The following is a 57,671-nucleotide window of genomic DNA, read 5'->3' as shown; positions in this document are numbered from 1 at the left end:
TGATCGCCGAGCCGGAGGTGGTGCGGTCGCCCGGCACCAGCCAGCCGTTGCTGCCGGCGGTGCCGGGGCCGTCGGTGGCGAAGAGGGTGACCGCCTCGTCGCCGAGGGCGCGGGCGACGCGCTCGCGCCACAGCTTGGTGGCGAAGCCGGCGAACAGGATGTGCGTGGCGATCCAGATGGCGAGCGGCACCCACGGCTCCCAGGGGGAGGGGGTCAGGCCGGTGCGCGCGAAGCGCTCGTCGCGGGCGGCGCCGGCGGCGAGCCCGTCGTTGACGCCGTCCACGTACGCACCGACCCAGGCGGCGGTGGCCGGGTCGTCGGCCTCCATGGCCTCGTAGCAGCGGCGGGCGGTGTCGGCCAGCCGGGACTGGCGGGCGAAGCGGTCCCAGGTGACGGAGTCCGCACCGAGGAAGGAGGCACTGGAACCCTCGGCCCGGTGCCGTTCGACCTCCAGTTGCCAGGCGCGGTCGTAGGCGGTCACGCGGCCCTGGGCGTGGACGAGGCCGAGTTCGTCGGCGGCGCGGAGGTGGGGGATGCCCCACTGGTCGCGGTGGACACCGTAGGATTCCGGGGTCTCCACGCGGGGCTCACCCCGGTCCGTTCCGTCCGACCGGGCGTCGCCGCTCTCGCTGCTGGCACTGCTCACGCTGCTCACACTCTTCCCCGACGTGCGTTTAGGTTAGGCTGACCTAACTATAGGGGTGTCAGGGGAGGGGTGGGACATGGCTGTCAGCAAGGGCTGGGAGGGCGTGGTCCTCAAGCTCATGCGGGGCAAGGACTTCACGTTCACGGTCACGGGAGCGGAAGACCTTACGGAGGACTACCGCCGGGTGAGCTTCACGGACGGCGGGCTGCTGGCGGCCGCCGGCGAGTCGCTGCATCCGACGATGTGGGTGCGCGTCTGGTTCCAGGGTGCGGGCAAGCCGCACCAGCGGGCCTACACGCTCGTGGACCCGGACCCGCAAGCGGGCACCTTCAGCTTCGAGTTCGCCCTGCACGACGGCGTCGCCAGTGCCTGGGCGCGCGACGCCAAGCCCGGCGACACGGTCGACGCGACCGTCCAGGGCACCGGCTTCACCGCCCCGGAGCCCGCTCCGCAGCGGCTGCTCGTCATCGGGGACGCCGCGTCCCTGCCGGCGATCAACTCGCTGCTGGACACGTACCCGCAGACGCCGGCGACGATCTGGTTCGAGACGCAGCACGACTCGGACGCGCAGCTGCCGATGCGCGTGGAGCAGGGCCGGCACGACATCCGCCGGGTGCGGCGCGACGGCACGGCGCTGGCCGACCGGGTGCGGTCCGAACTCCCCGAACTGGTCGGGGACCCGGAGTCGGCGTACGTGTGGCTGGCGTGCGACACGGTGACGACGCGCGCCCTGACGGCGTACCTGCGCAAGGAACTCGCGCTGCCCAAGCACCGGGTGAACGCGCTGGGCTACTGGCGGCCGGGGGCCTGAGGGCGCGCCGATCCGACCGGTCGGCGGTCGCGGCCATTACCTCCGGGGTAATCGCCGTGGCCGACGGCCCTCGGCTACGTTCGCGGTCATCACCCACCCCGCCCGCAACGAGGGAGCCCCGTGATGCCCGCTTACGGATTCGCCCATCTCCGCAGCCGCCGCAATCACTCCGACGTCATCGAGTACCTGGAGCGCATCCAGGCGACCCTCGACCCCTTCGCGGGCCGCTTCGTCATCCACGGTCCGCCCGCCGAAGTCGTGGAGGGCGCGTGGCCCGGCAGCATGGTGCTGATCGAGTTCCCCGGCCTGGCCGAGGCCCGCGCCTGGTACGACTCTCCGGCCTACCGGGCCATCCTCCACCTGCGGACCGACCACATCGAGGGCGACCTCCTGCTGATCGAGGGCGTCGGGCCGGACTACCACCCGGCCGAACGGGCCCGCACGCTGCAGGCGGAAGCCGGCCGGGCGAGGCGTACTCCATGATCCGCCACGACCCCCTGATGTAATAATCATCAAACGAGTTCGTCTATTACCGACTCGGGGGGAAAGATGGCTTTCGCGCACACGGCCGAGGCCGCACGGGCATGGGTCCACGGTTGGACCCTTTCGCGCGGCGCAGCCGAACCGGTGCCCCGCGCCTGGGGTTTCACCATCGACGTCGGCCTGGCCGGACACGTCATGCGCCACGTCCTGCACTCCGCGGACGAGGTGACCGTCCGCCGGGTCACCGGGCACGCCAGCGCGCCCGGCGTCTGGCTGAAGGCACTCGTCCCGCCGGAGATCCTGGAAGCCTGGCTCGCCCCCGGCTGGCACCTCGCCGGCGGAGCCGGCTACCTGATGTCCGCCTCGCTGCCCGTCGCCCCCACCCGAGCCCGGCCCGGAGCACCCGACGGCTACCGTCTGGACACCTGGACCCGGGCCGGCGTCACCCGCGCCCTGGTGCGCACCGCCGACGGCGCTTTCGCCGCGCGCGGACAGGTCGCCGTCACCGGCCTCGGCGCCGTCGTCGACCAGGTGGAGACCGACCCGGCCCACCAGCGCCGCGGCCTGGGCCGCCTGGTGATGGCCAGGCTCACCGCAGCCGCGGCCGAGCAGGGCGCCACCGCAGGCGTGCTGGGCGCGACGCCGGACGGCCGGGCCCTGTACGAGACGATGGGTTGGCGCACACTGGCCCCGCTGACGGGCGCGGTACGGGGGCCGGACTCGTCCGACACCTGATCCCTGATCGCCGGCTTGATCGCCGGTCCTGATCGGCGATCAGGACCGGCCCGGCGGGATCCCGGCGGTCGCTCGGCGTGAGCGCGGCGGCCCGAGCCGGCTACTGGGCGGACACCTTGCAGGCGCTCACCGCGGTCCCGTTGGTCACACCGCCCTTGGTCAGTCCGCTCACGCACTGCTCGTGCTGACCGGAGTACCCGGCGGAACACGCCGCCCGGACGGACTCCGGGGCCTCGCCGCCCTGTAGTTCCCGCTCGACCTGGTTGATGCAGGCCGAGACGTCCGCGTGGGCGGCGGGGGCCGCGAAGGCCGCGCCACCGAGTACGAGGGTCAGGCCGCTGAGGACACCTGCGATACGGGTCGACGTGCGCATGGGACGCACCTGCTCTCCGGGATCGTCGCGCGGCCCGGGACCTTCAGGTGCCGGATCCGCGCACAACAGCGCCGAGCGCACACGGTCCGACCGCGGCCGCAGGGGCCGGGTCCCCGGGCCCGGACCGGCTCGGCAGGGAATCCCCTCCTTCGTCCGACGCTAGAGCAGCCCTCTGCCGCACGCACCCGCTGGAGCCGTTCTCCCAGCTCGGAGCCCTTCAGGCGCCGGTGGTGCCGTCGATCCCCTCGCGGAGGAAGTCGGCGTGCCCGTTGTGGCGGGCGTACTCGTGGATGAGGTGGAGCATCACCAGGCGCAGCGAGGCCTCCTCCTTCCAGCTCGGCACGTACGCGGTCACGTCCAGGGACTCGGCGGCGGCCTCGATGCGGCGGGCGTGTGCGACCTCGCCCTCCCAGGCCGCGAAGGCCTCGGCGCGGGTGCAGTCGGAGGCGTCGTAGGCCGCCTGGAAGTCGTGGGTGTCCGACCACAGGTGCGGGAGGTCCTGTCCGTCGACGACGCGGCGGAACCAGTGCCTCTCGACCTCGGCCATGTGCCGGACCAGCCCCAGCAGGGACAGGGTGGAGGGCGGCATCGAGGAGCGGCGCAGTTCCTCGTCGCCCAGGCCCTCGCACTTCAGGGCGAGAGTGGCCCGGTGGTAGTCGAGGAAGGTCCGGAGGGTCTCGCGTTCGTCGCCGGTCAGGGGCGGGCTGATGCGTTCCATGGTCACGATCCTGCCGGTTGCTGCGAGGCGGGGGAACCCGGCGGCGCGGACCGCTGCGCTACGAGGCGGCGGTCCACAGGTACGGCACCGTCACGCCCAACACCCCGAAGCCCAGGCGCTCCAGGATCGGACGGCTGTCGTCCGACGCGTCGACCTGGAGGTACGGGATGCCGAGCTCCGCCGCCACGCGGGCGCGGTGGGCCACCAGCAGCCGGTAGATGCCGCGGCCGCGCCACTGCGGGACCGTACCGCCGCCCCACAGGCCCGCGAAGGCCTTGCCCGGCCGCATCTCCATCCGGGCCGCGCTCACCGGGGTGTCGCCCGCCATCGCGAGCACAGCGGCGATGGTCTCCGGCTCCTCGCGCAACCTGCTGAGCAGCTGCTCCCGGATCCGCGGCCGCTCCGTCCCGAAGGCGCCCGCATGGACCTCCATCATCAGGTCGACGCCGGCCTCGTCCGTCACCACCCGCAGCGTGATGCCCTCCGGCGGCTCCACCGGCAGCTTCGCGAGCTCGGACGTCAGGCCCACCATCAGCGTCTCGGGCGGCTCCGGCACGAAGCCCGCCGCGCGCAGCCGGTCGCCGAGGTCCGCCGGCCGGTCGTGGCCGTACAGCTTCCACTCGAACTCCGGAGCGCCGCGCCCCTCGAAGAAGGCCACCTGCGCCGCAATCTCCGCGTCCGCCGTCTCCTCGTCGAGGTCCGACCACAGCACGCCGTTCCACCCGAGCCCGGACACCGAGTGCCGTACGACGGCTCCCGCGCGCTCCACGCTCGCGTGCGGGGCGTCCGCCTGTGCACCCTCGCGCACCTCGGCGTCGAAGTGGGCCCGCACCTTCATCAGTTCATCAAGATCGATCGTCATGGCCCCCAGCTCACCAGGGTCCGGGCGGTCACGACAACTGCATTAGCCTCACCTGCGTGAATCACGACTCCGCCATCTACACCGGTAAGGCCACCCCCGACGCCGCCGCCGACCGCGGCTGGCTCCTGGGCCACTTCAAGGACCCCTCCGATCCCCGCCACAGCGAGGACGTCGAGATCAAATGGGGTGTCCACCCCAAGGGCGACGAGCGGGAGCGGTGGGCGACCGCCGAGAAGCGCACCGCGCTGCTGGTGCTGATCAGCGGCCGCTTCCGGCTGGAGTTCCCGGGGCGTACCGTCGTCCTCGCCGAGCAGGGGGACTACGTGCTGTGGGGGCGCGGCGTCGACCACTCCTGGTACGCGGAGGAGGACGCCGTGGTCCTCACCGTCCGCTGGCCCTCGATCCCCGGCTACCGGGTGGACGAGCCCCAAGAGCAGTGGGAGGCCGCGCAGTCGGGTCGGCCGGCGCTGTGACAATGCACACGAATAGGGCCAACGATCACGAAACGCTGAGATCGTGGAGGGTGTAGACCATCTGGGCCGAACCCTCCCGGGGTGATCCCCCGGGCCCCTCGGCCGGGCCTTCACGCGTTCATGCGTTCTTTGCGGCGGGCTGACTCCCGGTAAAGATCCGAACCACCAGGGAGCACGTCCGTTGGCTGTAATCGCACGCTGGTGCATGCGCCACCGTCTCTTCGCCGTGCTCATCTGGCTGCTCGCACTCGGCGGGACCGCGGCTGCCGCAGTGACCGCCGGATCGGCGTTCTCCAACAACTACGAGGTCCCCGGCACCGAGTCCGGCCGGGCGAACGCCCTCCTGCGCGAGGGCTTCCACGGCCAGGGCGGCGACACCGACACCATCGTGTGGCGGGCCCCGGACCGGCAGAACGTGCGCACCCCGGACATCGAGCAGCGCATGACCCGGGCCCTCGACGCCGTCGCCGAACTCCCCGGCGTCGGATCGGTCGCCGGCCCCTACGGCCCGGGCCCCGAGAACGCCGCACGGATCAGTCCCGACGGGCGGACCGCCTACGCCGTGGTGACCTTCGACGAACAGGCGGACTCCGTACCCAAGGCGCAGGCCAGGGCGGTGGTCGACGCGGCGAAGAACGCCACCACCGAAGCCGGCGGACTCCAGGTCGAACTGGGCGGCCGGGCCATCCAGCTCACCGAGGCCCCCACCGCGCACCTCGCCGAGGTCATCGGCGTCGCCGTCGCGGCCCTGGTGCTCTTCCTCGCCTTCGGCTCGCTCGCCGCGAGCCTGCTGCCCATCGCGACCGCCCTGGTCAGCGTGGGCACCGCCTATTTCGGCATCACCCTCCTCGGCCACGCGATGCCGGTCGCCGACTTCGCCCCGATGCTCGGCACCCTCATCGGCCTCGGCGTGGGCATCGACTACGCGCTGTTCATCGTCACCCGGCACCGCAAGGGCCTGGCGCGCGGCAGCACCGTCCAGGAGGCGGCCGCGAACGCCGTCGCCACCACCGGCCGGGCCGTCGTCTTCGCCGGTGCGACCGTCTGCATCGCGCTTCTCGGCATGCTGGTGCTGCGGCTCAACTTCCTCAACGGCGTGGCGATAGCGGCCTCCGTGACGGTGGTCCTGACGGTCGCCGCCTCGGTCACCCTGCTGCCCGCCCTCCTCTCGTACATCGGCATGCGCGCCCTCTCGCGCCGCGAGCGCCGCAGGCTCGCCGCCGAGGGACCGCGGCCCGAGCACACCTCCGGATTCGCCGCCCGCTGGTCCTCCTTCGTCGAGCGGCACCCCAAGCTGCTGGGCGTGGTCGCCACCGCCGTCATGGTGGTGCTGGCCCTGCCCACCCTCTCCCTCCACCTGGGCACCTCCGACCAGGGCAACAATCCGGCCGGCTCCACCACCCGGCAGGCCTACGACCTGCTGGCGGAGGGATTCGGCCCCGGCACCAACGGCCCTCTCACCGTCGTGGCCCGGCTGGACGGCGCCGGCGACCGGCTCGCCGTGGACCGGCTGGCGCAGGCGCTGCGCAGTACCGAGGGCGTCGCCTCCACCGGGCCCGCGGTCCTCAACCGCAGCGGCGACACCGCCGTCTTCACCGTCGTACCCGACTCCGCACCGCAGTCCCGGGCCACGAGCGACCTCGTCGACACGCTCCGCCGGGACGTCATCCCCGGGGCCGGGCAGGGCAACTCCATGGAGGTCCACGTCGGCGGTGTGACGGCCGCCTACGACGACTTCGCCGAGGTCATCATCGGGAAGCTGCCGCTCTTCGTCGGCGTGGTCATCGCCCTCGGCTGCGTGCTCCTGCTGCTGGCCTTCCGGTCCATCGGCATCCCCCTCAAAGCGGCGGCCATGAACGTCGCCGCCGTCGCCTCCTCCTTCGGCGTCGTGGTCGCGGTCTTCCAGTGGGGCTGGGGCAGTGAGCTGCTGGGCCTGGGCAGCGCCGGCCCCATCGAACCCTTCCTGCCCGTGATCATGGTGTCCGTCCTGTTCGGACTGTCGATGGACTACCAGGTCTTCCTCGTCAGCCGGATGTACGAGGAGTGGCTGGCGACCGGTGACAACCGGCGGGCCGTGCGCGTGGGACTCGCCGAGACCAGCCGGGTCATCAACTCCGCCGCCGTCATCATGATCTCCGTCTTCCTGGCCTTCGTCCTGAGCGGCGACCGGATCATCGCGATGTTCGGCATCGCGCTCGCCGCGGCCGTGGCCCTCGACGCCTTCGTGCTGCGCACCCTCCTCGTCCCGGCCCTGATGCACATGCTCGGCGGGGCCAACTGGTGGCTGCCGGCCTGGCTCGACCGGCGCCTGCCCCGGATCAGCATCGAGCCTCCCGAACACCGCCCCCACGTGGCACTTCCGAGGCAGCGGCCCGCCGCGGACCCGGCCGCGAACCCGGCCGCGAACCCGGACGGCGCGGAACCCGCCACCGCCTCCCGCTGATCCGGCCACGGCCCCGCGGATTCTCAGAAAAATCTCAGACAGGGCGCCTACGGTGCCCCGCATGGACACCACGAAGACCCCCGCCCCGAACGCCGCCGAGGCGGACACCAACCCGGTCGACCTCGAAAAGGCCGAGACCCCCGCCCAGCCGGCCGAGGCCGAAGCAGACTCCGCGGTCACCGGCGAGGCCTCCGACACGGACCTGGACGACGACGAGGCGTTCGCCGACGACGAGGCCGAGGACGCCCCGCCGAGCCACGTCGGGTCCGCCGCCTTCGGGATCGTCGCCGCGGGTCTCGGCGTCGTCGCCCTCAGCGGCAGCTGGGTCGCGGGCATCGTGTCCGAGCGCGCCAGCGTCGCCGCCCGGCTGGAGCTGACCCAGGCCGCCGACGCCAACGCGCAGATCGCCGCCCAGTTCGTCGACCCGTGGCACACCACCGCGATGGTGAACGGCATCTTCTCCGCCCTCGCTCTGATCATCGCCACCTTCGTGCTGGCCCTGCCCGCCTTCAGCAGCCCCGAGCGCACCCTCCCCACCTGGGTGCGGGCCGTCTCCTGGGCGGGCGTCGGCCTCGGCGCCCTCGGCGTGCTGCTCTTCGGACTCATGTACTTCGACCTCCTCCTCGCCGTTCCCAAGGCAGCGGGCGCGGGCGTCTAGGCAGTGCCTTAGGTCCTCACGGACCGGTCCGGGGCTCCACGGCCCCGGACTAAGGCCCCCTGCCCCGGGCAGATGCGGCATGCGACCGATGTGCCGGCACCCGCTGGGGCGCGAATCTTGGATCACACCGAACGAGGTGCCCGAGACACGCGACCAGGGAGCACGAGATGTTCGAGTACGAGATCGTCACCGCCGTCCGCAGCGCCGACCTCATCCGCGAGGCGGCCGCATACCGAACGGCCCGGGCAGCACGCGAGGCGCACCGCGCCTCCTCACCGAACCAGGAACCGCGAAGGCCGGTGAGAGCGTTCCGGAGCCGGTTCACCCGCTCCGCGTGCTCCGCGCCGCGTACCGCCTGAACCAGCGCGTGAGGGGAAGCCCACCGGCGGCGAGTGCCGCCGGACAGGACGTCTGTGCGATGCTCGGCGGCGTGGAGACCAGATCTGTCAGCCCGGTGTTCGTCGGCCGAGCCGACGAACTGGCCGTACTCACCGACGCACTGACCCGCGCAGCGGGCCGGGAACCGCAGGCGATGCTCATCGGGGGAGAGGCCGGAGTCGGCAAGACCCGCCTCACCGAGGAGTTCCTCTGCGAGGCGGACCGCCGCGGCGCCGTCGTCGCGGTCGGAGGCTGTGTGGAGATCGGGGCGGAGGGGCTTCCCTTCGCCCCGTTCTCGACGGCCCTGCGCACCCTGCACCGGCTGCTGCCCCAGGAGCTGGCCACCGCCGCCGCCGGCCAGGAGGACGAACTCGCGCGGATCCTCCCCGAACTCGGCGACACCCCGCGCGGCCCGCACGACGAGGAGAGCACCGCACGCCTCTTCGAACTCACGGCCCGGATGCTGGAGCGCCTCGCCGCCGAACGCACCGTCGTCCTCGTCCTGGAGGACCTGCACTGGGCGGACACCTCCACCCGGCACCTGCTCTCCTACCTCTTCCGCACCCTCGTCAGCGGCCGGCTCGTCATCGTCGCCACCTACCGCGCGGACGATGTGCACCGGCGCCACCCACTGCGCCCGCTCCTCGCCGAACTCGACCGGCTCCGCACCGTCCAGCGCATCGAACTGTCCCGCTTCAACCGGGCCGAGGTGCGCCGCCAGCTCGCCGGCATCCTGGCGGCGCAGCCCGACGAGGAGTTCGTCGACTCCGTCTTCGACCGATCGGACGGCAACGCCTTCTTCGTCGAGGAACTCGTCGCCTCCAGGGCGAGCGGCTGCCGCACCGGACTCACCGAATCCCTGCGCGACCTCCTCCTCGTCCGCGTCGAGGTGCTCCCCGACGAGACCCAGAGCCTGGTGCGCATCGTCGCGGAGGGCGGCTCCACCGTGGAGTACCCGCTGCTGCGCGCCGTCGCCGGGCTCTCCGAGGACGAGCTGATCGAGGCGCTGCGGGCCGCGGTCGGGGCCAACATCCTGCTCGCCACCCCCGACGGCGACGGCTACCGCTTCCGGCACTCGCTGGTCCGCGAGGCCGTCAGCGACGACCTGCTGCCCGGCGAGCGGGCCCGCGTCAACCGCCGCTACGCCGAGGCCATGGAGGCCGACGGATCCCTGGTCCGCGCCGAGGAACGGGCCATCCGGCTGGCCAGCTACTGGTACCAGGCGAACGACCCCGCCAAGGCACTGCCCGCCGTGCTCGCCGCATCCGTCGCGGCCCGCCGCCGGCACGCCTACTCCGAGCAGCTGCGTCTGCTGGAACGGGGCCTGGACCTCTGGGACAGTGCCCCCCAGGAGGTCCGCGAGGCGCTCCGCCCGGCGGACTACACCGAGGTGTACCCTCCGTGCGGCTGCGACCCCGCCACCACCGCGCTCCAGCGTCTCGACCTGCTGGCCGAGGCGACCGTCGCGGCGCGCTACGGCGGCGAACGCGATCGCGCCCTGAAGATCACGAAGACGGCGCTGCGCCTACTGGAGGACGACCGCGACCCGCTGCGGGCCGCCTGGTTCTGGACCGAGCGATCCCGGCTCATCGCCGGCCTCGGGCGCGGCGACGGCTGGGAGGAGATCGCCAGGGCGCAGGACCTCGTCCGGGGGCTGCCCCCGTCCCAGGTGCACGCCGAGGTCCTGGTCAGGGCCGCGAGCTGGGGCATGCTCCACAAGCCGGGCCCCGGCAACCTCGCCGCCGCCGAACGGGCGGTCGAGTACGCGCGCATGGTCGGCGCGGAGGAGACCGAGCTCAATGCCCGCATCACGGTGGGCGCCCTGCTCACCGACTCCGGCGACGCCCCGGGCGGCCTCGCCGAGATGCGGGCGGTCGGGGAACGGGCCGCGGCACTCGGACTCACCATGCTGGCCGGTCGTGCTCATATCAATCTCACCTCTCAGTTGGAAAGCCTGGGCCGGTCCCGCGAAGCCGTGGAACTGGCCGAACAAGGGGTCGAACTGGTCCGCAGGTCCCGGCTCCTGGACAGCGAGGCCTGGGTCTGCGGGAACATGGCCGAGAGCCTGTACAGCCTCGGCCGCTGGGACGAGGCCGCCGAGGCGGCCCGGCGCACCCTGCTCGTCGGCCAGAGCGCCGCCCCGCGCGGCTCCGCCTCCGTACGGCTGGCCCACCTGGCCCTGGCGCGGGGCGAGTTGACCGAGGCGGCCCACCGGCTCGCCGCGGCCCACACCCACTTCGGCACCCACGAGACCCAGCCCCAGCACCGGATACCGCTGTACCGGCTCGCGATCGGAATCGCCGCGAGCGAGAGCCGGATCGCGGACGTCCGCACCGAGATGTCCGCGGCCGCCGCCTACGGATTCCCGCTCGGGCAGCACCGCTACGCCTGGCCGCTGCTGCTGGCCGCCGCCTCCGCCGAGGCGGACGCCCGGGGGCTGCCCGCCGCCGAGGACGGCCGCGACGCCGCCCTGACCGTGCTGCGCACCGCCGCCCGCTCCCTCGCCACCCCGGTCCCCGTGTGGACCGCCCACGCCGAGTACGTTCGGGCCGAACTGCTGCGGGCCGAGGCCCGGGACACCCTCGCCGACTGGGTCGCCGTGGAGAAGGCCGTCCGCCCGCTGGAGCGCCCGTACCTCCTGGCCAGGGCCTGCCACCGGCTTGCGGAAGCCCTGCTGGCCGCCGGTGACCGGGATCCCGCGGCCGCCCTGCTCCGCGAGGCCTACGCCACCGCCGAGCGGATCGGCGCACGCAGGCTGCGCGAGGACCTGGCCCTGCTGGCGCAGCGCGCCCGGCTCCCGCTGACCGCCGCCGCCCCGGCCGCCGGCCCGCCCGTCTCGGAGGCCGACCCGGTCGAGGCGCTCGGGCTCACCAGCCGCGAGCGGGACGTGCTGCGCCTGGTGGCGGCCGGCAGCACCAACCGGAAGATCGCCGAGGAGCTCTTCATCTCCCCGAAGACGGCGAGCGTGCACGTCTCGAACATCCTGGCGAAGCTGGGCGTCACCGGCCGCGGCGAGGCGGCCGCCCTCGCCCACCGGCTGCGGCTTTTCGCCGCGCCCTCCCCGGTCAGTCCCCGTCCGGAGGCTGCTCGTCGAGGCGTATGAGCACCTTGCCGGAGTCGAGGTCTATCGGACCCCGTCCCGGATCGTTGTCATTGACGTCGGTCCGGGACAGCTCCAGCCGCTTCTTCTCCTCGTCCGTGTTCCTGCGCCCCGGGTTGAACAGCTCCTCGATCATGTTGAACACCGCGCCCACCACACCCTTCGCCCCCTGCCGGGGACCTGCTGGTCACCGCACCGTCAGGGTCAGGACCCGGTCGTCGCCGGCCTCCGGTGACCCGCGTCCGTCCGTCTCGCTCGTGACCAGCAGCATGCGGTCCCCGCCCAGGGGCACCACCGTCCGCAGCCGGCCGTACTCACCCGTCAGGAAGGCCTCCGGCTCCGCCGCCAACTGCGCACCGGACAGGGGGATCCGCCACAGCCGCTGGCCCTTCAGCCCGGCCATCCAGACGGAACCCTCCGCCCAGGCGATCCCGCTCGGCGAGGCCTCGTCCGTCTTCCACACGGCCACCGGATCCCGGAAGCCGGGCCTGCCCGCCTTGCCCTCGGCCTCGGGCCAGCCGTAGTTGGCTCCGGGCTCGATCAGATTCAGCTCGTCCCAGGTGTTCTGGCCGAACTCGGCCGCCCACAGCCGTTTGTCCTTGTCCCAGGCCAGGCCCTGCACATTGCGGTGCCCGTAGGAGTAGACGACGGAGTCCGCCTCCGGATTGCCGTGCACCGGATCGCCGTCCGGGGTCATCCGCAGGATCTTGCCGCCCAGCGACTTCTTGTCCTGCGCGAGTCCCTTGTCCCCGGTCTCGCCCGTGCCGGCGTAGAGCATCTTGTCCGGGCCGAAGGCGATCCGGCCGCCGTTGTGGATGAGGCCCTTGGGAATGCCCCGGAACACCGTGTCCGGCGCGCCCAGTTGCTGTCCGGGAGGTCTCTGCTCGTCATAGCGCAGCCGGGCGATGCGGTTGTCGGACTCGGTCGTGAAGTACACGTACACCAGCCGGTCCGACGCGAACGAGGGCGACAGGGCGAGACCCATCAGCCCGCCCTCCCCGCCCGGGGCCACCCCCGGCACCTTGCCGATCTGCGTCACCTCGCCCGATCCCGCGGCGACCCTGCTGATCGTCCCCTTGTCCCGGGACGCGACGAGCAGGTCCCCGCCCGGCAGGGGCGCCACGCCCCACGGCGACTCCAGCCCCTTGGCGACCTCTCCGGTCACCGTCACCGTCCCCTTCGCCGGCGGGCCCGTGGCCTCCGGCGAGGCGGACGGTCCGCCCGAGGGGCCCGGTGACCCCGATCCGGCCGCCGCCTTACCCGGTGGGGAGTCGCCCGGCCGGGCGCCCGGGGCGCCCTCCGGCGCGCATCCCGCCGCCAGCAGTGCGCCGCAGCCGGCCAGTGCGAGCGCCGCCAGCATCCCCCGGCGCCGCCCGCCCGCGCCCGCCGACCCCGCCCGCCCGGGAGAATTTCCGTATCGCATCGCCCTGCTCCCTTCCGGTCCTCCGATCCTGCCCTTCATCTGTCTCAACAGCTCCGGCAGTTCGCGAAGTTCCACCACTCGTACACTCGATCGAGTGGTTGCGGACCCGGCCCTGCCCCGCCCCAAGGCCCCGCCCCCCACGGATCCGGCCCCGGATCCGGGTCAGTCCCAGGCTCCCACCTCGACCGGGAGCGTCGCGATCTCGGCCAGGTCCCCGGCCGACAGCCGCACCTCCGCCGCCCGCGCGTTCTCCGCCGCCCACGGCGCCCGGTCGGCCCCCGGCACCGGCACCACGTGCGGCCCCTGCGCCAGCACCCACGCCAGCGCCACCTGCGCGACCGTGACCTCCGGGCCGTGCCGCCGCGCCACCCGCCGCAGCCCCGCCAGCAGCACCTGGTTCGACGCCATCGCCTCCGCCGTGAACCGCGGATGCCGGGCCCGCACGTCCTGCGGCTCGAAGCCCTCGCCCGGCGTGAGGGTCCCCGTGAGGAACCCGCTGCCCAGCGGCATCGCCGCCAGGAACCCCACCCCGCGCGCCGCGCACCACGGCAGCAGCTGCCAGGCCGCCTCCGGCGACCACACCGACAACTCCGCCTGCACCGCGCTCACCGGGAAGACCTGCTGCAGCCGCTCCAGGTGCCGCAGCGTCGTCCGGTACCCCCGGTCCCCGCTGCGCCCCGCCCCCGGCCCGGCCCCGGCACCGAGCGCGCAGAAGCCGAGCGCCCGCACCTTGCCGGCGCCCACCAGCTCCGCCATGGCGCCCCAGGTCTCCTCCACGGGCACGTCCGGATCCACCCGGTGCAACTGGTAGAGGTCTATGACGTCGGTCCGCAGCCGCCGCAGCGAGGCGTCGCAGGCCCGCCGCAGATAGCCGGGCCGGCCGTCCGCGACCACGTGCTGGTCACCCGCCCGCAGTCCCACCTTGGCCGAGACGAACGCCTCGGAGCGCCGTTCCAGCAGCACCCGCCCGAGGAGCAGCTCATTGGTGAAAGGCCCGTACACATCGGCCGTGTCCAGCAGGTTCGACCCCAGGTCCAGCGCCGTGTGCACGGCGGCCAGCGACTCGTGCCCCCGCCGCCGCGAAGGCGCGTACGCCCAGCTCATCGGCATACAGCCGAGGCCGATGGCGCCCACGGTCAGCGCTCCCGCCCCGATCGACCTGCGCTCCACCTCTGCGTCCCCCTCCGGCTCCGGCCCTCAAACTAACGGCTTGATCCGGATGGCTTGGCATAGCCTCGTGATCATGACTGCAATGACCCCGGATGTCTGGCTTCCGTTCCCCGCCGAGGAGATCGAGGGCCTGCCCGACTGCTTCCGGTACCGCCTCTGGGACGGCGAGGACGCCTTCCCGGCCGATCCGGCCGACTGCGTCTTCTACGTGGCCCCCTACATGAAGTCCCCCGAGGTCACCGTGCGCCCGCTGGCGGCGATGGCGGCCGTCCAGGTCGTCCAGACGCTGACCGCCGGAATCGACCACGTGCTGGGCGGCCTCGGCGACCTGCGCCCCGGCGTACGGCTGTGCAACGCCGCGGGCGTCCACACGGCCAGCACCGCCGAGCTCGCCCTCGCACTGACCCTCGCCTCGCTGCGCGGCATCCCCGGCATGGTCCGCGGCCAGGACCGCGAGGAGTGGCGCTCCGGGTTCTACGACGCACTCGCCGACAAGTCGGTTCTGATCATCGGCTACGGATCGATCGGCTCGGCCATCGAGGACCGGCTCGTGGCCTTCGAGTGCGGGCCGGTCGCCCGGGTGGCGCGTACGGCGCGGACCGGCCCCCGCGGGCCCGTGCACGCCCTGGCCGACCTGCCGCGGCTCCTGCCGTCGGCCGACGTGGTGATCCTCGTGACCCCGCTGAACGAGGCCACCCGGGGCCTGGCCGGCGCCGACTTCCTCGGCCGGATGAAGGACGGCGCCCTGCTGGTGAACGTGTCGCGCGGTCCCGTGGTCGACACCAAGTCGCTGCTGGCGGAAGTGGAGTCGGGCCGGCTGCGGGCGGCGCTCGACGTCACCGACCCGGAACCGCTGCCCGCCGGCCACCCGCTCTGGCATGCTCCGAATGTCCTGATCACGCCTCATGTCGGCGGCAGCAGCTCGGCGTTCGAGCCGAGGGCCAAGCGGCTGCTGGCCCGCCAGCTCACCCGGTTCGCCGCGGGAGAGCCGGTGGAGCACCTGGTGTTGATCACGGAGTGACGGGCGGTGCGCACGCTCCGCAGTCACTCGAATGCGTTGGGTGTGCTCAACTCCCCGAACGGTAACGGAGAGTAGAGGGACTATGTCCCTGAGTGACGAAAGTGGTGTATCGTCCGGAAGAAGGGGCTGCGCCACGAACGTCTGGCGCTGGGGAGTGATCGGACACTTTGGGGGGCGACGGGCGATGCACGGCCAATGGACGAAGGATCCGACGCGGCACAGCCGCCGGAGGCGACGCTGTCGAGAATGGGCTGCACCGGAACCAGCCGGCGAGGGGGACCGGTGAGCAGCCCGGGGACGGCGCTGCTGAACCGGCCGTCCGTCTCCGGCGGAGGCAAGGGCCTGGCGATGCAGCTGCTCCTCGCGGTGGTCAGCGGCGGGTACGCCGTCGGCGCCGCCCTCAACTGGGGCTCGGAGGAAGTCGCCGAGATCATGGGCGACTTCGGGCTCAGCGCGGCCGGCCTGCTCGCCGCGATCTCCTGCTACACCTACGCGAGGGCGATCGACAGCCGCGAACGCCCCGCCTGGCTGCTCTTCGCCTTCTCCTCGCTCATGGGCGCCGGCGGCAACGCGGTCTGGGGCTGGTACGAGGTGATCCTCGGCCAGGAGGTGCCCAAACCCTCCCTCGCCGACTTCGCCTTCCTCTGCTTCGCCCCGCCCGCCATCGTGGGCCTGCTCGTCCTCGCCAAGCGCCCCGTCACCCGCGCCGGCTGGGTGTGCCTCGGACTCGACTCCTGGCTCATCGGCGGCTCCCTGCTCACCCTCTCCTGGAGCCTGGCCCTGGCCCACGCGGCGCGGACCGCCCAGTCCGGCGCCCCCGGCAGCGTCCCGCGCGCCGCCCTCTCCCTCGCCTATCCGCTCCTGGACATCGCGCTCGTCTCGATGGTCCTGGTCCTGCACTTCCGGCGCAGCGAGACCAACCGCTCCGCCGTCAACACCGCCATCGCGGCCCTCGCCCTGACCGTGCTCAGCGACGCCCTGTTCACCTCGCCCCTGCTCAGCGCCGAGTACCAGTCCGGACAACTGCTCGACGCGGGCTGGTTCGCGGGCTCGCTGCTGCTCGCGTACGCGCCCTGGGGCGCCCGGCGCCTCCACCCGGGCCCGGAGCCGGCCGGGCGTCCGCGCGCGGACCGGGCGCACAGCCGCCCGATCACCGGCTCGCTGCCCGCCCTCACCCCGTACCTCGCGGCGGCCGTGTGCACCCTCGGCATCCTGTACAACGTCGTCGACGGCCGGAAGGTGGACCGGATGGTCGTCTTCACCGGTTGCACGGTCGTGCTCGCCCTCGTCATCCGCCAGGGCATCATGCTGCTCGACAACATCGCCCTCACCCAGGAACTGGCCCAGAAGGAGAACCACTTCCGTTCCCTGGTCCAGGGCTCCAGCGACGTCATCATGATCGCCGCGCCCACCGGGACCCTGCGCTACGTCAGCCCCGCCGCCGCCGGGGTCTACGGCCGCGAGGCGGAGGAGCTGGTCGGCACCGAGCTCGCCACCCTGATCCACCCCGACGACCTCGGCCGGGTGGTCCACGAGGTGCGCCGCTTCCTCGCCGCACCGCCCACCGAGGAGCCCACCACCCGCATCGAGTGCCGCTTCAAGTCCGGCGGCGGCGAATGGCTCAATGTGGAGTCCACCGTCAACCGGCACCAGGGCGGGCTCATCCTCAACAGCCGGGACGTCACCGAGCGGGTCCGGCTCCAGGCCCAGCTCCAGCACAGCGCGGAGCACGATCCGCTGACCGACCTGCCGAACCGGGCCCTGTTCACCCGGCGCGTGCGCCAGGCCCTGACCGGCCGGCGGGCGGGCGACCACAGCACCGCCGTGCTCTTCATCGACCTCGACGGCTTCAAAGCGGTCAACGACACCATCGGCCACCAGGCCGGTGACGAGCTGCTCGTCGAGGCCGCGCGCAGGCTCCAGGACTCGGTCCGGGCCGGGGACACCGCCGCCCGCCTCGGCGGCGACGAGTTCGCCGCGCTGATCCTGGGCGACGGCAGCCGCGACCCCAGCGCCCGCGAGTACCAGGTGCGCGAGATCGCCGACCGGCTGCGCACGACCCTCTCCCAGCCGTACCGGATCGGCGGCAGCGAGGTACGGGTCGCCGCGAGCATCGGCGTGGCCTTCGCCGACCCCGGCATCACCCCTTCGGACCTGATGCGCAACGCGGACCTCGCGATGTACCGGGCCAAGGCGGGCGGCAAGGACCGCGTCGAGATGTACGCCCCCCAGATGCAGGCCGAGGTGGTGCGCAAGGCCGAGCTGGCGGGCCGGCTTCGGACCGCACTGCACGAGGGGGAGTTCGCCCTGCTGCACCAGCCCGTGGTCTCGCTGGCCACCGGCGAGGTGTCGGCCGTCGCCGCGCAGGCCCGCTGGTGCTCCGCGCAGGGGATCCTCTTCACCCCGGCGGAGTTCCTGCGGGTCGCCGAGTACAGCGAGGGGGGAGCGGGCGGTCCGGGCTCCGCGACCGGCTCCGTGGGACCCGGCCACGACGCCGCGCGCACCGCCGAGCTGGGGCGCTGGCTGCTGGAGGAGGCCGTCGAGCAGGCCGCCGACCGGCACCGGGCCGGGCACGACGTACCCGTGGCCGTACGGATGACCGCGCAGCGGCTCCTGGACCGGTCCATGCCGCTCGGCTCCGTGGAGGCACTGCTGACCCGGCACGGACTGCCCTCCGGTGCCCTCGTCCTGGAACTCGCCGTGTCGGACCCCAGAGTGCCCTTCGACGACCTGGAGCGCCGCCTGACGGCCCTGCACCGGCTCGGGGTGGGTATCTCCCTGGACGGCTTCGGCAGCGGCTACGCGGCCATCAGCGCCCTGCGCCGCCTCCCCGTGGACATGCTCAAGCTGGACAGGGGCCTGGTCGAGGGGGTGGTCGAGTCCGCCCGCCTGCACAAGATCACCGCCGGTCTCTTGCGGATCGCAAACGACCTGGGCATGCGGTCGGTCGCGGACGGGGTGGACCTGCCCGAGCAGGTCCTGGCGCTGCGCGCGATGGGGTGCACGCACGGCCAGGGAATGGCCTTTTCCGGACCGCTCGACGAGTACAGGCTGCGGCGTGCGCTGGTGCGCGGTACGTTCCCAGTACCGGGCGGAGCGGCCCAACCAGCACTGGCCGGCGGTTCCCCCGGGGGCTCGATGGCGATGCACAGAGGCTCACATAATGAGACGCCCGTCCCACCTACTTGACATCACCCTCCCGCCAGAGGGAGGGTCAGTGCCATGCGCACCCGAATTCTCGTACTTGGAAAGCGCGTCGGCTGAAGCTGGGACCTGCATGTCCCCGCTCAACACCCCCGACGCGCTCCCCTCGCTTGCCTCCTGGCACGAGGGGTTTTTTGTTGCACTGGCACAGAGTCGAATCCGCGTAAAACCCTCAGCTTCGAGAAGAGAATGCCGATGACCGAGCAGGCCACCGGGGCCCACCATCCGCAGCCGCGGCCCCGTTCCGGCGGACAGCAGTCCGCCGCAGTTGAGCACGTCACGGGTGCGCAGTCCCTCATCCGCTCTCTCGAAGAGGTGGGGTGCGACACCGTCTTCGGTATTCCGGGCGGCGCCATCCTCCCCGCGTACGACCCGATGATGGACTCCAAGAAGGTCCGTCACATCCTGGTCCGCCACGAGCAGGGGGCCGGCCACGCCGCCACCGGCTACGCGCAGGCCACCGGCAAGGTCGGCGTCTGTATGGCCACCTCGGGCCCGGGCGCCACCAACCTCGTCACCCCGATCGCCGACGCGCACATGGACTCCGTCCCGCTCGTCGCGATCACCGGTCAGGTCTCCTCCAAGGCGATCGGCACCGACGCCTTCCAGGAGGCGGACATCGTCGGCATCACGATGCCGATCACCAAGCACAACTTCCTGGTCACCAGGGCCGAGGACATCCCGCGGACGATCGCCGAGGCCTTCCACATCGCGGCCACCGGCCGCCCCGGCCCGGTCCTGGTCGACATCGCCAAGGACGCCCTGCAGGCGAAGACCACCTTCTCGTGGCCGCCCGCCCAGGACCTCCCCGGTTACCGCCCGGTCACCAAGCCGCACGCCAAGCAGATCCGCGAGGCCGCCAAGCTGATCTGCCAGGCCAAGCGCCCGGTCCTGTACGTCGGCGGCGGTGTCATGAAGTCCGGCGCGACCGCCGAGCTGAAGGTCCTCGCCGAGCTGACCGGCGTCCCGGTCTGCACCACTCTGATGGCGCTGGGCTCCTTCCCGGACAGCCACCCGCTGCACGTCGGCATGCCGGGCATGCACGGCAGCGTCACCGGCGTCACCGCGCTGCAGAAGTCGGACCTGCTGATCGCGCTCGGCACCCGCTTCGACGACCGCGTCACCGGCAAGCTGGACAGCTTCGCCCCCTTCGCCAAGATCATCCACGCGGACATCGACCCGGCCGAGATCGGCAAGAACCGCGCGGTCGACGTCCCGATCGTCGGTGACGCCCGCGAGGTCATCGCCGACCTGATCCAGGCCGTCCAGGCCGAGCACACCGAGGGCAACGCCGGCGACTACACCGCCTGGTGGAACGACCTCAGCCGCTGGCGCGACACGTACCCGCTGGGCTACGACCTGCCCACCGACGGCAGCCTCTCGCCCCAGCAGGTCATCGAGCGGATCGGCGCGCTCGCGCCGAAGAGCACGATCTTCGCGGCCGGTGTCGGCCAGCACCAGATGTGGGCCTCGCACTTCGTCAAGTACGAGGAGCCCCGCACCTGGCTGAACTCCGGCGGCGCCGGAACCATGGGCTACGCGGTCCCGGCCGCGATGGGCGCCAAGGTCGGCATGCCCGAGCGCACGGTCTGGGCGATCGACGGCGACGGCTGCTTCCAGATGACCAATCAGGAACTGGTCACCTGCGCGCTGAACAACATCCCGATCAAGGTCGCGATCATCAACAACGGCGCGCTGGGGATGGTCCGCCAGTGGCAGACCCTGTTCTACAACCAGCGGTACTCCAACACCGTCCTGCACGCCGACGAGACCGGTCACGACACGGTCGGCTCCCAGCTCGGCGAGTCCGTCGCACCCCGCAAGGGCACCCGCGTCCCGGACTTCGTCAAGCTGTCGGAGGCCATGGGCTGCGTGGCGCTGCGCTGCGAGGACCCGGCCGACCTGGACAAGGTCATCGCCGAGGCCAACGCGATCAACGACCGCACCGTCGTGATCGACTTCATCGTCCACGAGGACGCCATGGTGTGGCCGATGGTCGCCGCCGGCACCTCCAACGACGAGGTCATGGCAGCCAGGGGCGTCCGTCCCGACTTCGGCGACAACGAAGACGACTGAGCCGAGAGAGCCCGAGAGAGAGAACGCCCCACATGTCCAAGCACACGCTCTCCGTCCTGGTCGAGAACACGCCCGGCATCCTCGCCCGGATCGCCGCGCTGTTCTCCCGCCGCGGGTTCAACATCGACTCCCTCGCGGTCGGTGTCACCGAGCACCCCGACATCTCCCGCATCACCATCGTCGTCAACGTCGAGGACCTCCCGCTGGAGCAGGTGACCAAGCAGCTGAACAAGCTGGTCAACGTGCTCAAGATCGTCGAGCTGGAGTCCCACAACGCCATCGAGCGCGAGCTCGTCCTGGTGAAGGTCCGCGCCGACAACGAGACGCGCTCGCAGATCGTCGAGATCGTCCAGCTGTTCCGCGCCAAGACCGTCGACGTCTCCCCGGAGGCCGTCACCATCGAGGCCACCGGCGGTTCCGACAAGCTCGGCGCGATGCTCAAGATGCTGGAGCCCTTCGGCATCAAGGAGCTCGTGCAGTCCGGCACGATCGCCATAGGGCGCGGCGGCCGGTCCATCACGGACCGCAGCCTGCGCGCGCTCGACCGCAGCGCCTGACCCGGCCGGCACGGCGGCGGCACGAGCCGCGGCAGACACGCTCGGCCCGCATAGCGAGACCGACAAACTCAGATTCCGTTCCCCGCCGTACGGTGGGAGCAACACCAGCGCACCAAGGAGATATCCCAGTGGCCGAGCTGTTCTACGAGAACGACGCCGACCTGTCCATCATCCAGGGCCGCAAGGTCGCGGTCATCGGTTACGGCAGCCAGGGCCACGCCCACGCGCTGTCGCTCCGTGACTCCGGCGTCGACGTCGTCGTCGGCCTGAAGGAGGGCTCGAAGTCCAAGGCCAAGGCCGAGGAGCAGGGCCTGAAGGTCGTCCCCGTGGCCGAGGCCGCCGCCTGGGCGAACGTCATCATGATCCTCACCCCGGACCCGCTGCAGGCCGAGATCTACGAGGAGTCCATCAAGGAGCACCTCGAGGAGGGCGACGCGCTCTTCTTCGGCCACGGCTTCAACGTCCGCTACGGCTTCATCAAGCCCCCGGCCAACGTGGACGTCGCCCTGGTCGCCCCCAAGGGCCCGGGCCACCTGGTCCGCCGCCAGTACGAGGAAGGCCGCGGCGTGCCCTGCATCGCCGCCGTCGAGCAGGACTTCTCGGGCAACGCCTTCGCCCTCGCGCTCTCGTACGCGGCCGGCATCGGCGGCACCCGCGCCGGCGTCATCAAGACCACCTTCACCGAGGAGACCGAGACCGACCTCTTCGGTGAGCAGGCCGTCCTCTGCGGTGGCGCCTCCGCCCTGGTCAAGGCCGGTTTCGAGACCCTGACCGAGGCCGGCTACCAGCCGGAGATCGCGTACTTCGAGTGCCTGCACGAGCTGAAGCTCATCGTGGACCTCATGTACGAGGGCGGCCTGGAGAAGATGCGCTGGTCCGTCTCCGAGACCGCCGAGTGGGGCGACTACATCACCGGCCCCCGCATCATCACCGACGCCACCAAGGCCGAGATGAAGAAGGTCCTCGCGGAGATCCAGAGCGGCGAGTTCGCCAACACCTGGATGGCCGAGTACAAGGCCGGTCTGCCGAAGTACAACGAGTACAAGAAGGCCGACGAGGAGCACCTGCTGGAGACCACCGGCAAGAAGCTCCGCAAGCTGATGAGCTGGGTCGACAACGACGAGAGCTGAGCCCGTGACGGCGCGGCCGGGACACCTGGGGTCCCGGCCCCGCCGTGCATCACCGCACCTCCCCGGCCGACCGGCCGGACGGGGTTTCGGGACCCGGGAATCCGGCCCCCAGGGGCACGGGTTGTCCACCCCGGCCAACCACGGACGGGTGATCCTTCCGTACAGGCGGAAATCCGGCCCGTCAGCGCCACTACACTGCTCAACACATACGCGTCAGGCCCACAGTGTCGTGCGTCTTCCACGCGGCTACCCCCTCCACCGCCTGCGGCCGTCGGGACGGCCGTCCGCACTGGACTTGTGAGGACCCACGTGAGCTCGAAACCTGTCGTACTCATCGCCGAAGAGCTGTCGCCCGCCACCGTGGAGGCGCTCGGCCCGGACTTCGAGATCCGCCACTGCAACGGCGCCGACCGCGCCGAGCTGCTGCCCGCGATCGTCGACGTCGACGCGATCCTCGTCCGCTCCGCCACCAAGGTCGACGCCGAGGCCATCGCCGCGGCCAAGAAGCTGCGGGTCGTCGCGCGTGCCGGTGTCGGTCTGGACAACGTGGACGTCTCCGCCGCCACCAAGGCCGGCGTGATGGTCGTCAACGCGCCGACCTCGAACATCGTGACCGCGGCCGAGCTCGCCTGCGGCCTGCTCGTCGCCACCGCCCGCAACATCCCGCAGGCCAACACCGCCCTGAAGAACGGTGAGTGGAAGCGGAACAAGTACACGGGCGTCGAGCTCAGCGAGAAGACCCTCGGCGTCGTCGGCCTCGGCCGCATCGGCGTCCTGGTCGCCCAGCGCATGTCGGCCTTCGGCATGAAGGTCGTCGCCTACGACCCCTACGTACAGCCCGCGCGCGCCGCCCAGATGGGCGTCAAGATGCTGGCGCTGGACGAGCTCCTGGAGGTCGCCGACTTCATCACCGTGCACCTGCCCAAGACCCCCGAGACCCTCGGTCTCATCGGGGACGAGGCCCTGCACAAGGTGAAGCCGTCCGTCCGCATCGTCAACGCCGCCCGCGGCGGGATCGTGGACGAGGCCGCGCTGTACACGGCCATCAAGGAGGGCCGCGTCGCCGGCGCCGGTCTCGACGTGTACGCGAAGGAGCCCTGCACCGACTCCCCGCTCTTCGAGCTCGACCAGGTCGTCTGCACCCCGCACCTCGGCGCGTCCACGGACGAGGCCCAGGAGAAGGCCGGTGTCTCGGTCGCCAAGTCGGTGCGCCTCGCGCTCGCCGGTGAGCTCGTACCGGACGCGGTCAACGTCCAGGGCGGCGTCATCGCCGAGGACGTCCGTCCCGGTCTGCCGCTCGCCGAGAAGCTCGGCCGCATCTTCACCGCCCTCGCGGGCGAGGTCGCGGTCCGCCTCGACGTCGAGGTCTGCGGCGAGATCACCCAGCACGACGTCAAGGTGCTGGAACTCTCCGCCCTCAAGGGTGTCTTCGAGGACGTCGTCGACGAGACGGTCTCCTACGTCAACGCGCCGCTGTTCGCGCAGGAGCGCGGCGTCGAGGTCCGTCTGACCACCAGCTCGGAGTCCCCGGACCACCGCAACGTGGTGACCGTGCGCGGCACCCTGTCGGACGGTCAGGAAGTGGCGGTCTCCGGTACCCTCGCGGGCCCGAAGCACCTCCAGAAGATCGTCGGCATCGGTGAGTACGACGTGGACCTGGCGCTCGCCGACCACATGGTCGTCCTGCGCTACACCGACCGCCCCGGCGTGGTCGGCACCGTCGGCCGCGTCCTCGGCGAGGGCGGTCTGAACATCGCGGGCATGCAGGTCGCCCGTGCGCAGGCGCACGGCGAGGCGCTCGCCGTCCTCACCGTGGACGCCGCGGTACCGGCGGACGTCCTCGCCGACATCGCCTCCGAGATCGGCGCCGCCTCGGCGCGCACGGTCAGCCTCGCCTGACCCGTATGACATGACGAAGGGCCCGGGGGACTCCCCCGGGCCCTTTCACGTTCCCTGCCGTCCCGGTCAGTTGTACGTCGGCACCGGCACGTCGTCCTGCTCCGCCTCGGCCTGCTCCGCCGCGGGCGGGGCGGGAGCTTCGATACCCCGCATCAGGGCCGCGGCGAGCACGGCCGCCCCGAGCAGCAGCGCCGCGCCGCCCCAGGCCGCGTACTGCATTCCGTGGACGAAGGCCTCCCGGGCCAGGGCCAGGACCTGCTCGCCGGCCGGTCCGCCGAGGTGGTGGGCGGTGGCGACGGCCCCGCCGAGGGTCTCCCGCACGGCGGGCCCGGAGTCCGCCAGATCGCTGCGGTAGACCGCGGTGCCCAGGCTGCCGAGGACCGCCATGCCCAGGGCGCCGCCGAATTCCGTTCCGGTCTCGAGCAGGGAGGCGGCGGAGCCGGCCTTCTCGGCGGGCGCCGAGGCGAGCGCCATGTCCGCGACCAGGGACAGCACGGTGACGATGCCCGAGGCCAGCACCCCGGCGCCGGTCAGGATCAGCCACAGCGAGTCGGTGTCCACCAGGCTGATCAGGACGAACCCGGTGGCGGCGAGGACGAACCCGCCGGCGATCACGTGGGCCCGGTCCACCTTCTGGGCGAGGGCGGCGGAGACCGGGGCCGCGGCGCCGATGACGACCGAGGGGGCGAGGCTCCACAGGGCGGCTTCCAGGGTGCCCATGCCGAGCACCGACTGGAGGTACTGGGTGGTGAAGTAGGCGGAGCCCATCATGGCGAAGGCGGCGACGGTGTTCAGCCCGATGCCCGCCCCGAAGCCGCGGCCCTGGAAGAGGGCCCGGGGGATCATGGCGTCGTCGCGGGTGCGCTGGCGGCGGACGAAGACGCAGGTGAAGGCCAGGCCGACGGCGAGGCAGCCCGCGTAGAGGGGCTCGAAGCCCTCGGCGGCGATCTCCTTGAGCCCGTAGACGACGGGCAGCACCGCGGCCATGGACAGCGGGACGCTCAGCAGGTCGAAGCGGCCGGGGGCCGGGTCCTTGAACTCCGGTACCAGGACCGGGACCAGGAGCAGCAGGAGCAGCATCGCCGGCACGTTGATGAGGAAGACGGAGCCCCAGTAGAAGTGGTTCAGCATCACCCCGCTGAGCACCGAGCCGAGGGCGATGCCGCCGGTCATGGCCCCGGACCAGATGGCGATGGCCTGCCCGCGCTGCCTGTCGTCCTGGAAGAGGTTCCGTACGAGGGCCAGCGTGGAGGGCATCAGGGTGGCGCCGCCGATGCCGAGCAGCACGCGGGCCGCGATGAGCATCTCGGCGCTGGTGGCGCAGGCGGCGCCGATCGAGGCGAGGCCGAAGGCGGTCGCGCCGATCAGCAGCAGCTTGCGGCGGCCGATCCGGTCGCCGAGCGAGCCCATCGTGATCAGAAGGCCGGAGAGGGCGAAGGCGTAGCTGTCGAAGATCCAGAGCTGCTGGGTGGAGCTCGGGTCCAGCTGGTCGGTGATGGCCGGGATGGCGAAGTAGAGGACGGAGACGTCCATCGAGACCAGGAGGAGGGGCAGCAGGAGGACGGTGAAGGCGGTCCATTCGCGGCGTCCGGCATGTCGCGCTGTGGCGGCGGGAGTTGTCATGAGCAGAAACATACAGACGTCTTAAACGCTTGTCTATGACGCATGTATGGAACTGTTGTCTGGGACGGTTGTCTTGCTACCGTGGCGGCATGGGACATCGCGAAGATCTGCTCGAAGGCGCCAAGAAGTGCCTGGTCGAGAAGGGGTTCGTGCGCACGACCGCGCGCGACATCGTCAGCGCCTCGGGGACCAACCTGGCGTCCATCGGCTACCACTACGGCTCGAAGGACGCCCTCCTCACCGAGGCGTTCATCGGACTCATGGAGGAGTGGGGCGCGGTCTTCCAGTCCGGCCTCGACGGTGAGGGCGGGTCGCTGGAGCGCTTCCGGGCCCTGTGGGAGGGCGTACTGGCGCAGCACGAGAAGTCGGGCCCGGTCTGGGCGGCCAGCCTGGAAGTGGCGCTCGGCAGGGACCAGCGGCCGGAGTTGCGCGCCATGCTCGCGGCCTCGCAGGCCGAGGGGCGCCGCGGCCTGATCTCCATGCTGACCGGGACCCCCGAGGATCAGCTCGACGACCGGGACGTGCGCACGCTGGGCACCTTCTACCAGGCGCTGCTGAACGGCCTGATGATCCAGTGGTTGTTCGACCCGGAGTCGGCGGCCACGGCGGAGGAGTTCACCGAGGGCATGCGGCGTGCGGCGGAGGCGATGATCCGGCCCTGACCCGGCCCTGATCCGGCGCTTGCCCCCGCCCGATCGAACAGGACGCCCCCTGAAGGGGGTTGCCGGACGGGGCGTCCTACGTCAGGCGCGCGGCCTTGAGGGCCATGTGGAGCAGCAGGCGGTCCTCACCCTCGTCGAGGTCGAGGCCGGTCAACTGCTCCACCCGGCCCAGGCGGTAGTAGAGGGTCTGGCGGTGGATGCCCAGGGCGGCCGCCGCGCGGCCCGCCTGGCCGGCGCAGTCCAGGAAGACCTCGGCGGTACGGGCGAGTTCGCGGTTGGCCGGGGTCAACAGGGTGCGCGCCGAGGGGTCGTCCACCGGGTCGGCGGCGAGGCTCGCCAGCATCCGGTACGGGCCGATCGCCGACCACTGGGCGACCGGGCCGAGCCGGGGCTGCGCCGCGGCCGCCCGGGCGGCCGCGACAGCCTGCTCCCAGGCGGCGGGCAGCTCCGCGAGACCCCGCACCGGGTCGGCGACGCCGGCGGTCACCCCCCGAGCCGTGGACGTGGCCGCGGTGACGGCGGTGGCCCCGGCGCCCCCGTCCGCGCCCTTTGCGCCCGCGCCCTTCCCGTCCGTTCCCGTCGCCTCGGCCGCGCGCGGCAGCAGCCGGGCCACCGCCGCCAGGGCCGGAGTCAGCGCGTCCGTCGAGCGCAGCCGGAGCAGTACCGCCAGAGCCGGTTCGCCCGCGGTGTCCGGCCCGGACCCCGCTCCCGTACCCGTACCCGGAACGGCGGAGCCCGGCCCGGAGCCGACGCGCCGCGGGACGACGCACACCGCCGCCGCACCCGGAACCGAGGCCGGCGCCTCCCCGGGCCACGGCGTCACGCAGACCGCCGCGTGCAGCCCGTCCCCGCCGGCGCCGAGCGCCACCCGGAGCGCAGCCACCGCCATGTCCTGCTGCCAGCCCCGGCCCGCGGTGAGCACCGCCAGGAACTCCCGCGACAGGTCCGCCCCGGCCCTCGCCTCCTCGGCGAGCAGTACCCCGATCCGCTGGGCCACCTCCATGGCCGCGTCCAGCGCCGCCGGCCCGGGCCCGGGCAGGCCGGGCTCCTGGTCCAGGAGCCACACGTAGCCCTGCACGATGCCCCGGTACCGCACCGGCAGGCAGATCCGCCCCCGGAACACGCCCGCCTCGGGCGCCGCAGGGATCCGGACGGGTCCGGTGGCGCGGGCGATGCCGAAGCCCTCGAACCAGGACCGGACGTCCGCCGTGGACTGCCGCGTCAGGATCGAGCGGGTCCGCACCGGGTCCATCGCGAGATCGTCGTCGCTGTCGTGGGCGCCGAAGGCGATCAGCCGGAAATCCCGGTTTTCCAGGGTCGCCGGGGCGCCGAGCAGCGCGGAGATCTCGTCCACCAGGTCCTGGTAATCGCCCTTCACTCCGACATTCTCCCACCCCGACAGCGGCCCTTCAGACAGATGTATGAGATCCGGGACACGGATGCGTGACAGCTGTCGATGGCAGAGGATCAAAGCGATCCTTAGGTTTCACGGTGGTTTTACTTGCGCTTTTCTTCTGCCACCCGCTGGAGGTGCCCCCGTGCTGGGTCCCGTGATCCTCGCCGCTTCGCGCAGCGACAAGATGCGTCGTATCGTCTCTGCCGCCCCGGTGACCAAGCCCGTGGTGAACCGGTTCATCCCCGGCGAGACCGTCGACCAGGTCATCCCGATCGTCGAGGAGCTCACGCAGGCCGGCCTGGAGGTCACCCTCGACGTCGTCGGCGAGGACATCACCGAGGTGGAGCAGTCCCACGCCGCCCGGGACGCCTACCTCCAGCTCATCGAGCGCCTCGCGGAGCTCGGCCTCGGCGAGAAGGCCGAGATGTCCGTCAAGCTGTCGATGTTCGGCCAGGCGCTGGAGGGCGGCCACGAGCTCGCCCTCGCCAACGTCCGCCCGGTCGTCGAGGCCGCCGCCGCCATCGGCACCACCGTGACGCTCGATGCCGAGGACCACACCACCCTCGACTCGATGTTCGCCATCCACGAGGAGCTGCGCCGCGACTTCCCGCAGACCGGCTGCGTGATCCAGGCGTACCTTTTCCGTACGGAGGCCGACGCCCGCCGCCTCGCCGCCGCCGGCAGCCGCGTCCGCATCGTGAAGGGCGCCTACAAGGAGCCCGCCGAGGTCGCCTACCAGGACAAGGCGGAGATCGACAAGGCGTACGTCCGGATCCTGAAGATCCTGATGGACGGCGAGGGCTACCCGATGATCGGGTCGCACGACCCGCGCCTGATCGCCATCGGCCAGGAGCTCGCCCGCAAGGCCGGGCGCAAGCTGGACGAGTACGAATTCCAGATGCTGTACGGGATCCGCAGCGAGGAGCACCTGCGGCTCGCCGCCGAGGGCCACCGGATGCGCGTCTACACCGCGTACGGAACGGACTGGTACGGCTACTTCATGCGCCGCCTCGCGGAGAAGCCGGCCAACCTGCTCTTCTTCGTCCGCTCGATGATCACCAAGAACTAGCCAAGAACTAGGTCAAGGAGTTACCAGCCCCATGGATGCTGTGACCCAGGTCCCCGCTCCGGTCAACGAGCCGGTCCACTCGTACGCCCCCGGCACCCCGGAGCGCACGCGCCTCGAAGAGCAGCTCAAGCAGCTGTCCGAGAACCCGATCGACCTCCCGATGACGATCAACGGCGTCAAGCGGATGGGCGGCGGCGAGCGCTTCGACGTGGTCCAGCCGCACGACCACAAGTCCGTGCTCGGCACCTACGCCAACGCCACCGAGGCCGACGCGCAGGAGGCGATCGACGCCGCCCTGGCCGCCGCCCCGGCCTGGCGCTCGATGTCCTTCGACGACCGCGCCGCGATCATCCTGCGCGCCGCCGAGCTGCTGTCCGGCCCGTGGCGCGAGAAGCTCGCCGCCTCCACCATGCTGGGCCAGTCGAAGACCGCGCAGCAGGCCGAGATCGACACGCCGTGCGAGCTCGTCGACTTCTGGCGCTTCAACGTCCACTTCGCCCGCCAGATCCTGGCCGAGCAGCCGGTCGCGAACTCCGCCGGCGTGTGGAACCGCAGCGACCACCGTCCGCTCGAGGGCTTCGTCTACGCGATCACGCCGTTCAACTTCACGGCCATCGCGGGCAACCTGCCGACCGCCCCCGCCCTCATGGGCAACGTGGTCCTGTGGAAGCCGTCCCCGACGCAGACCCACTCCGCGATCCTCCTCATGGAGCTCCTGGAGGAGGCCGGCCTGCCCAAGGGCGTCATCAACCTGGTGACCGGCGACGGCATCGCGGTGTCGGAGGTGGCCCTGAACCACCCCGAGCTGGCCGGCATCCACTTCACCGGCTCGACCAAGACCTTCCAGTACCTGTGGAAGACGGTCGGCAACAACATCGAGAAGTACAAGTCCTACCCGCGCCTGGTCGGTGAGACCGGCGGCAAGGACTTCGTCGTCGCGCACCCGTCCGCCGACCGCGCCGTCCTGAAGACCGCCCTGACCCGCGGTTCCTTCGAGTTCCAGGGCCAGAAGTGCTCGGCGTCCTCGCGCGCCTACATCCCGGCCTCGATCTGGAACGACGGCTTCAAGGAGGCCTTCGCGGCCGAGGTCGACGGCATCACCATGGGTGACGTCCGCAACCTGACCAACTTCATCGGCGCCGTCATCGACGAGCGGTCGTTCGCCAAGAACAAGGCCGCCATCGACCGTGCGATCGCCGACCCGACCTGCGAGATCATCGCCGGTGGCCGCTACGACGACTCGGAGGGCTACTTCGTCCGCCCGACCGTCATCGCGTGCACCGACCCGGAGAACGAGGTCTTCACGACCGAGTACTTCGGCCCGATCCTCGCCGTGCACGTCTACGAGGACGCCGACTTCGACGCCATGCTCGCGCAGATGGAGTCCGTCTCGGCGTACGCCCTGACCGGCTCGATCATCGCCGCCGACCGCTACGCGGCCGCGGACGCGATGGAGAAGCTCCGCTTCGCGGCGGGCAACTTCTACATCAACGACAAGTCCACGGGCGCCGTCGTCGGCCAGCAGCCCTTCGGTGGCGGCCGCGCCTCGGGCACGAACGACAAGGCGGGCGCCGCGAGCAACCTCATGCGGTGGACCTCCACCCGCTCCATCAAGGAGACGCTGGTCGCGCCGACCGACTACGCGTACCCCCACATGGGCTGATCCGGCCCCGCAGAACCCCGCCCCCGTTCCGGTACCCCCAAGTCCGGAGCGGGGGCGGTCTCCATTTCCCGGGCGCTCGCCCCCGGCCCGGGCCGGCCTAGACCTCCACGATGACCTGCTCCAGGGACTTGCGGACGAGGTCCGGGACCTCGCAGTCGTCCGCGGGGTAGCCCACCGGGATGACCGCGAAGGCCTTCTCGTTCTCCGGGCGCTTCAGGACGTGGCTGAGGAAGCGCATGGGGCTGGGGGTGTGGATCAGCGCCGCCAGGCCGGACAGGTGGAGGGCGGACAGGAGCATGCCGACCGCGATGCCGACCGACTCGTCCACGTAGTAGTGCTTGCGCTTCGTGCCGTCCGGGCCGAGCCAGTAGCGCTGCTGGAAGACCACGATCAGCGCCGGCGCGTCCGTCAGGTGGGTCTTCACGGCGTCCGTGCCGATGGGGCGCAGGGCGGCCAGCCATTCGTCGCCGAGCCGGCCGTCGTAGGACAGCTGCTCCTCCTGTTCGGCGGCCGCGCGAATCTGCCGGCGCACGGCGGGGTCCTTGACCAGGACGAAGGTCCACGGCTGCTGGTGCGCCCCGGAGGGGGCGGTCGCCGCACAGGCGATTGCGTCACGGACCACCTGCTCCGGCACCGGGTCGGGAGAGAAGTGCCGTACGGTCCGCCGCTCGTCCATCCGCGCCCGCAACTCGGCGGCGCGCGCGAGGGATTCACCGCTCGCCATCCGCTCGGGCCGGTAGGGGGCGGGACGGTACGGCTGGCCGTGGATCGGGGTCCACTGCTGGGTATGGGGCGACATGGGGCGAGTCTGCCGAGGCATTGGTCCGGACCGCCAGGGCCGCATCGGCCGATTTCCGGCCGGTGGACGGTGCCCGGCGTCCGCAATGCGGTCCTTGGTACGGTCGCGGGACGAGCGACCGGGACGCGGACCCCCGCACCGGGTACACCGACTGGCTGGAGCCGCGATGGACGTGCGCGTCGCACACACCTCTGAGCTGACCGGCGGGGAACTGCGCGAGGTCCGGGCCCTGCTCGACGCGGCCTTCGACGGGGACTTCGCCGACGAGGACTTCGAGCACGCCCTCGGCGGGATGCACACCCTCGTCCGGGACCCGGCCGGGGACCTCGTCGCGCACGGCAGCGTGGTCATGCGGCGGGTCGTGCACCGGGGCCGGGCCCTGCGCACCGGGTACGTCGAGGCCGTGGCCGTACGGGCCGACGCACGGCGCCGCGGTCTCGGCGGGCAGGTCATGGCCCGGCTGGAGCAGGTCGTCGCAGGGGCGTACGTGCTCGGTGCGCTGTCGGCCTCCGAGGACGGGGCCGCGCTGTACCTGGGCCGCGGCTGGCAGGTGTGGGGCGGGCGGATCGGCGTGCTCGCGCCGGACGGGCCCGTCCCGCTCCCCGAGGAGGAGGGCTCCACGTACGTGTGGGCGCCGCCCGGCGAGGTCCTGCCGGACCCGGCCGGGCGGCTCGACTTCGACTGGCGGGACGGGGACGTCCTGTAGCCGCGGCCGCTACGAGCCTGACCGAGACGACCGCTACGAGCCCGAGACGCTGGGCGCGCCCGACTCGATGTGGCCCGTGTAACGGCGCGACCAGGTGCCGTCGGAGTCCGCCAGGATCGTGAAGTCGTACCAGCCGTTGCTGTAGGCCACGGCGTTGAAGTAGTCCTCGCGCGAGGAGTTCGCCGGGACCGTGTAGGTCCATGGACCGTCCGTGCGGTAGGCGTTCGAGCGGATCGTGAAGGTGACGGGGGAGCCGGAGGCGTTCTTCATCCTGAAGTAGACCGCCGCCTTGCCGGTGCCCGGCTCGATCGCGAAGCGGGCCGCCACCTCGATGTCCTTGCCCGGCTTCGAGGCGTCGCCGATGAAGCGGCGCAGGAAGCGGTTCGGCCCGTGCATGGAGATGTCGTACTTGCCCGAGCCGTGGCCGAGACCGATGTTGAAGTAGTCGCTGCCGGTCCCGCCCGGGTCGACCGTGTACTGCCAGGCCGCCGTGTCCCGGTGCTGGTGCGGGTGGATCGAGAAGTGGGCCGCCTGCTTGGCCTCGGCGCCCTGGTTGGTCATCGAGAACCAGGCCAGGATCTTGCCGGCCGCCCCGAACTCGAAGCGGTCCAGGTTGCCGTTCACCTGGTACGGCAGGGCCCGTGCCGGGCGGGTGCCGGGCTCCTGAGCCGGGAGGGCGTTGTCCTGCGGGGCCGGATTGGGGAGCGGGCCGCAGGTCGCCTGGCCGATCACCTTGGCGGTGGAGGGAAGGCCCGCGGGGACGCCGTAGACCGGGTGCGCGAAGTCGAAGACGCCGGTCAGGTCGCCGACCACCCTGCGGCGCCAGGCGCTGATGTTCGGGCAGGTGGCGGGGGTGCCGAGGGCGGCCGTCCACTTCTCCATGAACCGCAGGACCGAGGTGTGGTCGAAGACCTCGGAGCTCACCCAGCCGCCGCGGGTCCACGGGGACATCACGATCATCGGGACGCGGAAGCCGAGCCCGATCGGGGTGCCGTCGATGTACTCGCCGGGGGTGCCGGGCGGCGCCACCGGCGGCGGGACGTGGTCGAAGAAGCCGTCGTTCTCGTCGTAGTTGAGGAACAGGACGGTGGAGTCGAAGACCTCCGGGTTCGCGGCCAGCGCCCGGTGGACCAGGTCCACGAAGTGCGCGCCGTCGCCGGGCGGGGCGTACGGGTGCTCCGAGAAGGCCTCGTTGGCCACGACCCAGGACACCTGGGGGAGTGTGCCCGCGAGGACGTCGGCGCGTATCGCGGCCGCGATGTCGTCCGGGGTGGAGCCGGTGACCCGGGGGACCGAACCCATGCCGCGGTCCCACAGCGGGTTGCCGGGGGCCGCGTCCGTGAACTTCTTGAAGTAGGCGAGCCCGTTGTCCCCGTAGTTGTCCTGCGCGTTCTGGTAGACCTTCCAGGTCATCCCGGCCCGCTGGAGGGCCTCCGCGTAGGTCTCCCAGGTCAGCCCGGACTCGTCGCCGCCGTCCTTGCTGGATGCGTCGATCTTGCCGCTCCACAGGAAGGTGCGGTTCGGGCCGGTCGCGCTGAGCGTGGAACAGAAGTACGCGTCGCAGATCGTGTAGTTGTCGGCGAGGCCGTAGTGGAAGGGGATGTCTTCCCGGTCCAGGTGCCCGAGGGTGCGGGTGTTGCCGACGCCGAGCACCCAGTTGTCCATGCGGCCCTTGTTCCAGGCGGCGTGCTGCGAGGTCCAGCTGTGCGGGAGGTCGCCGTTGCACTGGGCCAGCGTCTCGCCGTCCACCCCGCCCGCCGGCGGGGTGTCGGACAGCTTCCACGGGTACTGTCGGCCGCCCCAGTTGGGCTGGTTGAACATGCCCCAGCCACCCGGGATGTTGCCGGCGGCGCGGTCGCCGAACCCGCGGACGCCCTTCAGCCTGCCGAAGTAGTGGTCGAAGCTGCGGTTCTCCTGCATCAGGATCACCACGTGCTTCACATCGGTGATGGTGCCGGTCGCGGCGGCCGCGGCCGCCGTCGTCGGCGTGACCGCGGGCAGGGTGGCGCCCGCCACGAGCCCGGCGCCGATTCCCACGAAACCTCTGCGGCTGATCGGTGTCACTGGCCTCTCGCCTCCCACTCAAGTGCCCCGCTGGCACAACGACGGCAAGAGTGGCGGCGCCGGGCTCAAAGGTCTACATCCGTGCGGTAAGAGTTCGGTGAACATAAGGGTGGCTGGAATCAGTTGTCGATCCGGACCAGCATCTTGCCCAGGTTCTCCCCCCGGAGCATGCCCAGAAAGGCCTCCACCGTCCGGTCGAAACCCTGGACAACGGTGGTGTCGGTGCCGATCCGGCCGCTGCGCAGATGGGGTACGAGGAACTCCTCCAGCTCCTCCTGCAGATTGGTGTGATTGCGAACCAATACCCCCTCCAGGCGCAGCGACTTGTGTACGACCTCGAAGAGGTTGCGCGGCGCGGCGGGCGAGCGGTCCCCGTTGTACATGGATATCGCGCCGACCCAGGCGATCCGCCCGTACTCGCGCAGCGCGTCGATCGCCCCCTCCAAATGGTCCCCGCCGACGTTGTCCACGTAGACGTCGATGCCGTCCGGGGCGGCCTGCGCGAGCTGCTCGCCGACCGGGCCGTCGTGGTAGTCGAAGGCCGCGTCGAAGCCGAGTACGTCGGTGAGGTGGCGGACCTTGGCCGCCGATCCGGCGCTGCCGACGATCCGCCGGGCGCCCAGCAGCCGGGCGATGTGGCCGGTGGCCGTACCGACCCCGCCCGCGGCGGCGGAGACGAAGAGGTCCTCGCCGCTCCGCAGGGCGGCGGTCCGGGTGAGGGCGGCGTACGCGGTCAGCCCGGTGCCGCCGAGGTGGGACAGGTACGCCTCCAGCGGGACGCCGTCGTGGCCGCGCAGCCGGCGCGTCCCGTCCACGCCCGGGGTGACCAGGGCGTGGGTCCGCCAGCCCGCACGGTGGAAGACGAGGTCGCCCTCGCGCAGCCCCGGGTCGCGGGAGGCGAGCACCCGGCCCACCGCGCGTCCCTCCAGCGGGGCGTCGAGCGCGAAGCCGCCCTCGCCGCCGTCCATCAGGCCGCGGTGGTACGGGTCCACCGAGAGCAGCAGGTTCTCCACGAGCGCGGTGCCGGGCCCCGGCTCCGGGACCGGGGCGGTGACGTGGGCGAAGTCCGCGGCGGTGGGGAAGCCGCAGGGGCGGGCGATCTGGTGGACGAAGTGAGCGGTGTGCGTGGTCATGGGGCCGACGCTAGGAAGGAATGGGCGGCCCGGGCAGGGGGTTGCGTTCATGGAAGCCGTCCATCCATGAACACCGCTCATAGAACGAGGTGGAAGCGCGCATGGCGCGAAGCGCGGCCGACCTGCTGCCCCAGGAGCTGCGGATCCTGGTCGCCGTCGCGGACAGCGGCGGCTTTTCCGCCGCCGCCGTCGCGCTCGGCCTCACCCAGTCGGCCGTCTCGCACTCGGTCCGCGCGAGCGAGGCCAAGGTCGGCGCGGTGCTCTTCGAGCGCGGCCGCGGCGGCGCCACGCCCACCCCGGCGGGGGAGCGGGCGGCCGCCCTCGGCCGCCGCATCCTGCGGCTGTACGAGGTCCTGGGCGCGGAGGCGCGCGGCGCGGGCCGCGGCACGGTGGAGGGGGTGCTGCGGATCGCCGCCTTCCGCAGTGCGGCCCTGCATCTGCTGCCGCCCGCCCTGGAACGGCTCGCGGTCCGCCATCCGGGCATCCGCCCCGAGGTCCGCGTGGTGCGCGAGATCGGCGCCGGCGCGGCCGGGGAAGTGGCGGGGGGCCGCGCCGACCTGGGCATCGCCACGCTGGGCGGCTCGCAGGACACGCCGCCCGGCCTGCTGACCGGGGTGCTCGCGCAGGAGGCGTACCACCTGGTCCACCCGGCCGGGCACCCGGATCCGAGGGGTCTGCCGCTGATGGACTGGGACGAGAACTGCGGGTCGTACACGCGCTCCTGGTGGCGGGCCCAGGACTGGATCCCGCGGGCCACGGTGAAGGCGGAGGACGATGCGATGGTGCTGACCATGGTCGGCCGCGGGCTCGGCATGGCGATCATGCCCGAGCTGTCGCTGAGGGAGGCCACCGAGGCGGTGGACATCACCGGTCTGGGCCCCGGGGGGCCGGTGAGACAGGTGGGATACGTCACTACGGCGGAAGCGGCTTCAACTCTCGTCGTAAGGGCTCTGATCAGGGAACTTCGCTCCGAGAAGGCGTGAAACGGACCCTTGGGGCGGAGCCTTACGTGGGGCCTCGCGTCTCAGATAGTAGGAAGCCCGAGTAATTGCCGAGACATACAACGGGACCTGCCCTAGCTTTGTAGAAGCCGAACGTCTCGCCGATCCGGCGAATGGCGGTCGAGAGCGCGCGCCCCTGGCAGGCAACCCCTGCGGCGCACTGCTCCCCGCCTCTTCCGGCGCCTTGAAGGAACCCCTCATCCGTGGCATCGCCACGCCGTGATCTCAAGGAGTCGATCACCATGACCACTTCCACCGCCACCCGCCGCGTCCGCCACAGCTCCGCCTCGGCCGACGACCGCAAGAACGCCGCCGCCGCCCTCCAGCGGGCCCTCGACCGCCGTGACAACGGCGGCTCCACCGGCCACTGACCCACCCGCATCGCCCGGGGCGTTCTGCGTCCACCCCGATCCACCGCGACCTACCTTGGTCCACATGGTGGACGCAGAATGCCCGAGGGCTGGGACACGGAGTACGGTTCCGTCATGTCGACCAGCATCAATCTCGCAGTGATCCCCGGTGATGGCATCGGCCAGGAAGTCGTGGCTCAGGGACTCAAGGTCCTTACCGCGGTCCTGCCCCAGGATGTGAAGCTGGAGACCAAGCAGTACGACCTCGGGGCCCAGCGCTGGCACCGCACCGGTGAAACCCTCCCGGACGCCGAGCTCGAAGCACTCAAGCACCACGACGCGATCCTGCTCGGCGCCATCGGCGACCCCTCGGTCCCGTCCGGCGTGCTGGAGCGCGGCCTGCTGCTGAAGCTCCGCTTCGCCTTCGACCACTTCATCAACCTGCGCCCGTCGAAGCTCTTCCCCAACACGGCCACCCCGCTCGCCGGCCGTCCGGAGATCGACTTCGTCGTGGTCCGCGAGGGCACCGAGGGTCCCTACACCGGCAACGGCGGCAGCCTGCGCACCGGCACCCCCGCCGAGGTGGCCACCGAGGTCAGCATCAACACCGCGTACGGCGTCGAGCGCGTCGTCCGCGACGCGTACGAGCGGGCGAACGCCCGCCCCCGCAAGAAGCTGACGCTGGTCCACAAGAACAACGTCCTCGTGTACGCCGGCCACATGTGGAAGAACATCTTCGACAAGGTCGGCCAGGAGTACCCCGAGGTCACCACCGACTACCTGCACGTCGACGCCGCGACGATCTTCTTCGTCACCCAGCCCGAGCGCTTCGACGTCATCGTCACGGACAACCTCTTCGGTGACATCCTCACCGACCTGGCCGCCGCCGTGACCGGCGGAATCGGCCTCGCCGCCTCCGGGAACATCAACCCGACCGGCGCCTTCCCGTCCATGTTCGAGCCCGTCCACGGCTCGGCCCCGGACATCGCCGGCACCGGCAAGGCCGACCCGACCGCGACGATCCTCTCCGTCGCCCTCCTGCTGCGCCACCTCGGCCACGAGGCCGAGGCCGCCCGCATCGAGGACGCGGTCACCGCCGACCTCGCGGAGCGTGACGGAACCTTCCGCTCCACCGACGCGATCGGCGACGCCCTCGCCGCGCGAGTAGCCGGCTGACCCGGCAGCTCCATCTCAGGAAGCCGCCGGGTCACAATGGGACCCGGCGGCTTTTCCTGTGCGGCCCCGGGTGCCACCATCTCCCCTGGGCCGCTCTCCCCGCTTCTCCGAAGCCTGCCCGCGCGCGATAATCGAACGCGAGGCCGCGGAATGCGGGGAAGCTCGGACGTCCTAGTACGCCGTGAGCGCGGTCCGCCATACACAACCGGTGAAGGACAAGCACTCATGACGACGCCCACGATCGAGCTCAAGCCCTCCTCGAACCCGCTGTCCGATGCGGAGCGCGAGGCGATCCTGGCCAGCCCCGGCTTCGGCCGCCACTTCACCGACCACATGGTGACGATCAAGTGGACCGAGGGTCGCGGCTGGCACGATGCCGAGCTGGTCCCGTACGCGCCGCTCGCCATCGACCCGGCGAACATGACGCTGCACTACGCGCAGACGATCTTCGAGGGCCTCAAGGCCTACCGCCAGCCCGACGGCACCGTGGCCACCTTCCGCCCCGAGGCCAACGCCGCGCGCTTCCAGTCCTCCGCCCGCCGCATGGCGATGCCGGAGCTGCCGACCGAGCTCTTCATCGAGGCCTGCGACGCGCTGATCAAGCAGGACCGCGCCTGGGTGCCGGACTCCGGCGAGGCCTCCCTCTACCTGCGGCCCTTCATGTTCGCCTCCGAGGTCGGCCTCGGCGTCCGGCCGGCGAACGAGTTCCTCTTCATCGTCATCGCCTCGCCCGCCGGCGCGTACTTCCCCGGTGGCGTCAAGCCCGTCTCCGTCTGGCTCTCCGAGGACTACGTCCGCGCGGTCAAGGGCGGCACCGGCGCGGCCAAGACCGGCGGCAACTACGCGGCCTCGCTCGTCGCACAGGCCCAGGCCGCCTCGCACGGCTGCGACCAGGTGGTCTGGCTCGACGCCGTCGAGCACCGCTGGATCGAGGAGATGGGCGGGATGAACCTGTACTTCGTGTACGGCGACCGCATCGTCACCCCGGAGCTCACCGGCTCGCTCCTTCCCGGCATCACCCGCGACTCCCTCCTCACCATCGCCCGCGACCTCGGCTACACCGCCGAGGAGGGCCGCCTGACCACCGAGGACTGGCAGCGCGACAACGCCAACGGCACCCTCACCGAGGTGTTCGCCTGCGGCACCGCCGCCGTCATCACCCCGGTCGGCTCGGTCAAGTCCGAGCGCGCCAACTGGACCCAGGGCGACGGCGAGCCGGGCCAGGTCACCATGCGCCTGCGCAAGGCGCTGCTGGAGCTCCAGACCGGCCACAGCGCCGACCCCCACGGCTGGATGCACCCGCTGGGCTAGGCCCGGCGAGCCGTACGCAGTAGGCCCGCGCCCCGGACATCCGGGGCGCGGGCCTGCGTACGTACGGGGCCGCTCAGGCGTTCGCCGGCTCCTCGGCGGGGAGCACCGGGACCGGGGCGGGGGAGCGGCGCGCGGTGAGCCCGGCGTACGCGAGCCCTCCCGTCAGGCCGGAGAGCACGAAGGAGCAGTCCACGCCGCCGGTGAGGGCGAGCAGCGGGCCCTCGTAGAAGGGGGTGGTCACGGCGAGCAGGCCGACGCCCGCGCCGATCGCCCAGGAGGCGGTTGCCGCGACGTTCCAGCCGGAGCGGTACCAGTAGATCCCGCCCACCGAGCGGCGGTTGAAGACCTGGAGCGCGTCGGCGTCGTAGCGCCCGCGGCAGCGCACGTACCCGATCAGGGTGATCACGGCCCACGGGGTGCCGATGGCGGTCAGCACCAGCACGAACGAGGTCATCGCGGACTGCACGTCCCACTCGAAGGAGCCGATGAAGACGAAGGCGGTGGCGACGGCCGCCGCGACCAGGGTGGCCGTGGTCCGGGTGGCCCTGGGCACGATCGCGTCGAGGTCGAGGCCCATCGAGTAGAGCATCAGCCCGGCGTTGCCCACCGAGCCGCCGGCGGCGGCGGCGAGCAGCGGGACCAGGTACCAGAACGGCGCGGCCTCGACCAGCGGCCCGGCGTACTCGGCCCCGGCCCGGGCGGCGAGCGCCGTGTAGGTGCCGAACAGTTGCGGGACCAGGAGGCCGAAGAGCAGGCCGAGGGCGGTGGCGCGGAGCACCTTGCGGGGGCTGTGCCGGCGCGGGGAGATGTAGCGGGTGTAGTCGCCGAGCAGGGTGATGAAGGCGACCGGGCCGCTGAGCCCGGCGGCGACGGCGGCGAGGATCCAGGTCGGCCAGAAGGAGCCGAGCAGGTACGCGGTCTCCGGCGGGGCGGCGGTGGTGAAGTCCCCGGAGTAGGCGAAGACGCCGACGGCCAGGAGTACCACCATGCCGACGGTCAGGATCTTGCTCATGCGCAGCAGCAGCCGGTAGCCGAAGACGGCCGCGACGACCGTACAGGCGGCGAGGACGCCGTACATCACGGCCCGCGAGACCCCGGAGTCCGGCAGTCCGGTGAGGCGCGAGAGGGCGCCCACCATCACGTCGCCGCCGATCCACAGGGTGAGCGCGGTGTAGCCGAGGGAGAGCAGCAGGCCCACCACCGAGCCCACCAGCCGGCCGCGGACGCCGAACTGTGCGCCGCTGGAGGTCGAGAGGTTGGTCGCGGTGCGCAGGGAGACGAGCGCCAGCGGCGCGGTGAAGGCGATACCGACGAGCGTGCCGGTCACGATGGCGGTGACCGAGGGCCACAGGCCCAGTCCGAAGGACGGGGGCAGCCAGCCGAAGACGATCACACCGAGGCACAGGTTGGAACCGAGAAGGATCGAGATCAAGTCACGGGGACCGCTCGTCCGCTCGTCCTCGGGGATGGTGTCGACTCCGCGCTGTTCGATGGGCATGGGGGGACTCCCTTGGCAGGGCGGGGGGTGGTTGCGCTTTTGTTTGAGCGACACTCAATGTGACCCAAGGGCTGGTCCCAGGTCAATGATTCCCTGCAACGAAATGAAGAGTTAGAGTGATGCTCTAACCCATCGACTCAAGAGGTGGTGGATCGGCGTGCGGCTGACCCCTACGGAGCGCGACCGGCTGCTGCTCCGCAGCGCTGCGGAGCTGGCCAGGGCCCGGCGGGCCCGTGGCCTGAAACTCAATGTCCCGGAGGCCACCGCGCTGATCGCGGACACGATCTGCGAGGCGGCGCGCGACGGCAAGCGGCTCGCCGAGGCCATCGAGGAGGCCCGCAGCGTGCTGGGCCCGGGCGATGTCCTGCCGGGCGTCGCCGACGTGGTCGCCGAGGTGCACGTGGAGGCCGTCTTCGACGACGGATCCCGTCTCGCGGTGGTCTCGTCCCCCATCCAGGGAGCGGTCCCCCTCGGCGACGACGCGCCGGGCGCGGTCGTCCCCGGCCCGGGCGCCCCGCAGCCGGAGCCGGTCGTGCACCTGCGCGTCCGCAACACCGCTGCCGTGCCGGTGAGCGTGACCTCGCACTTCCACTTCTTCGAGGCGAACCCGCGGCTCGACTTCGACCGGGCCGCGGCCTACGGCATGCGGCTGTGCGTCCCGGCGGGCTCGTCCGTGCGGTTCGACCCCCACGGGGAGGGCGAGGTCGGCCTCGTCCCCATCGGCGGCGACCGGATCGCGGTCGGTTTCGCCGGGTTGGTGGACGGACCCCTGGACGCCCCCGGGGCGAGGGAAGAGGCCCTGCGCCGTGCGGCGGCCTGCGGCTACCTGGGCGTGGCCGCCGAACACGAGGACGGAGACCGGGCGTGAGCAAGAAGACCCCGCACAGCGACCACTGTGCGCCGGGGAGCCGGCACATCGATCCGCACGAGTACGCGTCCGTGTTCGGCCCCCGGGCGGGGGACCGGGTGCGGCTGGGTGACTCCGGGCTGACCGTGCGCGTCGAGCACGACGCGCAGAAGCCGGGTGACGAGTTCCTGGCGGGTTTCGGGAAGACGGCGCGTGACGGGCTGCATCTGAAGGCCGCCGCGGTGCGCGAGACCTGTGACGTGGTGATCAGCAATGTCCTGGTCATCGACGCCGTCCTCGGCATTCGCAAGGTGTCGATCGGTATCCGTGAGGGCCGGATCCATGCGATCGGGCGGGCCGGCAACCCGGACACCCTCGACGGCGTCGACGTGGTCGTCGGCACCGGCACCTCGATCGTGTCGGGGGAGGGGCTGATCGCGACCGCCGGGGCCGTGGACACCCACGTCCACCTGCTCTCCCCGCGGATCATGGAAGCCTCCCTCGCCGCAGGCGTCACGACGATCATCGGCCAGGAGTTCGGCCCCGTCTGGGGCGTCGGCGTCAACTCCCCGTGGGCGCTGAAGCACGCCTTCAACGCCTTCGACGCGTGGCCCGTCAACATCGGGTTCCTGGCCCGCGGTTCCTCCTCGGACGCCGCCCCGCTCGTGGAGGCGCTCGCCGAGGGCGGCGCGTCCGGCTTCAAGGTCCACGAGGACATGGGCGCCCATACCCGGGCGCTGGATACGGCGCTGCGGGTGGCGGAGGAGTACGACGTGCAGGTCGCCCTGCACAGCGACGGCCTCAATGAGTGCCTGTCCGTGGAGGACACCCTGCGGGTGCTGGACGGGCGGACGATCCATGCCTTCCACATCGAGGGCTGCGGTGGCGGGCATGTGCCGAACGTGCTGAAGATGGCGGGCGTTGCGAACGTCATCGGCTCCTCCACCAACCCGACGCTGCCGTTCGGGCGGGATGCGGTCGCCGAGCACTACGGCATGATCGTCTCGGTCCACGACCTGAAGCCCGACCTCCCGGGCGACGCCGCGATGGCCCGCGACCGGATCCGTGCCGGGACGATGGGCGCCGAGGACGTCCTGCACGACCTGGGCGCCATCGGCATCACCTCCTCCGACGCCCAGGGCATGGGCCGGGCCGGTGAGACGATCCGCCGCACCTTCGCGATGGCCGCCAAGATGAAGGGCGAGCTGGGCCCGATGGCCGGCGACGGAGAGGGCGACGACAACGCCCGCGTCCTGCGCTACATCGCCAAGCTGACCATCAACCCGGCCCTCGCCCACGGCCTCGCCCACGAGATCGGCTCCATCGAGGTCGGCAAACTCGCCGACATCGTCCTGTGGCGCCCCCCGTTCTTCGGCGCCAAACCCCAGCTCGTCCTGAAGTCCGGATTCCCCGCCTACGGCGTCACCGGCGACCCCAACGCCGCCACCGACACCTGCGAACCCCTGCTCCTCGGACCGCAGTTCGGCTCGTACGGGGCCACGGCCGCCGACATCTCCGTCGCCTTCGTCTCCGCCGCGGCCGCCGCCCTGGGCAGCGACGAGATGCCGACCCGTCGGCGCCGCGTCGCGGTCCGCGGCACCCGGGGCATCGGCCCCAAGGACCTCCTGCTCAACTCCCGGGTGGGCGCGGTCGATGTGGACGCGCGCAGCGGGCTGGTCTCCCTCGACGGGGAACCGCTGCGCTCCGAAGCCGCCGAATCGGTCTCCCTCAACCGCCTGTACTTCCTGTAAGTCAGCACAGCCCGTAAGGACCTGCCTGCCATGACCAAGCCTGTGAACGACGGCTTCCGGATGCCCGCCGAGTGGACGCCCCACGAGCGCACCTGGATGGCCTGGCCCAGCCCCAACCCGACCTTCACCAACGCGCAGGAGCTCGCCGCCGCCCGCGAGGCCTGGGGCGCCGTCGCCCGCGCGGTCCGCACGTACGAGCCGGTGACCCTCGTGGTCTCGCCCGGCGACGCGCAGAGCGCCCGCGCGATCGTGGGCGACGACGTACAACTGGTCGAGCAGGAGCTCGACGACGCCTGGATGCGCGACATCGGGCCGACCTTCGTCACCAACGACGCCGGCGAGCTCGCGGCCGTCGACTGGACCTTCAACGGCTGGGGCGCCCAGGAGTGGGCCCGCTGGGACCACGACGCGAAGATCGCCCGGCACGTCTCGGACGTGATCGGCACCCGTACGTACAGCACGGAGCTCGTCAACGAGGGCGGCGCCATCCACGTCGACGGCGAGGGCACCGTACTGCTCACCGACACCGTGCAGCTGGGCGAGGGCCGCAACCCCGGCTGGACCCGCCAGCAGGTGGAGGCCGAGATCCACGCCCACCTCGGCACCACCAAGGCGATCTGGCTGCCGTACGGCCTCGCCGGCGACTACGGCACCTACGGCACCCAGGGCCACGTCGACATCGTCGCCGCCTTCGCCCGTCCCGGCGTCGTCATGGTCCACACGCAGCCCGACCCGGCCCACCCGGACCACGAGCGCTGCAAGACCATCGCGGCCATCCTCCGCGCGTCCACCGACGCCCGGGGCCGGCAGCTGGAGGTCGTGGAGATCCCGGCGCCGACCGTGCTGGAGGAGGACGGCGAGTGGGTGGACTACTCGTACATCAACCACTACCTCTGCAACGGCGGCGTCGTGCTGTGCGCCTTCGACGACCCGCGCGACGAAGAGGCCGCCGAGATCTTCCGCGGACTGTTCCCCGAGCGGACCGTGACACTCGTTGACGCACGTACGATTTTCGCCGGGGGTGGCGGTATCCACTGCATCACCCAGCAGCAGCCGAAGGTCTGATCCGCAGACGACCGGCAGCCGACCGACAAGGAGTGGGTCCATGGTGGCGGGTGGAGTACCGGTACGCGCGGCGCGGAAGAACGCGCCCCCGCGCGAGGACGTACTCGTCGCCGCCATGGCCACGATCGCCGAACGCGGACTGGAAGGCCTGACCATGGCCGGACTGGGCCGCGAGGTCGGCATGAGCAGCGGCCACCTCCTCTACTACTTCCGCAGCAAGGACGAGCTCCTCCTGCAGACCCTGGAGTGGAGCGAGGCGGAACTGGGCAGCGCGCGGCGGGCCCTGCTCGCCCGCCGCGGACCGGTGGGCGAGCGCCTCCAGGCGTACGTGGACCTGTACGTGCCCACGCAGCCCCGCGACCCGCACTGGACGCTGTGGCTGGAGGTCTGGAACCGCTCCCAGAACGCCGGCCCCCAGGAACGCGACCGGCAGGCGGCCATCGAGGGCGCCTGGCACCGCGACCTGGTGGCCCTGCTGGCCGAGGGCATCTCGCGCGGGGAGTTCCGCCCGGTGGACGCCGAACGCGTGGCGACCCGGATCCGCGCCCTGCTCGACGGCTTCAGCATCCAGCTGGCGGTGGGCCTGCCGACCCTGGACCGCACGGCGATCCTCACCCACGTGAGGGAATTCCTGACGGAGACCCTCTCCCCCCGGACCTAGGCCGTCTCTTCCGGGGGCCCGGCGGTCGCTGCCCGCATGCTGAGATCCCTGTCCATCCGCGGCCGGCGGTGTGGCACACTGCGAGCGTGCCTGCTCAGCTCATGATTATCGCCAGCAGCGCGCCGGTCCCCAGTGGCCGCTGAACCGCGGAAGAACTTCGCGGAAGCGGCCACCGTGCCTCGGACCCGCGCGCAGACCTCTCGCTACCCGCGAGGGGTTTTTTCGTTTCCCGGACCATCCCGACCGGGACCCGACTGCGCGCGATGATGGGGGCAGTGACGGCGGCCTGCCCCTTTGGCGGGCATCCGGAACCACTCATCCGACAGGAGTCAGATCAGCATGACGACGACACCAGAGGCGGCAACCGTGCTGTCAGAAGGCCTGGACGACAGCTTCCACGTCTTCGACACCACCCTGCGCGACGGCGCCCAGCGCGAGGGCATCAACCTCACGGTCGCCGACAAGCTGACGATCGCCCGGCATCTGGACGACTTCGGAGTGGGCTTCATCGAGGGCGGCTGGCCCGGCGCCAACCCCCGCGACACCGAGTTCTTCGCCCGCGCCCGTGCGGAGATCCAGTTCAAGAACGCCCAGCTGGTCGCCTTCGGCGCGACCCGGCGCGCCGGCGGCTCGGCCGCCCAGGACCCGCAGGTGCGGGCCCTGCTGGAGTCCGGCGCCCCGGTGATCACGCTCGTCGCCAAGTCCCACGACCGCCACGTCGAACTCGCCCTGCGCACCACCCTGGAAGAGAACCTGGAGATGGTCCGCGACACCGTCTCCCACCTCGTCGCCGAGGGCCGCCGCGTCTTCGTCGACTGCGAGCACTTCTTCGACGGCTACCGCGCCAACCCCGAGTACGCCAAGTCCGTCGTACGCGCCGCTCACGAGGCCGGCGCCGACGTGGTCATCCTCTGCGACACCAACGGCGGCATGCTGCCCGCCCAGGTGACCGCCACCGTCGCCACCGTCCTCGCCGACACCGGCGCCCGCCTGGGCATCCACGCCCAGGACGACACCGGCTGCGCCGTCGCCAACACGCTGGCCGCGGTCGACGCGGGCGCCACGCACGTGCAGTGCACGGCCAACGGCTACGGCGAGCGCGTCGGCAACGCCAACCTCTTCCCCGTCGTCGCCGCGCTGGAGATCAAGTACGGGCGCAAGGTGCTCCCCGACGGGGCGCTCGCCGAGATGACCCGGATCTCGCACGCCATCGCCGAGGTCGTGAACCTCACCCCCTCCACGCACCAGCCCTACGTCGGCGTCTCCGCCTTCGCGCACAAGGCGGGCCTGCACGCCTCGGCCATCAAGGTCGACCCGGACCTGTACCAGCACATCGACCCCGAGCGGGTCGGCAACACCATGCGGATGCTGGTCTCCGACATGGCCGGCCGCGCCTCCATCGAGCTCAAGGGCAAGGAGCTCGGCGTCGACCTGGGCGGGGACCGCGCACTGATCTCCCGGGTCGTGGAACGGGTCAAGGCGCGGGAGCTGCAGGGCTACACGTACGAGGCGGCCGACGCCTCCTTCGAGCTGCTGCTGCGCGCCGAGGCCGAGGGCCGGGCCCGCAAGTACTTCCGCATCGAATCCTGGCGGGCGATCATCGAGGACCGCCCGGACGGCACCCACGCCAACGAGGCCACGGTCAAGCTGTGGGCCAAGGGCGAGCGGATCGTCGCGACGGCGGAGGGCAACGGCCCCGTCAACGCGCTGGACCGGGCCCTGCGGGTGGCGCTGGAGCGGTTCTACCCGCAGCTCGCCAAGTTCGAGCTGGTCGACTACAAGGTCCGCATCCTGGAGGGCACGCACGGCACGGAGTCCACGACCCGCGTGCTGGTCGCGACGACGGACGGCGAACGCGAGTGGTCCACGGTCGGCGTGGCCCCGAACGTGATCGCGGCCTCCTGGCAGGCCCTGGAGGACGCGTTCACCTACGGCCTGCTGCACGCGGGCGTCGAACCCGCGGAGTAGCCCGCCGGGCCCGCGCGCCCCGCTCCCTTATGTCCAGCTCACACGGGAAAGTACCGGTTCCGGTAGCGTCATGGATATGAGGACCAGGCTGATATCCGTACGCTTCGGACCGCTGCTCTCCGGGCTTCTGCTGGCGCTGGCGACGACCATCCTCGTCGCCGCGCCGCAGGCTTCGGCGGCCACCGGGGTCGCCGCCGTGGGGGAGGCCCTCAAGCAGGGCCCGGTCTACGTCGCCCCGGGGGCCGAGGCGCAGCTGTCGGCGGCCCAGGCGGACGCGCTCACCAAGAAGATCGAGGACGCCGGCAAGCCGGTCTTCGTCGCCGTACTGCCGGCCACCGCGGAGTTCCCCGCGGACAAGGTGCTCGGAGCCGTCCGTGCCGAGACCGGTATCACCGGGCTCTACGCGATCCGGCTCGGTGACGGCTTCAACGCCGGCGCCGACAAGGCGGTCATGCCGGCGAACGCGGTGCGCAACCTCACCGAGGCCGTCAAGACCGGCACTCCGGTGGACGCGAACACGCAGCTCAACAACTTCGTGGACCAGGCCCTGACCCAGGTCGACGGCGTCGCTCCCGCCTCCTGGGGGACCACCGGCGCCGACGAGGGCGTCCCGGTCGGCGGGCTGGTCGCCCTCGGCGCGGTGGCCGTGGTGGGCGGCGGCGGTGCGTACGCGCTGGTCCGCCGCAACCGCAAGAAGAAGGAAGAGGCCAGGCGCGAGGCCATCGCCCGGCTGGGCGTGGTCGTGGACGAGGACATCACGGCCTTCGGCGAGGAGCTGGAGCGGCTCGACTTCCACCCGGGCGAGCCCGGCGCCGACGATGCGATGCGGCGGGACTACGAGCAGGGGCTCGACTCGTACGACAGGGCCAAGCAGATCATGGCCTCGGTGCAGCGTCCCGACGAGGTCAAGGGCGCCACGCAGGCGCTGGAGGACGGCCGCTTCGCGCTGGCCACCCTGGATGCGCGCCGGCAGGGCAGGCCGCTGCCCGAGCGCCGCGCGCCCTGCTTCTTCGACCCGCGCCACGGGCCGAGCACGCAGGACGCCTCCTGGGCCCCGGCGGGCGGGGCCGCCCGTACCGTGCCGGTCTGCACGGCGGACGCCGTACGGCTGCGCGACGGTCTGGACCCGGCGGTCCGCACGGTCGAGACCGACCACGGGCCGCGGCCGTACTACGACGCGGGCCCGGCGTACGGTCCCTGGGCGGGCGGCTACTTCGGCGGCGGCATCCTGCCCGGCCTGCTCGTGGGCACCGTGCTCGGTTCGATGATGTCCAGCCCGGCCTACGCCGCGGACTACGGCGGCGGCATGGGCAGCGGTTTCGAGGGCGGGGACGTCTCCGGGGCCGACTTCAACCCGTCCGACTTCGGGGGCGGGGACTTCGGCGGCGGAGGCGGATTCGACGGGGGAGGCGGGTTCGACGGCGGGGGCGGCTTCTAGCCGCCCCCGGGTTCCGGGCGTCGGGGCGTCCGGCGTCAGGCCTGCTTGATGGCGGAGATGTCGAAGGTCAGCTTCACCTTGTCGCTGACCATCACGCCGCCGGCCTCCAGCGCGGCGTTCCACGTCAGGCCCCAGTCGGAGCGCAGGATCTCGGCGGAGCCCTCGAAGCCGACGCGCTCGTTGCCGTAGGCGTCGGTGGCCGAGCCGTTGAACTCCAGGTCGATGGAGAGCGGGCGGGTGACGTCCTTGATCGTCAGGTCGCCCGTGATGCGGTAGGTGTCCCCACCGAGGGTGGCCGCGGTGGTGGAGCGGAAGGTCATCAGGGGGAAGGCCTCGGCGTCGAAGAAGTCACCGCTGCGCAGGTGGGCGTCGCGGTCGGCGATGCCGGTGTCGACCGAGGCGATCTTGACCTCGATGGTGGCGGTGGAGCGGGCCGGGTCGGCGCCGTCCAGGTGCAGGGTCCCCTCGTGCTCGGTGAAGGCACCGCGGACGTTGGTGACCATGGCGTGCCGGACGGTGAAGCCGATGCTGCTGTGCGCCGGGTCGATGGCGTAGTCACCGGTGAGGGCGGCGAGCGCGGGGTCGACCTCCAGGGTGGCGACGGCGGCGCCGTTCTGGTCGTTCTCGGTCTGGTTGCGGCGGGTGAAGATTCCCATGATGTGCTCCTCGATGGTGTGCTGGTCGGATCGACCGACTGTCTGTTGAATGTTCAACGACTTCAACGGGAACGACGCTAGACCCATTCCGTTCAAATTTCAACATCTAGGCGGGGTGTCAGCTCAATTTGTGAAGGTCCCACAACGCGGGAGTGCCCCGTCTGGCGGAGTCCCTACATCCCCCGGGCGTACTGTGCGGGCCGGACAGCGGAAGACTCCCGAGACTGTGCGGAATGAACGGAGGTTTTTCATCGCGATCTTCGTAAGGTCGGTACATGACCGTTGTGGACCAGACCCCGAGCGAGCCGACGGACGCCCGTGGGCGCGTGGCCGAGCTGCACTCCCTGCGCGAGCAGGCGAGGCGCGGCCCCAGCGACCGCGCGACCGAGACCCAGCACGCCAAGGGCAAGCTGACCGCCCGTGAGCGCATCGCGCTGCTCCTCGACGAAGGTTCCTTCCGGGAGGTCGAGCAGCTCCGCCGCCACCGGGCGACCGGGTTCGGCCTGGAGAACAAGAAGCCCTACACCGACGGTGTCATCACCGGCTGGGGAACGGTCGAGGGCCGCACGGTCTTCGTCTACGCGCACGACTTCCGCATCTTCGGCGGTGCCCTCGGCGAGGCCCACGCCACGAAGATCCACAAGATCATGGACATGGCCATCGCGGCCGGTGCCCCGCTGGTCTCCCTGAACGACGGCGCCGGCGCCCGTATCCAGGAGGGCGTCTCGGCGCTCGCCGGCTACGGCGGCATCTTCCAGCGCAACACCAAGGCCTCGGGCGTCATCCCGCAGATCTCCGTCATGCTGGGCCCCTGCGCCGGTGGCGCCGCGTACTCCCCGGCCCTCACGGACTTCGTCTTCATGGTCCGGGACACCTCGCAGATGTTCATCACCGGCCCGGACGTGGTCCGCGCCGTGACCGGCGAGGAGATCACCCAGAACGGCCTCGGCGGCGCCGACGTGCACGCCGAGACCTCCGGCGTCGCGCACTTCGCGTACGACGACGAGGAGACCTGCATCTCCGAGGTCCGCTACCTCATCTCGATGCTGCCCTCCAACAACCGCGAGAACCCGCCCGTCCACGAGACGAGCGACCCCGCCGACCGGCGCAGCGAGGTCCTGCTGGACCTGGTGCCCGCCGACGGCAACCGCCCGTACGACATGCTCAAGGTCATCGAGGAGCTCGTCGACGAGGGCGACGTCCTGGAGATCCACGAGCGCTGGGCCCGCAACATCATCTGCGCCCTGGCCCGGATGAACGGTCAGGTCGTCGGCATCGTCGCCAACCAGCCCGGCCACCTGGCCGGTGTCCTGGACATCGAGGCCTCCGAAAAGGCCGCACGCTTCGTGCAGATGTGCGACGCCTTCAACATCCCGATCATCACCCTGCTCGACGTCCCCGGCTTCCTGCCCGGTGTCGACCAGGAGCACGGCGGCATCATCCGCCACGGCGCCAAGCTGCTGTACGCGTACTGCAACGCCACCGTCCCGCGGATCTCGCTGATCCTGCGCAAGGCCTACGGCGGCGCGTACATCGTCATGGACTCCCAGTCCATCGGCGCCGACATCACCTACGCCTGGCCGACCAACGAGATCGCGGTGATGGGCGCCGAGGGCGCGGCCAACGTCATCTTCCGCAAGCAGATCGCGGACGCCGAGGACCCCGAGGCCATGCGCGTCCGCATGGTCAAGGAGTACAAGGCCGAACTGATGCACCCGTACTACGCGGCCGAGCGCGGCCTCGTCGACGACGTCATCGACCCCGCCGAGACCCGCGAGGTGCTCGTCAGCGCCCTCGCGATGCTCCGCAACAAGCACGCCGATCTGCCGTCCCGCAAGCACGGCAACCCGCCGCAGTAACCGCGAAGGAGACCTGCCACCACATGACCACCGCCACTGACACCCTGCTGCGCGTCGAAAAGGGCAACGCCGCCCCCGAGGAGCTGGCCGCGATCACCGCGATCCTGCTCGCCCGCGCGGCCGCCACGCCCGAGGAGACCCCGGTCAGCGTGCCCCGCCAGGCCGGCTGGCGCCGCCTGGAGCGCACGCCCGGCTTCCGCGCCCCGCACAGCTGGCAGGGCTGAGTTCCCGAGCCCCGAAGGCCCCGCACCCGTCCAGGGTGCGGGGCCTTGTGCGTACCCCCGTACCCCCGTGCCCCCGTGCCCCCGTGCCCCCGTGCCCCCGTGCCCCCGTGCCCGCGGGCGCACCTACCGCCGCCCGCGCTGCACCGCGTACCGGCACCGGAACGCACGAAGGCCCCCGCGTCGTGACACAGGGGCCTGTCGGGGTGCGGCGCACGAACTACCGCAGGCGCGCCATGAGGGCGTGCTCCACGAGCGTGATGAGCGCGCTCTTGGCGTCCGCGCGGTGGCGGGCGTCGGTGGTGATGATGGGGGCGTCCGGGCCGATCTGCAGGGCCTCGCGGACTTCCTCCGGCGTGTAGGGCTGGTGCCCGTCGAAGCCGTTGAGGGCGATGACGAACGGCAGGCCGCTGTTCTCGAAGTAGTCGACCGCCGGGAAGCAGTCGGCGAGACGGCGGGTGTCCACGAGGACGACGGCGCCGATGGCGCCGCGGACCAGGTCGTCCCACATGAACCAGAAGCGGTCCTGGCCCGGCGTACCGAAGAGGTACAGGATCAGGTCCTGGTCGAGGGTGATGCGGCCGAAGTCCATGGCGACCGTGGTGGTCGTCTTGTCACCGGTGTGGGTGAGGTCGTCGATCCCGGCCGAGGCGCTGGTCATGACGGCTTCGGTGCGCAGCGGGTTGATCTCGGAGACCGCGCCGACGAACGTGGTCTTGCCCACGCCGAAGCCGCCCGCCACCACGATCTTCGCGGAGGTGGTGGAGCGGGGAGCCGCTCCGCCGTTAGAGCTTGCGAAGTCCACTGAGCACCCTTTCGAGCAGTGTCACGTCTGGCTGGCCACCGGCAGACTCGTCGCCGCCGGGCTGGTGAATGGCGACAAGGCCCGCCTCCGCCAGGTCGGCGACGAGGATGCGGGCGACACCAAGAGGAATGGAGAGAAGTGCCGAGATCTCCGCTACGGATTTGATCTCCTGGCACAGGCGGCAGATGCGCTGGTGCTCGGGCAACTGCCCTTGCAGACGCGCGGGATCCGCCGTGGTACTGACCAGCGCCTCGATGGCGAGCTGGTAGCGCGGCCGAGTACGGCCGCCGGTCATGGCGTACGGACGCACCAGCGGGTTGTGCGCCTTCGGAGCCGGCTGCCGCGCGGCGCGCGGCGGTTGCTGCGGAGGTGGCATCTGGGGGTTTCCGTACTGCTGCTGCTGGTAGGGATTCTGCTCCGGCACGGGCCGGCTCGGCGCGGAGGGGAAGTTGAAGCGGTTCTGGTCGTGCCCACCCTGCGGCTGCTGCGCGCCGCCATAAGGATGTCCTCCGGGTGTTGTCACGTTTCCTCCTCCGACTCCAAGTACGCAGTACTCCCTGTGGAACCGCGCCACCGCACCCTATGGTGCGATGGCGCGAAACGCACTGCCTGTCTGCTAGTTGAGAAGACTTCCCTGCAGTTCGGCGCGCAGATCCGGAGTGAGGACACTGCCCGCGCGATCCACCAAAAGGGCCATCTCGTAACCCACGAGGCCGATGTCGCACTCGGGGTGCGCGAGCACGGCGAGGGACGATCCGTCCGAGACGGACATGAGGAAGAGGAATCCCCGGTCCATCTCGACCACGGTCTGGTTGACGGCGCCACCCTCGAAGATGCGGGAGGCACCGGCGGTCAGCGAGGTCAGACCGGAGGCCACGGCCGCCAGCTGATCGGCGCGGTCGCGCGGAAATCCGTCGGACATCGCCAGAAGAAGGCCGTCGGCGGAGACCACCACCGTGTGGGACACCCCGGGGGTGTTGTCCACGAAGTTGGTGATCAACCAGTTCAGGTTCTGTGCCGCCTGGCTCATCGGGCTCACACTAACGCTCCTGGTCATAGCTGTTACTTGACTGCTCAGAACCCGCGCTGCGTCCTTGCTGGACACCGCGCCGCAGGTTGCTCAACCTGCCGCGGACGTCCTCCGGAGCGCGGGAGACCTGGGGGCCGCCCTGCGGGGTCGTCTCCGCTGCGCCCTCGACCAGGTTGGCCTTGGGCACGCGCCGAGGGAGACCGGACGGGGTGACCCCGCCCGCCTTCGGCTCACGGAGCTTTCCGGCCTGCTGCCAGCGTTCGTCGTTGCGCGAACGCCAGGCGGCGGTGCCTTCAGTTTCCTCCGGGGACCGCTCCGGTTCGGCGGGCTGCTGCTGACGCGGCGACCGCTGTTCGAAGAGGGATCCGGTGGACTCCGCTTCCTGCTTCCCGGACGGCCACTGCTGCTGGCTGCCGCGTCGCGGCAGGCCCGCTCCGGTCATCGTGTGACCGGTGTCGGCGGCGGCGCCCGGACGGTCGAAGCCTACGCGCTCCGGGGCCGGTTCGGGGACGGCTTGGGATTCCGATTCGGTCCCGTAATTCTGCTGGTAGGCAGCCGGATACGTGTTCTGCTCGGGCCACTCGGCCTGCTCCGACCTGGCATCGAAGCCATTGTCGTAGCCCTGAGGGGCCGGCTGCTGGTCCGGGTAGCCGTCTTCCGTATAGCCGTAGTCCTGCTGCGGGTACGCCTCGTAGCCCTGCTGGGCCTGCTGCGCCTGCTGGGCGTCGTACGAGGTGTCGTACGACTGCTCGGACTGCTGTTCGTAGCCCTGGTACTCCTGGTACCCGTGCTCAGGCTGGGGTTCCGGATAGTCCTGGGCGGGGTACTGCTGCTGTTCCTGCGGGTAACCCACCTGGGCCGCCAGCGCGGCCCGGCGCTCCTGCTGGCCCAGCGACCGGCCGACCGGGTCGGCCGGGAAGCCGTCGGCGCCCTGCTGGTCGTACCGCGAGTCGTCGAAGCCGAGCTCGGCGGCGGTGCGCAGCGGGGCGGCCAGCTGGGCCTGCTGCTCCGGAATGATCTGCGAGACCGTGAAGTCGTCGTCCGGAATGCCCTCGCCACCGCCACCGTGGGTGATGGCGTCGGGGAGCATGATCAGCGAGGTGGTGCCGGCCGCTTCGCCCGAGGGGCGCAGCTGGACGCGGATGCTGTGGCGGTCCGCCAGCCGGCCGACCACGAACAGACCCATGCGCTGCGAGATCGCGGCGTCCACGGTCGGCGGGTTGGCCAGCTTGTGGTTGATGTCCGCGAAGTCCTCGGCGGTGAGGCCGATGCCCTTGTCGTGGATCTCCACCATCACGCGGCCGTCGGGCAGACGCGTGGCGTTGACGCGGACCTTGGTCTGCGGGGAGGAGAACGTGGTGGCGTTCTCCAGCAGCTCGGCGAGCAGGTGCACGAGGTCGGTCACGGCCTGGCCGTGGATCTCGGCGTCGGAGACCCCGGAGAGCTCGATGCGCTCGTACTGCTCCACCTCGGAGGAGGCGGCGCGCAGCACGTCGACGAGCGGCACCGGCTGGTCCCAGCGGCGGCCCGGCTCCTCGCCCGCGAGGATGAGGAGGTTCTCGCCGTTGCGGCGCATACGGGTGGCCAGGTGGTCCAGGCGGAAGAGGTTCTCCAGCTGGTCCGGGTCGGCCTCGTTGTTCTCCAGGTCGGTGATGAGGGTCAGCTGGCCCTCGATCAGCGACTGGTTGCGCATGGAGAGGTTCGTGAAGATCGCGTTGACGTTGCCCCGCAGGAGGGCCTGCTCGGCGGCGAGCCGGACCGCTTCCCGGTGGACCTGGTCGAAGGCGCGGGCGACCTCGCCGATCTCGTCCTGGGAGTCGATGGGGATCGGGTGGACACGGGTGTCCACCTTGCCGGGGTCGGTGCGCGAGAGCTGGTCGACGAGCATCGGCAGGCGCTGCTCGGCGATGTCGAAGGCGGCGCTGCGCAGACGGGCCATCGCACGGCCCATCTGGCGGGCCATCATGCCGGCCAGGATGAAGGCGGCGAGCAGGGCCACGACCACGATGGCGCCGTTGACGATGGCGTCCGTGCGGGCCTCGTCGGAGACCGCGACGGCGTCCTTGACGGCCTTGTCGAGGAGTTCCTTCTCGACCTCGTCGTAGCCGTCGAACTTCGCGGTGGCGGCGGCCTGCCAGAACGCGGGGGTCGTCCCGGTCTCGGCCAGCTTCTTCTTGCTCTCGCTGTTGGCGATCGCGTCGGTCATGCCGAGGAGCGGCGACTTGTTGAGCTCCGGCGGCGGCTGGAAGCGGGCACCGGCCAGCTCGGCCTGGTGCTTGGCGTCGGCGAGCTTGGCCGCGCCCTCCTCGGACTTCTTGGCCATGACCGCCTTCAGGCGGTTCACGTCGTCCTCGGTACCCGCCGCGACGTACTCGCCGATGGCGATTTCCTCGAGGTAGGCATAGGAGGAGAAGGCGACGAGCTGGGCCTTGCGGGTGGGCTCGTCCGCGCTCGGGCGCACCAGCAGGTGGGTACCCACGGCGCGCTGCAGCGAGTTCGCCGCCTTGGCCAGCTGGATCGCGTAGACCATGCGGCCGTACGAGGTCACGTTGCCGGTGCCGAGACCGAGCTCGTTCGCGAACTGCATGAGGTAGTGCTGGACCAGCACATAGCCCTCTTCGGTCGGGATCGGGCCGGCCGAGACGGGAAGGTTCTTCTTGGGGGTCTCGACCGCCGCGAGGTACGCCTTGTCGCGCACCTGCGCGAGCTTGGGCTCCTCCGCCCGGAAGAGGTCCAGACGCCGCTCCAGGCCGAGGTTCTTCGGCATGCCCTGGACGGCCTTGTCGAACTTCTCCTTGGCCGCGGCGGTGTCCTCGTAGGCCTTGGTGACCTTCGGGTCCTTGGTCTGGCCGTTCAGGAGGGGCTCGGCGGTCAGGTCACGCTCGTTGAGCAGTGCCTGGCTGTAGCCCGAGGCCGCCTGGACGACCGTGGCTATCTTCTCCGCGTCCTTGGCCTCGTTCCAGGTGTCGATGGACCCCTTCACCTGGAAGCCGCCCATGACCAGGCCGACGAGGGCCGGCACGAGCAGGATGGCGTTCAGACGCGTCGGCACACGCCAGTTGCGGGGCGAGAACCTGCTGCTGCTCCCGCTGCTCGCGGGTGGTTCCACGGGCACGTCGACGGGCGACGCGGCCGCTCGCGGCGGCGGGGTGAAGTTGCCGCGCGCGGGTTCATCCGCGGGGCTTGCGATGCTTCGCCTCACTCGACCAACAACCTCTCGGCGGTGCTACTAGCTAGTTCGTTGAATTCCAGCACGGTTAACGGCCGTGTTCCAAACAGTTGAAACCGGCCATTCGCAGAACCTTATGCCCCACATAAATCGGACATAAAGAGCGTCCTGCGGCAAAAATAGGGGCAGTTGTGCGCGCAGTGGTACCAGGCGAACGCACCCCGTTGCCAAATGGCTGCAATTCTCTGTCGAAACGTTATGAACGACAGGGGCGGGCCGTGTCGTATGACACAGCCCGCCCCTCCCGCGCGACAACTGAAACCGTGTTACTTGAGCCGCGCCATCAGGGCGTGCTCCACGAGCGTGATGAGCGCGCTCTTGGCGTCCGCGCGGTGGCGGGCGTCGGTGGTGATGATGGGAGCGCCGGGGCCGATCTGCAGGGCCTCGCGGACTTCCTCCGGCGTGTAGGGCTGGTGGCCCTCGAAGCCGTTGAGGGCCACGACGAACGGCAGGCCGCTGTTCTCGAAGTAGTCGACCGCCGGGAAGCAGTCGGCGAGACGGCGGGTGTCCACCAGCACGATCGCACCGATGGCGCCGCGGACCAGGTCGTCCCACATGAACCAGAAGCGGTCCTGGCCCGGCGTACCGAAGAGGTACAGGATCAGGTCCTGGTCGAGGGTGATGCGGCCGAAGTCCATGGCGACCGTGGTGGTCGTCTTGTCACCGGTGTGGGTGAGGTCGTCGATCCCGGCCGAGGCGCTGGTCATGACGGCTTCGGTGCGCAGCGGGTTGATCTCCGACACGGCTCCGACGAACGTGGTCTTGCCCACGCCGAAGCCGCCCGCCACCACGATCTTCGCGGAGGTGGTGGAGCGGGGAGCCGCTCCGCTAGATGTTCCGAAGGCCACTGAGCACCCTTTCGAGCAGCGTTACATCCGGCGTGCCGCCGGCCTCTCCATTGCCCGGCTGGTGGATGGCCACCATTCCGGCCTCCGCCAGGTCGGCGACGAGGATCCGGGCGACACCGAGCGGCATCGACAGCAGTGCGGAGACCTCGGCGACCGACTTGACCTCGCGGCACAGGGTGCAGATGCGCTGGTGCTCCGGGAGCAGGCCTGACAGGTGCATCGGATCGGCGGTGGTGCTGACCAGCGCCTCGATGGCGAGCTGGTAGCGGGGCCGGGTCCGGCCGCCGGTCATCGCGTACGGACGCACCAGCGGCTGATCGCCTTCCGAGTACGAGTCTCCGTACGCATCGGGATAGGCGGGGGGCGGGGTCATTGATCCTCCGGGCTGGACAGCAGTGGTCAGCGTGCCGTCTGACGGGGCGGCCGGTGGGGGGAACGGTATGACGGCCTGGCGGGGGTACTGGATTTCGGGGCGGGGCCCCGATCCCCCGGCCGGTAGTACCGTCCGGCCGGGAGATTGGGAAGTCAGCCGAGCAGGCTTCCCTGCAGTTCGGCGCGCAGGTCCGGAGTGAGGACACTGCCCGCGCGATCCACCAGAAGGGCCATCTCGTAACCCACGAGGCCGATGTCGCACTCGGGGTGCGCCAGTACGGCCAGCGAGGATCCGTCCGAGACGGACATG

At 71.3% G+C, this 57,671-nt stretch carries 50 protein-coding genes (2 of these 50 only partly in view); 29 read left to right on the top strand and 21 right to left on the bottom strand.

Going from position 1 to position 57,671, the window contains the following annotated elements; all coding sequences use genetic code 11:
• Positions 1-580: the 5' portion of a penicillin acylase family protein gene (locus B6R96_RS11080; RefSeq protein WP_237291652.1), read on the bottom strand. 1,535 nt of this gene lie to the left of the window's left edge; only the first 580 of its 2,115 coding nucleotides appear in the window; its start codon is at positions 578-580; the stop codon falls past the left edge of the window.
• A 142-nt stretch (positions 581-722) separates the two neighbouring features.
• On the opposite strand from B6R96_RS11080, the gene B6R96_RS11075 reads away from it, so the two are divergent.
• The 3 genes from B6R96_RS11075 (at position 723) to B6R96_RS11065 (ending at position 2,675) form a co-directional block, all read left to right on the top strand.
• Complete coding sequence (locus tag B6R96_RS11075; RefSeq protein ID WP_030386818.1) at positions 723-1,457, top strand: siderophore-interacting protein; 735 nt, start codon at positions 723-725, stop codon at positions 1,455-1,457.
• A gap of 123 nt (positions 1,458-1,580) precedes the next feature.
• Complete coding sequence (locus B6R96_RS11070) at positions 1,581-1,940, top strand: DUF1330 domain-containing protein (protein ID WP_081522374.1); 360 nt, start codon at positions 1,581-1,583, stop codon at positions 1,938-1,940.
• Between the two features lie 66 nt (positions 1,941-2,006).
• A complete protein-coding gene (locus tag B6R96_RS11065) occupies positions 2,007-2,675 on the top strand; it encodes a GNAT family N-acetyltransferase (RefSeq protein WP_081522373.1) in 669 nt (222 codons plus the stop codon).
• A 100-nt stretch (positions 2,676-2,775) separates the two neighbouring features.
• On the opposite strand, the gene B6R96_RS11060 is transcribed toward B6R96_RS11065, so the two are convergent.
• The 3 genes from B6R96_RS11060 to B6R96_RS11050 all read right to left on the bottom strand — a co-directional run bounded on the left by B6R96_RS11060 (position 2,776) and on the right by B6R96_RS11050 (position 4,628).
• The gene (locus B6R96_RS11060) at positions 2,776-3,048 is read right to left on the bottom strand and encodes a hypothetical protein (protein WP_030386815.1); all 273 of its coding nucleotides are present in this window, start codon (positions 3,046-3,048) and stop codon (positions 2,776-2,778) included.
• A 217-nt stretch (positions 3,049-3,265) separates the two neighbouring features.
• Positions 3,266-3,766, bottom strand: coding sequence for a DinB family protein (locus tag B6R96_RS11055; protein ID WP_199829432.1), 501 nt, complete (start codon positions 3,764-3,766; stop codon positions 3,266-3,268).
• Between the two features lie 58 nt (positions 3,767-3,824).
• Positions 3,825-4,628: a GNAT family N-acetyltransferase gene (locus tag B6R96_RS11050; RefSeq protein WP_053705357.1), complete on the bottom strand. Its 804-nt coding sequence runs from the start codon at positions 4,626-4,628 to the stop codon at positions 3,825-3,827.
• A gap of 56 nt (positions 4,629-4,684) precedes the next feature.
• Between B6R96_RS11050 and B6R96_RS11045 the strand changes: the two genes are divergently transcribed.
• The 4 genes from B6R96_RS11045 to B6R96_RS38690 all read left to right on the top strand — a co-directional run bounded on the left by B6R96_RS11045 (position 4,685) and on the right by B6R96_RS38690 (position 11,683).
• A complete protein-coding gene (locus B6R96_RS11045; protein WP_030386812.1) occupies positions 4,685-5,101 on the top strand; it encodes a hypothetical protein in 417 nt (138 codons plus the stop codon).
• Between the two features lie 181 nt (positions 5,102-5,282).
• Positions 5,283-7,544: an MMPL family transporter gene (locus tag B6R96_RS11040; RefSeq protein ID WP_081522372.1), complete on the top strand. Its 2,262-nt coding sequence runs from the start codon at positions 5,283-5,285 to the stop codon at positions 7,542-7,544.
• Positions 7,545-7,605: 61 nt separating this feature from the next.
• Positions 7,606-8,202 carry a hypothetical protein gene (locus B6R96_RS11035; RefSeq protein WP_053705359.1) on the top strand — a complete coding sequence of 199 codons (597 nt, stop codon included), beginning with the start codon at positions 7,606-7,608 and terminating at the stop codon, positions 8,200-8,202.
• Positions 8,203-8,620: 418 nt separating this feature from the next.
• Positions 8,621-11,683, top strand: a complete 3,063-nt coding sequence (locus B6R96_RS38690; RefSeq protein ID WP_081522371.1) for a helix-turn-helix transcriptional regulator — start codon at positions 8,621-8,623, stop codon at positions 11,681-11,683.
• Here the strand turns inward: B6R96_RS38690 and B6R96_RS11020 are convergent.
• The 3 genes from B6R96_RS11020 to B6R96_RS11010 form a co-directional block, all read right to left on the bottom strand.
• A complete protein-coding gene (locus B6R96_RS11020) occupies positions 11,646-11,816 on the bottom strand; it encodes a DUF6191 domain-containing protein (RefSeq protein WP_221510626.1) in 171 nt (56 codons plus the stop codon). The genes B6R96_RS38690 and B6R96_RS11020 overlap by 38 nt on opposite strands.
• Before the next feature lie 51 nt (positions 11,817-11,867).
• Positions 11,868-13,040: a PQQ-dependent sugar dehydrogenase gene (locus B6R96_RS11015; protein ID WP_162498490.1), complete on the bottom strand. Its 1,173-nt coding sequence runs from the start codon at positions 13,038-13,040 to the stop codon at positions 11,868-11,870.
• A 225-nt stretch (positions 13,041-13,265) separates the two neighbouring features.
• A complete protein-coding gene (locus B6R96_RS11010; RefSeq protein WP_030386805.1) occupies positions 13,266-14,273 on the bottom strand; it encodes an aldo/keto reductase in 1,008 nt (335 codons plus the stop codon).
• A gap of 73 nt (positions 14,274-14,346) precedes the next feature.
• Here B6R96_RS11010 and B6R96_RS11005 point away from each other — a divergent pair, with 73 nt between their 5' ends.
• The 6 genes from B6R96_RS11005 to serA all read left to right on the top strand — a co-directional run bounded on the left by B6R96_RS11005 (position 14,347) and on the right by serA (position 24,160).
• Positions 14,347-15,294: a 2-hydroxyacid dehydrogenase gene (locus B6R96_RS11005; RefSeq protein WP_081525061.1), complete on the top strand. Its 948-nt coding sequence runs from the start codon at positions 14,347-14,349 to the stop codon at positions 15,292-15,294.
• 282 nt (positions 15,295-15,576) lie between these two features.
• The gene (locus B6R96_RS11000) at positions 15,577-18,483 is read left to right on the top strand and encodes a putative bifunctional diguanylate cyclase/phosphodiesterase (protein WP_081522370.1); all 2,907 of its coding nucleotides are present in this window, start codon (positions 15,577-15,579) and stop codon (positions 18,481-18,483) included.
• Between the two features lie 204 nt (positions 18,484-18,687).
• Positions 18,688-20,574 (top strand): acetolactate synthase large subunit, encoded by a 1,887-nt coding sequence (locus tag B6R96_RS10995; RefSeq protein WP_030386802.1) that lies wholly within the window; start codon positions 18,688-18,690, stop codon positions 20,572-20,574.
• Between the two features lie 32 nt (positions 20,575-20,606).
• Positions 20,607-21,131: an acetolactate synthase small subunit gene (gene ilvN, locus B6R96_RS10990; protein WP_030010002.1), complete on the top strand. Its 525-nt coding sequence runs from the start codon at positions 20,607-20,609 to the stop codon at positions 21,129-21,131.
• A gap of 128 nt (positions 21,132-21,259) precedes the next feature.
• Positions 21,260-22,261, top strand: a complete 1,002-nt coding sequence (gene ilvC / locus B6R96_RS10985; protein WP_052872321.1) for a ketol-acid reductoisomerase — start codon at positions 21,260-21,262, stop codon at positions 22,259-22,261.
• A gap of 309 nt (positions 22,262-22,570) precedes the next feature.
• The gene (gene serA, locus B6R96_RS10980) at positions 22,571-24,160 is read left to right on the top strand and encodes a phosphoglycerate dehydrogenase (RefSeq protein WP_030386800.1); all 1,590 of its coding nucleotides are present in this window, start codon (positions 22,571-22,573) and stop codon (positions 24,158-24,160) included.
• A gap of 66 nt (positions 24,161-24,226) precedes the next feature.
• On the opposite strand, the gene B6R96_RS10975 is transcribed toward serA, so the two are convergent.
• Positions 24,227-25,783, bottom strand: a complete 1,557-nt coding sequence (locus tag B6R96_RS10975) for an MFS transporter (RefSeq protein ID WP_081522369.1) — start codon at positions 25,781-25,783, stop codon at positions 24,227-24,229.
• Positions 25,784-25,872: 89 nt separating this feature from the next.
• Here B6R96_RS10975 and B6R96_RS10970 point away from each other — a divergent pair, with 89 nt between their 5' ends.
• Positions 25,873-26,445, top strand: a complete 573-nt coding sequence (locus B6R96_RS10970) for a TetR/AcrR family transcriptional regulator (RefSeq protein ID WP_053173200.1) — start codon at positions 25,873-25,875, stop codon at positions 26,443-26,445.
• Positions 26,446-26,521: 76 nt separating this feature from the next.
• On the opposite strand, the gene B6R96_RS10965 is transcribed toward B6R96_RS10970, so the two are convergent.
• The gene (locus B6R96_RS10965; RefSeq protein ID WP_081522368.1) at positions 26,522-27,823 is read right to left on the bottom strand and encodes a PucR family transcriptional regulator; all 1,302 of its coding nucleotides are present in this window, start codon (positions 27,821-27,823) and stop codon (positions 26,522-26,524) included.
• Between the two features lie 160 nt (positions 27,824-27,983).
• Here B6R96_RS10965 and B6R96_RS10960 point away from each other — a divergent pair, with 160 nt between their 5' ends.
• Together B6R96_RS10960 and pruA are read left to right on the top strand one after the other, a co-directional pair.
• Positions 27,984-28,910 (top strand): proline dehydrogenase family protein, encoded by a 927-nt coding sequence (locus tag B6R96_RS10960; RefSeq protein ID WP_030386796.1) that lies wholly within the window; start codon positions 27,984-27,986, stop codon positions 28,908-28,910.
• A 31-nt stretch (positions 28,911-28,941) separates the two neighbouring features.
• Entirely contained in the window at positions 28,942-30,573 is a 1,632-nt protein-coding gene (pruA, locus tag B6R96_RS10955) for an L-glutamate gamma-semialdehyde dehydrogenase (protein WP_081522367.1), read from the top strand.
• A gap of 97 nt (positions 30,574-30,670) precedes the next feature.
• On the opposite strand, the gene B6R96_RS10950 is transcribed toward pruA, so the two are convergent.
• A complete protein-coding gene (locus B6R96_RS10950; RefSeq protein WP_053704986.1) occupies positions 30,671-31,372 on the bottom strand; it encodes a nitroreductase family protein in 702 nt (233 codons plus the stop codon).
• A 166-nt stretch (positions 31,373-31,538) separates the two neighbouring features.
• Here B6R96_RS10950 and B6R96_RS10945 point away from each other — a divergent pair, with 166 nt between their 5' ends.
• On the top strand, positions 31,539-32,078 hold the full coding sequence (locus B6R96_RS10945; RefSeq protein WP_081522366.1) for a GNAT family N-acetyltransferase: 540 nt from the start codon (positions 31,539-31,541) through the stop codon (positions 32,076-32,078).
• A 33-nt stretch (positions 32,079-32,111) separates the two neighbouring features.
• Here B6R96_RS10945 and B6R96_RS10940 read toward each other — a convergent pair whose 3' ends face one another.
• Complete coding sequence (locus B6R96_RS10940; RefSeq protein WP_081522365.1) at positions 32,112-34,142, bottom strand: phosphocholine-specific phospholipase C; 2,031 nt, start codon at positions 34,140-34,142, stop codon at positions 32,112-32,114.
• Between the two features lie 119 nt (positions 34,143-34,261).
• Complete coding sequence (locus tag B6R96_RS10935) at positions 34,262-35,275, bottom strand: NADP-dependent oxidoreductase (RefSeq protein ID WP_081522364.1); 1,014 nt, start codon at positions 35,273-35,275, stop codon at positions 34,262-34,264.
• A gap of 101 nt (positions 35,276-35,376) precedes the next feature.
• Between B6R96_RS10935 and B6R96_RS10930 the strand changes: the two genes are divergently transcribed.
• From B6R96_RS10930 to B6R96_RS10920, 4 genes are all read left to right on the top strand, one after another.
• Complete coding sequence (locus tag B6R96_RS10930) at positions 35,377-36,258, top strand: LysR family transcriptional regulator (protein WP_081522363.1); 882 nt, start codon at positions 35,377-35,379, stop codon at positions 36,256-36,258.
• 260 nt (positions 36,259-36,518) lie between these two features.
• Positions 36,519-36,647 (top strand): hypothetical protein, encoded by a 129-nt coding sequence (locus B6R96_RS38525; protein ID WP_257789491.1) that lies wholly within the window; start codon positions 36,519-36,521, stop codon positions 36,645-36,647.
• A 114-nt stretch (positions 36,648-36,761) separates the two neighbouring features.
• Complete coding sequence (locus B6R96_RS10925; RefSeq protein ID WP_030386789.1) at positions 36,762-37,802, top strand: 3-isopropylmalate dehydrogenase; 1,041 nt, start codon at positions 36,762-36,764, stop codon at positions 37,800-37,802.
• Between the two features lie 225 nt (positions 37,803-38,027).
• On the top strand, positions 38,028-39,113 hold the full coding sequence (locus tag B6R96_RS10920; protein WP_030386788.1) for a branched-chain amino acid aminotransferase: 1,086 nt from the start codon (positions 38,028-38,030) through the stop codon (positions 39,111-39,113).
• 73 nt (positions 39,114-39,186) lie between these two features.
• On the opposite strand, the gene B6R96_RS10915 is transcribed toward B6R96_RS10920, so the two are convergent.
• Positions 39,187-40,611 (bottom strand): cytosine permease, encoded by a 1,425-nt coding sequence (locus B6R96_RS10915; RefSeq protein ID WP_053704980.1) that lies wholly within the window; start codon positions 40,609-40,611, stop codon positions 39,187-39,189.
• A 157-nt stretch (positions 40,612-40,768) separates the two neighbouring features.
• Between B6R96_RS10915 and ureA the strand changes: the two genes are divergently transcribed.
• The 6 genes from ureA (at position 40,769) to B6R96_RS10885 (ending at position 48,341) form a co-directional block, all read left to right on the top strand.
• Entirely contained in the window at positions 40,769-41,479 is a 711-nt protein-coding gene (gene ureA, locus B6R96_RS10910; RefSeq protein WP_081522362.1) for an urease subunit gamma, read from the top strand.
• 47 nt (positions 41,480-41,526) lie between these two features.
• The gene (locus B6R96_RS10905) at positions 41,527-43,209 is read left to right on the top strand and encodes an urease subunit alpha (RefSeq protein ID WP_081525060.1); all 1,683 of its coding nucleotides are present in this window, start codon (positions 41,527-41,529) and stop codon (positions 43,207-43,209) included.
• A 30-nt stretch (positions 43,210-43,239) separates the two neighbouring features.
• Positions 43,240-44,274, top strand: a complete 1,035-nt coding sequence (locus B6R96_RS10900; protein ID WP_081522361.1) for an agmatine deiminase family protein — start codon at positions 43,240-43,242, stop codon at positions 44,272-44,274.
• Between the two features lie 40 nt (positions 44,275-44,314).
• Positions 44,315-44,935 (top strand): TetR/AcrR family transcriptional regulator, encoded by a 621-nt coding sequence (locus tag B6R96_RS10895; protein ID WP_053169424.1) that lies wholly within the window; start codon positions 44,315-44,317, stop codon positions 44,933-44,935.
• A 339-nt stretch (positions 44,936-45,274) separates the two neighbouring features.
• Positions 45,275-46,903, top strand: coding sequence for a citramalate synthase (cimA, locus tag B6R96_RS10890; RefSeq protein ID WP_037861932.1), 1,629 nt, complete (start codon positions 45,275-45,277; stop codon positions 46,901-46,903).
• Between the two features lie 76 nt (positions 46,904-46,979).
• Positions 46,980-48,341, top strand: a complete 1,362-nt coding sequence (locus B6R96_RS10885; protein WP_081522360.1) for a hypothetical protein — start codon at positions 46,980-46,982, stop codon at positions 48,339-48,341.
• A gap of 35 nt (positions 48,342-48,376) precedes the next feature.
• Here B6R96_RS10885 and B6R96_RS10880 read toward each other — a convergent pair whose 3' ends face one another.
• Complete coding sequence (locus tag B6R96_RS10880) at positions 48,377-48,997, bottom strand: YceI family protein (RefSeq protein ID WP_053701531.1); 621 nt, start codon at positions 48,995-48,997, stop codon at positions 48,377-48,379.
• Positions 48,998-49,272: 275 nt separating this feature from the next.
• Between B6R96_RS10880 and B6R96_RS10875 the strand changes: the two genes are divergently transcribed.
• Entirely contained in the window at positions 49,273-50,856 is a 1,584-nt protein-coding gene (locus tag B6R96_RS10875) for an acyl-CoA carboxylase subunit beta (protein WP_030390884.1), read from the top strand.
• A gap of 23 nt (positions 50,857-50,879) precedes the next feature.
• Positions 50,880-51,080: an acyl-CoA carboxylase subunit epsilon gene (locus B6R96_RS10870; protein ID WP_030390885.1), complete on the top strand. Its 201-nt coding sequence runs from the start codon at positions 50,880-50,882 to the stop codon at positions 51,078-51,080.
• 217 nt (positions 51,081-51,297) lie between these two features.
• On the opposite strand, the gene B6R96_RS10865 is transcribed toward B6R96_RS10870, so the two are convergent.
• From B6R96_RS10865 to B6R96_RS10835, 7 genes are all read right to left on the bottom strand, one after another.
• The gene (locus B6R96_RS10865) at positions 51,298-51,882 is read right to left on the bottom strand and encodes a GTP-binding protein (protein ID WP_007266770.1); all 585 of its coding nucleotides are present in this window, start codon (positions 51,880-51,882) and stop codon (positions 51,298-51,300) included.
• A complete protein-coding gene (locus tag B6R96_RS10860) occupies positions 51,863-52,405 on the bottom strand; it encodes a DUF742 domain-containing protein (RefSeq protein ID WP_030386451.1) in 543 nt (180 codons plus the stop codon). Before B6R96_RS10860 ends, B6R96_RS10865 begins: the two co-directional genes overlap by 20 nt.
• Positions 52,406-52,498: 93 nt before the next feature.
• A complete protein-coding gene (locus B6R96_RS10855) occupies positions 52,499-52,912 on the bottom strand; it encodes a roadblock/LC7 domain-containing protein (protein WP_030037347.1) in 414 nt (137 codons plus the stop codon).
• Positions 52,913-52,922: 10 nt separating this feature from the next.
• Positions 52,923-56,114, bottom strand: coding sequence for a nitrate- and nitrite sensing domain-containing protein (locus tag B6R96_RS10850; protein WP_030386450.1), 3,192 nt, complete (start codon positions 56,112-56,114; stop codon positions 52,923-52,925).
• A 293-nt stretch (positions 56,115-56,407) separates the two neighbouring features.
• Positions 56,408-56,989, bottom strand: a complete 582-nt coding sequence (locus B6R96_RS10845) for a GTP-binding protein (protein ID WP_046776286.1) — start codon at positions 56,987-56,989, stop codon at positions 56,408-56,410.
• Positions 56,970-57,362, bottom strand: a complete 393-nt coding sequence (locus tag B6R96_RS10840) for a DUF742 domain-containing protein (RefSeq protein WP_030037344.1) — start codon at positions 57,360-57,362, stop codon at positions 56,970-56,972. Before B6R96_RS10840 ends, B6R96_RS10845 begins: the two co-directional genes overlap by 20 nt.
• Positions 57,363-57,514: 152 nt before the next feature.
• Positions 57,515-57,671, bottom strand: the end of a protein-coding gene (locus tag B6R96_RS10835; protein ID WP_030708442.1) for a roadblock/LC7 domain-containing protein. The gene runs 257 nt beyond the window's last position; only the last 157 of its 414 coding nucleotides appear in the window; its start codon lies off the right edge, out of view; the stop codon is at positions 57,515-57,517.

Source organism: Streptomyces sp. Sge12, from assembly GCF_002080455.1.
Taxonomy (GTDB): Bacteria; Actinomycetota; Actinomycetes; order Streptomycetales; family Streptomycetaceae; genus Streptomyces.
Note: the sequence above shows the minus strand (reverse complement) of the source record. Positions and strands in the feature narration are given on the sequence as shown.

Coding starts and splice junctions, on each gene's coding strand:
- B6R96_RS11075 (WP_030386818.1), top strand. CDS start 723: ATGGCTGTCAGCAAGGGCTGGGAGGGCGTGGTCCTCAAGCTCATGCGG.
- B6R96_RS11070 (WP_081522374.1), top strand. CDS start 1,581: ATGCCCGCTTACGGATTCGCCCATCTCCGCAGCCGCCGCAATCACTCC.
- B6R96_RS11065 (WP_081522373.1), top strand. CDS start 2,007: ATGGCTTTCGCGCACACGGCCGAGGCCGCACGGGCATGGGTCCACGGT.
- B6R96_RS11060 (WP_030386815.1), bottom strand. CDS start 3,048: ATGCGCACGTCGACCCGTATCGCAGGTGTCCTCAGCGGCCTGACCCTC.
- B6R96_RS11055 (WP_199829432.1), bottom strand. CDS start 3,766: ATGGAACGCATCAGCCCGCCCCTGACCGGCGACGAACGCGAGACCCTC.
- B6R96_RS11050 (WP_053705357.1), bottom strand. CDS start 4,628: ATGACGATCGATCTTGATGAACTGATGAAGGTGCGGGCCCACTTCGAC.
- B6R96_RS11035 (WP_053705359.1), top strand. CDS start 7,606: ATGGACACCACGAAGACCCCCGCCCCGAACGCCGCCGAGGCGGACACC.
- B6R96_RS38690 (WP_081522371.1), top strand. CDS start 8,621: ATGCTCGGCGGCGTGGAGACCAGATCTGTCAGCCCGGTGTTCGTCGGC.
- B6R96_RS11020 (WP_221510626.1), bottom strand. CDS start 11,816: ATGATCGAGGAGCTGTTCAACCCGGGGCGCAGGAACACGGACGAGGAG.
- B6R96_RS11015 (WP_162498490.1), bottom strand. CDS start 13,040: ATGCTGGCGGCGCTCGCACTGGCCGGCTGCGGCGCACTGCTGGCGGCG.
- B6R96_RS11005 (WP_081525061.1), top strand. CDS start 14,347: ATGACTGCAATGACCCCGGATGTCTGGCTTCCGTTCCCCGCCGAGGAG.
- B6R96_RS10995 (WP_030386802.1), top strand. CDS start 18,688: ATGCCGATGACCGAGCAGGCCACCGGGGCCCACCATCCGCAGCCGCGG.
- ilvN (WP_030010002.1), top strand. CDS start 20,607: ATGTCCAAGCACACGCTCTCCGTCCTGGTCGAGAACACGCCCGGCATC.
- B6R96_RS10975 (WP_081522369.1), bottom strand. CDS start 25,783: ATGACAACTCCCGCCGCCACAGCGCGACATGCCGGACGCCGCGAATGG.
- B6R96_RS10970 (WP_053173200.1), top strand. CDS start 25,873: ATGGGACATCGCGAAGATCTGCTCGAAGGCGCCAAGAAGTGCCTGGTC.
- pruA (WP_081522367.1), top strand. CDS start 28,942: ATGGATGCTGTGACCCAGGTCCCCGCTCCGGTCAACGAGCCGGTCCAC.
- B6R96_RS10950 (WP_053704986.1), bottom strand. CDS start 31,372: ATGTCGCCCCATACCCAGCAGTGGACCCCGATCCACGGCCAGCCGTAC.
- B6R96_RS10945 (WP_081522366.1), top strand. CDS start 31,539: ATGGACGTGCGCGTCGCACACACCTCTGAGCTGACCGGCGGGGAACTG.
- B6R96_RS10935 (WP_081522364.1), bottom strand. CDS start 35,275: ATGACCACGCACACCGCTCACTTCGTCCACCAGATCGCCCGCCCCTGC.
- B6R96_RS10930 (WP_081522363.1), top strand. CDS start 35,377: ATGGCGCGAAGCGCGGCCGACCTGCTGCCCCAGGAGCTGCGGATCCTG.
- B6R96_RS38525 (WP_257789491.1), top strand. CDS start 36,519: ATGACCACTTCCACCGCCACCCGCCGCGTCCGCCACAGCTCCGCCTCG.
- B6R96_RS10925 (WP_030386789.1), top strand. CDS start 36,762: ATGTCGACCAGCATCAATCTCGCAGTGATCCCCGGTGATGGCATCGGC.
- B6R96_RS10920 (WP_030386788.1), top strand. CDS start 38,028: ATGACGACGCCCACGATCGAGCTCAAGCCCTCCTCGAACCCGCTGTCC.
- B6R96_RS10915 (WP_053704980.1), bottom strand. CDS start 40,611: ATGCCCATCGAACAGCGCGGAGTCGACACCATCCCCGAGGACGAGCGG.
- B6R96_RS10900 (WP_081522361.1), top strand. CDS start 43,240: ATGACCAAGCCTGTGAACGACGGCTTCCGGATGCCCGCCGAGTGGACG.
- B6R96_RS10895 (WP_053169424.1), top strand. CDS start 44,315: ATGGTGGCGGGTGGAGTACCGGTACGCGCGGCGCGGAAGAACGCGCCC.
- cimA (WP_037861932.1), top strand. CDS start 45,275: ATGACGACGACACCAGAGGCGGCAACCGTGCTGTCAGAAGGCCTGGAC.
- B6R96_RS10885 (WP_081522360.1), top strand. CDS start 46,980: ATGAGGACCAGGCTGATATCCGTACGCTTCGGACCGCTGCTCTCCGGG.
- B6R96_RS10880 (WP_053701531.1), bottom strand. CDS start 48,997: ATGGGAATCTTCACCCGCCGCAACCAGACCGAGAACGACCAGAACGGC.
- B6R96_RS10875 (WP_030390884.1), top strand. CDS start 49,273: ATGACCGTTGTGGACCAGACCCCGAGCGAGCCGACGGACGCCCGTGGG.
- B6R96_RS10870 (WP_030390885.1), top strand. CDS start 50,880: ATGACCACCGCCACTGACACCCTGCTGCGCGTCGAAAAGGGCAACGCC.
- B6R96_RS10855 (WP_030037347.1), bottom strand. CDS start 52,912: ATGAGCCAGGCGGCACAGAACCTGAACTGGTTGATCACCAACTTCGTG.
- B6R96_RS10840 (WP_030037344.1), bottom strand. CDS start 57,362: ATGACCCCGCCCCCCGCCTATCCCGATGCGTACGGAGACTCGTACTCG.